Annotated in this window: 43 protein-coding genes and 2 tRNA genes; 20 read left to right on the top strand and 25 right to left on the bottom strand. The window is 44.5% G+C overall.

What is annotated here, in order from left to right:
• Positions 1 to 93 precede the first annotated feature (93 nt).
• Entirely contained in the window at positions 94 to 729 is a 636-nt protein-coding gene (locus tag AB4307_RS02625; protein ID WP_104216162.1) for an OmpA family protein, read from the bottom strand.
• Positions 730 to 987: 258 nt separating this feature from the next.
• On the opposite strand from AB4307_RS02625, the gene AB4307_RS02630 reads away from it, so the two are divergent.
• The 6 genes from AB4307_RS02630 to AB4307_RS02655 all read left to right on the top strand — a co-directional run bounded on the left by AB4307_RS02630 (position 988) and on the right by AB4307_RS02655 (position 6,585).
• Positions 988 to 1,614: a thioredoxin domain-containing protein gene (locus AB4307_RS02630; RefSeq protein ID WP_017062641.1), complete on the top strand. Its 627-nt coding sequence runs from the start codon at positions 988 to 990 to the stop codon at positions 1,612 to 1,614.
• A 76-nt stretch (positions 1,615 to 1,690) separates the two neighbouring features.
• Positions 1,691 to 2,164, top strand: coding sequence for an FKBP-type peptidyl-prolyl cis-trans isomerase (locus tag AB4307_RS02635; RefSeq protein WP_017062642.1), 474 nt, complete (start codon positions 1,691 to 1,693; stop codon positions 2,162 to 2,164).
• A 172-nt stretch (positions 2,165 to 2,336) separates the two neighbouring features.
• Positions 2,337 to 2,927, top strand: a complete 591-nt coding sequence (locus AB4307_RS02640; RefSeq protein WP_017062643.1) for a TetR/AcrR family transcriptional regulator — start codon at positions 2,337 to 2,339, stop codon at positions 2,925 to 2,927.
• A 143-nt stretch (positions 2,928 to 3,070) separates the two neighbouring features.
• Positions 3,071 to 4,102, top strand: coding sequence for an NADPH-dependent curcumin/dihydrocurcumin reductase (curA, locus tag AB4307_RS02645; protein WP_372131003.1), 1,032 nt, complete (start codon positions 3,071 to 3,073; stop codon positions 4,100 to 4,102).
• Between the two features lie 35 nt (positions 4,103 to 4,137).
• Positions 4,138 to 4,758, top strand: coding sequence for a glutathione S-transferase family protein (locus tag AB4307_RS02650; protein ID WP_017064479.1), 621 nt, complete (start codon positions 4,138 to 4,140; stop codon positions 4,756 to 4,758).
• Positions 4,759 to 4,908: 150 nt separating this feature from the next.
• Positions 4,909 to 6,585: an RluA family pseudouridine synthase gene (locus tag AB4307_RS02655; protein WP_372131005.1), complete on the top strand. Its 1,677-nt coding sequence runs from the start codon at positions 4,909 to 4,911 to the stop codon at positions 6,583 to 6,585.
• 166 nt (positions 6,586 to 6,751) lie between these two features.
• Here the strand turns inward: AB4307_RS02655 and AB4307_RS02660 are convergent, their stop codons facing one another.
• The 3 genes from AB4307_RS02660 to AB4307_RS02670 form a co-directional block, all read right to left on the bottom strand.
• Entirely contained in the window at positions 6,752 to 7,045 is a 294-nt protein-coding gene (locus tag AB4307_RS02660) for a YkgJ family cysteine cluster protein (protein ID WP_372131007.1), read from the bottom strand.
• Between the two features lie 174 nt (positions 7,046 to 7,219).
• Complete coding sequence (locus AB4307_RS02665; protein ID WP_372131009.1) at positions 7,220 to 8,404, bottom strand: serine hydrolase; 1,185 nt, start codon at positions 8,402 to 8,404, stop codon at positions 7,220 to 7,222.
• 178 nt (positions 8,405 to 8,582) lie between these two features.
• Positions 8,583 to 9,170, bottom strand: coding sequence for a DUF4136 domain-containing protein (locus tag AB4307_RS02670; protein WP_136981894.1), 588 nt, complete (start codon positions 9,168 to 9,170; stop codon positions 8,583 to 8,585).
• Positions 9,171 to 9,438: 268 nt separating this feature from the next.
• On the opposite strand from AB4307_RS02670, the gene AB4307_RS02675 reads away from it, so the two are divergent.
• Positions 9,439 to 9,693, top strand: a complete 255-nt coding sequence (locus AB4307_RS02675; protein ID WP_017068159.1) for a YgjV family protein — start codon at positions 9,439 to 9,441, stop codon at positions 9,691 to 9,693.
• 135 nt (positions 9,694 to 9,828) lie between these two features.
• Here the strand turns inward: AB4307_RS02675 and AB4307_RS02680 are convergent, their stop codons facing one another.
• Positions 9,829 to 11,292 carry a sensor domain-containing diguanylate cyclase gene (locus tag AB4307_RS02680; protein WP_102320757.1) on the bottom strand — a complete coding sequence of 488 codons (1,464 nt, stop codon included), beginning with the start codon at positions 11,290 to 11,292 and terminating at the stop codon, positions 9,829 to 9,831.
• Positions 11,293 to 11,586: 294 nt separating this feature from the next.
• A complete protein-coding gene (locus AB4307_RS02685; protein ID WP_372131011.1) occupies positions 11,587 to 14,754 on the bottom strand; it encodes a chitinase C-terminal domain-containing protein in 3,168 nt (1,055 codons plus the stop codon).
• Between the two features lie 476 nt (positions 14,755 to 15,230).
• Here AB4307_RS02685 and AB4307_RS02690 point away from each other — a divergent pair, with 476 nt between their 5' ends.
• A complete protein-coding gene (locus tag AB4307_RS02690; RefSeq protein WP_017072212.1) occupies positions 15,231 to 16,817 on the top strand; it encodes a BCCT family transporter in 1,587 nt (528 codons plus the stop codon).
• A 128-nt stretch (positions 16,818 to 16,945) separates the two neighbouring features.
• Here AB4307_RS02690 and AB4307_RS02695 read toward each other — a convergent pair whose 3' ends face one another.
• Positions 16,946 to 17,308, bottom strand: coding sequence for a RidA family protein (locus tag AB4307_RS02695; RefSeq protein WP_372131013.1), 363 nt, complete (start codon positions 17,306 to 17,308; stop codon positions 16,946 to 16,948).
• Between the two features lie 281 nt (positions 17,309 to 17,589).
• Here AB4307_RS02695 and AB4307_RS02700 point away from each other — a divergent pair, with 281 nt between their 5' ends.
• On the top strand, positions 17,590 to 18,036 hold the full coding sequence (locus AB4307_RS02700) for a DUF417 family protein (RefSeq protein WP_372131015.1): 447 nt from the start codon (positions 17,590 to 17,592) through the stop codon (positions 18,034 to 18,036).
• Positions 18,037 to 18,152: 116 nt separating this feature from the next.
• Here AB4307_RS02700 and AB4307_RS02705 read toward each other — a convergent pair whose 3' ends face one another.
• The 6 genes from AB4307_RS02705 to AB4307_RS02730 all read right to left on the bottom strand — a co-directional run bounded on the left by AB4307_RS02705 (position 18,153) and on the right by AB4307_RS02730 (position 22,839).
• Positions 18,153 to 18,671, bottom strand: a complete 519-nt coding sequence (locus AB4307_RS02705; protein ID WP_372131017.1) for a GNAT family N-acetyltransferase — start codon at positions 18,669 to 18,671, stop codon at positions 18,153 to 18,155.
• A 69-nt stretch (positions 18,672 to 18,740) separates the two neighbouring features.
• A complete protein-coding gene (locus AB4307_RS02710; protein ID WP_017062657.1) occupies positions 18,741 to 19,205 on the bottom strand; it encodes an acyltransferase in 465 nt (154 codons plus the stop codon).
• Between the two features lie 118 nt (positions 19,206 to 19,323).
• Positions 19,324 to 19,473, bottom strand: a complete 150-nt coding sequence (locus tag AB4307_RS02715) for a hypothetical protein (RefSeq protein WP_017062658.1) — start codon at positions 19,471 to 19,473, stop codon at positions 19,324 to 19,326.
• Positions 19,474 to 19,567: 94 nt separating this feature from the next.
• Entirely contained in the window at positions 19,568 to 19,924 is a 357-nt protein-coding gene (locus AB4307_RS02720; protein WP_017062659.1) for a hypothetical protein, read from the bottom strand.
• 213 nt (positions 19,925 to 20,137) lie between these two features.
• Entirely contained in the window at positions 20,138 to 21,385 is a 1,248-nt protein-coding gene (locus tag AB4307_RS02725; RefSeq protein WP_372131019.1) for a RidA family protein, read from the bottom strand.
• A gap of 569 nt (positions 21,386 to 21,954) precedes the next feature.
• Positions 21,955 to 22,839: an AraC family transcriptional regulator gene (locus AB4307_RS02730; RefSeq protein ID WP_017062661.1), complete on the bottom strand. Its 885-nt coding sequence runs from the start codon at positions 22,837 to 22,839 to the stop codon at positions 21,955 to 21,957.
• 193 nt (positions 22,840 to 23,032) lie between these two features.
• Between AB4307_RS02730 and AB4307_RS02735 the strand changes: the two genes are divergently transcribed.
• The 6 genes from AB4307_RS02735 (at position 23,033) to AB4307_RS02760 (ending at position 28,963) form a co-directional block, all read left to right on the top strand.
• A complete protein-coding gene (locus AB4307_RS02735) occupies positions 23,033 to 24,181 on the top strand; it encodes an iron-containing alcohol dehydrogenase (protein WP_372131021.1) in 1,149 nt (382 codons plus the stop codon).
• A 225-nt stretch (positions 24,182 to 24,406) separates the two neighbouring features.
• Positions 24,407 to 25,153 (top strand): amino acid ABC transporter ATP-binding protein, encoded by a 747-nt coding sequence (locus AB4307_RS02740; protein WP_372131023.1) that lies wholly within the window; start codon positions 24,407 to 24,409, stop codon positions 25,151 to 25,153.
• Positions 25,153 to 25,950: an amino acid ABC transporter permease gene (locus tag AB4307_RS02745; protein WP_372131025.1), complete on the top strand. Its 798-nt coding sequence runs from the start codon at positions 25,153 to 25,155 to the stop codon at positions 25,948 to 25,950. The genes AB4307_RS02740 and AB4307_RS02745 overlap by 1 nt, the downstream gene beginning before the upstream one ends.
• A 12-nt stretch (positions 25,951 to 25,962) precedes the next feature.
• Positions 25,963 to 26,772, top strand: coding sequence for a transporter substrate-binding domain-containing protein (locus AB4307_RS02750; RefSeq protein WP_017067595.1), 810 nt, complete (start codon positions 25,963 to 25,965; stop codon positions 26,770 to 26,772).
• Positions 26,773 to 26,900: 128 nt separating this feature from the next.
• Positions 26,901 to 27,827 carry an amino acid ABC transporter permease gene (locus AB4307_RS02755; protein ID WP_372131027.1) on the top strand — a complete coding sequence of 309 codons (927 nt, stop codon included), beginning with the start codon at positions 26,901 to 26,903 and terminating at the stop codon, positions 27,825 to 27,827.
• A 191-nt stretch (positions 27,828 to 28,018) separates the two neighbouring features.
• A complete protein-coding gene (locus AB4307_RS02760; protein ID WP_372131029.1) occupies positions 28,019 to 28,963 on the top strand; it encodes an ADP-ribosylglycohydrolase family protein in 945 nt (314 codons plus the stop codon).
• A 63-nt stretch (positions 28,964 to 29,026) separates the two neighbouring features.
• Here AB4307_RS02760 and AB4307_RS02765 read toward each other — a convergent pair whose 3' ends face one another.
• Entirely contained in the window at positions 29,027 to 29,908 is an 882-nt protein-coding gene (locus AB4307_RS02765; protein WP_017064462.1) for a LysR family transcriptional regulator, read from the bottom strand.
• 102 nt (positions 29,909 to 30,010) lie between these two features.
• Here AB4307_RS02765 and AB4307_RS02770 point away from each other — a divergent pair, with 102 nt between their 5' ends.
• Positions 30,011 to 30,622: a LysE family translocator gene (locus AB4307_RS02770; protein WP_102428566.1), complete on the top strand. Its 612-nt coding sequence runs from the start codon at positions 30,011 to 30,013 to the stop codon at positions 30,620 to 30,622.
• 68 nt (positions 30,623 to 30,690) lie between these two features.
• Here the strand turns inward: AB4307_RS02770 and AB4307_RS02775 are convergent, their stop codons facing one another.
• From AB4307_RS02775 to AB4307_RS02800, 6 genes are all read right to left on the bottom strand, one after another.
• Positions 30,691 to 31,878, bottom strand: coding sequence for a DUF1501 domain-containing protein (locus AB4307_RS02775; RefSeq protein WP_102333476.1), 1,188 nt, complete (start codon positions 31,876 to 31,878; stop codon positions 30,691 to 30,693).
• 8 nt (positions 31,879 to 31,886) lie between these two features.
• Positions 31,887 to 33,248, bottom strand: coding sequence for a DUF1800 domain-containing protein (locus AB4307_RS02780; protein ID WP_372131031.1), 1,362 nt, complete (start codon positions 33,246 to 33,248; stop codon positions 31,887 to 31,889).
• A 140-nt stretch (positions 33,249 to 33,388) separates the two neighbouring features.
• Complete coding sequence (locus AB4307_RS02785) at positions 33,389 to 33,841, bottom strand: GNAT family N-acetyltransferase (RefSeq protein WP_229647860.1); 453 nt, start codon at positions 33,839 to 33,841, stop codon at positions 33,389 to 33,391.
• Positions 33,842 to 33,887: 46 nt separating this feature from the next.
• Positions 33,888 to 34,310 carry an N-acetyltransferase gene (locus AB4307_RS02790; protein ID WP_372131033.1) on the bottom strand — a complete coding sequence of 141 codons (423 nt, stop codon included), beginning with the start codon at positions 34,308 to 34,310 and terminating at the stop codon, positions 33,888 to 33,890.
• Between the two features lie 99 nt (positions 34,311 to 34,409).
• The gene (locus AB4307_RS02795; protein ID WP_004731484.1) at positions 34,410 to 34,748 is read right to left on the bottom strand and encodes a zinc ribbon domain-containing protein YjdM; all 339 of its coding nucleotides are present in this window, start codon (positions 34,746 to 34,748) and stop codon (positions 34,410 to 34,412) included.
• Positions 34,749 to 34,926: 178 nt separating this feature from the next.
• Positions 34,927 to 36,090, bottom strand: coding sequence for a threonine/serine exporter family protein (locus AB4307_RS02800; RefSeq protein ID WP_136974749.1), 1,164 nt, complete (start codon positions 36,088 to 36,090; stop codon positions 34,927 to 34,929).
• Between the two features lie 523 nt (positions 36,091 to 36,613).
• Here AB4307_RS02800 and AB4307_RS02805 point away from each other — a divergent pair.
• From AB4307_RS02805 to AB4307_RS02815, 3 genes are all read left to right on the top strand, one after another.
• Positions 36,614 to 36,688: transfer RNA gene (locus tag AB4307_RS02805), tRNA-Gly, on the top strand.
• Positions 36,689 to 36,726: 38 nt separating this feature from the next.
• A tRNA-Gly gene (locus tag AB4307_RS02810) sits at positions 36,727 to 36,801 on the top strand.
• Positions 36,802 to 37,125: 324 nt separating this feature from the next.
• The gene (locus AB4307_RS02815; RefSeq protein WP_017085576.1) at positions 37,126 to 37,383 is read left to right on the top strand and encodes a hypothetical protein; all 258 of its coding nucleotides are present in this window, start codon (positions 37,126 to 37,128) and stop codon (positions 37,381 to 37,383) included.
• A 126-nt stretch (positions 37,384 to 37,509) separates the two neighbouring features.
• Here the strand turns inward: AB4307_RS02815 and copI are convergent, their stop codons facing one another.
• The 5 genes from copI to AB4307_RS02840 all read right to left on the bottom strand — a co-directional run bounded on the left by copI (position 37,510) and on the right by AB4307_RS02840 (position 45,072).
• Positions 37,510 to 38,079 carry a copper-resistant cuproprotein CopI gene (gene copI / locus AB4307_RS02820; RefSeq protein WP_372131035.1) on the bottom strand — a complete coding sequence of 190 codons (570 nt, stop codon included), beginning with the start codon at positions 38,077 to 38,079 and terminating at the stop codon, positions 37,510 to 37,512.
• A 104-nt stretch (positions 38,080 to 38,183) separates the two neighbouring features.
• Entirely contained in the window at positions 38,184 to 41,327 is a 3,144-nt protein-coding gene (locus AB4307_RS02825) for an efflux RND transporter permease subunit (RefSeq protein WP_372131037.1), read from the bottom strand.
• A complete protein-coding gene (locus tag AB4307_RS02830) occupies positions 41,324 to 43,054 on the bottom strand; it encodes an efflux RND transporter periplasmic adaptor subunit (RefSeq protein WP_372131039.1) in 1,731 nt (576 codons plus the stop codon). Before AB4307_RS02830 ends, AB4307_RS02825 begins: the two co-directional genes overlap by 4 nt.
• Before the next feature lie 11 nt (positions 43,055 to 43,065).
• On the bottom strand, positions 43,066 to 44,508 hold the full coding sequence (locus AB4307_RS02835; RefSeq protein ID WP_372131058.1) for a TolC family protein: 1,443 nt from the start codon (positions 44,506 to 44,508) through the stop codon (positions 43,066 to 43,068).
• A 99-nt stretch (positions 44,509 to 44,607) separates the two neighbouring features.
• Complete coding sequence (locus AB4307_RS02840) at positions 44,608 to 45,072, bottom strand: hypothetical protein (RefSeq protein WP_017064449.1); 465 nt, start codon at positions 45,070 to 45,072, stop codon at positions 44,608 to 44,610.
• Between the two features lie 233 nt (positions 45,073 to 45,305).
• Here AB4307_RS02840 and AB4307_RS02845 point away from each other — a divergent pair.
• Positions 45,306 to 46,681 (top strand): VCBS domain-containing protein (locus AB4307_RS02845; RefSeq protein ID WP_372131041.1); only part of this gene is annotated, 1,376 nt, incomplete at its 3' end.

The following is a 46,681-nucleotide window of genomic DNA, read 5'->3' on the forward strand; positions in this document are numbered from 1 at the left end:
TTTAACTGATCGGCATTACCTCGAATGTGAGGGATTTTTTATGTCTGTTATTTGGCGTTAATCGCTTCAAATTGGGAGCGAAAGTTCAAACCACTACTTCGCTACAATCAGCATCAATTCCACACGGCGGTTACACGCCTTGCCTTGCGCAGAAGCGTTCGTACAAGCTGGAACATACTCACCGAAGCCACGAGTATAAATAGAACGACTCGACACATAGTTACTCTCTAATCGAGCCTTCACTTCTTTTGCTCGTTGCTCTGAAAGCGGATCATTGATTCGATCTGTGCCCGTGTTATCGGTGTGCCCTTCAATCACCACATCAATATCTTGGCGCTGAGCAAGGTAGCTGCCTAGCGTATCTAGCCATTGATTATAAGCTGGCTCAGGGAATGCTGAACCTGTTTTAAAGTTCACGTGCTGCTCAAGCTTTACCATCACATGGTTGCCCGGCAACACTTCAAAATCGATACGGTTTTGTCTTAAAAAGACTTCCAGTGGATCGTTAGTCGAAACGCCACGTCCGTAGTTGGTCGTGATGGTTCTGTGTTGATGAGTGCTGCTCTGAATCGAGTAGCCACGATTACTTGCTACATGAGTCGTTTGAACCACACCCCATTCAGGATGCATCAAGTCGTAATCGGTTTGTGGTGCAGTCTCTAGCATGTCACCGCCAAGTAAGTCAGTTGGTGACGTGGCTTCACACCCAGCCAAAGCTATGCTTAACATTATCGCTAAATATCTCATTACTTCACCAACCACTCATGCAGATAAACCATTCACTAATGTCTATATCGGCACCGAGGGAAAAACTTTAGACGAAAAGAAAGCAGAACCCAAAAAAGTGCTGTTGATCACAGTTAACCGTCTACTAGCTTGTCTTCAGCCGCTAGTTCGAACTGTTTGCATTTATTTACCTTATAATTGTTTTCCAATTCGTACTAAATAGTTAGAATCTCACGACTTCTCAACGCTAGAGCAAACATTATGTTTAAACCATTTACTAAATTCATCACAGCACTCGCTGCCGTACTCATTATCGCGGGTTGTAGTGAAACAGACGAGCCACAAAAAGGCGTTCAATACGAAGCGCTTCCTACTGCTCTAACAGAATTTAACTTGTCTCCGATCACTGAAATCTTCTCTCTTAACTGTGGTCACTGCCGTCAAATGGAAAGTGCCATTCCAGAGATTGAATCTCTAACAGACCAAACTATTGGCAAGATGCACGTGACGTTCAACGAAAGCGCTCAAATCAGCGCAATGATCTACTACACAGCAGTGATGCAGCTTGATGCGACGCCTGACCACGCATTCATGGACGACCTATTTGGTGCCGTTCAAATGGGTGCAGATGCAACACCTGAGCAGCGTCAACAAGCACTAGAGACAGCGTTTACTTCTCGTGGTTTGGTTAGCCCATACCAGCTGAATAAAGAACAGCAAGTCGCTCTTTTCGACTACGTTAAGCAAGCAGAAGAGATCTCAGTAAAAGGTCAGATCAACTCAGTACCAACCTTTATCATCAACGGTAAATACCAAGTACTAACAGCAGGTCACCAAGACGTTGCTGGCATTGCAAAAACGATCAACTACCTTTTGACTCAACCATAATCACGGCTTTAGTCAACTGATTAACACATTTTGTATTAACTACGAAATTCAGCACTCAATATAAATAGGTTTTACTATGTCTAAATTTGTCATCCCGGTCATTGTCTTTCTTTTGGCGGGTTTCATGATTTACCGTACTTGGACGAATCATAAGTCTGGCGGAGAAAACTTCGAACAAGGCCAACAATTTCTAATTGAAAACGGCACTAAAGAAGGCGTGATTACGACTGAAAGCGGTCTTCAATACCTTGTTCTTGAAGAAGGTACAGGCACAGAGCACCCAACTAAGAACAGCAAAGTAACGGTTCACTACCACGGTACGCTAATCGACGGCACTGTTTTCGACAGCTCTGTTGAGCGCGGCGAGCCAATCTCATTTGCTCTTAAGCAAGTAATTAAAGGCTGGCAAGAAGGTTTGACTTACATGGTTGAAGGCCAAAAAGTTCGTCTATTTATTCCAAGCACTCTAGCTTACGGTAAAGGCGGTTCAGGCCCTATCCCACCATCATCGACTCTGATTTTTGATGTAGAACTCATCTCTATCAAATAATCGAAGTTACTGATTTAAGCCCCAACATACGCGCTATGTCGGGGCTTTTTTATATCTGAACATTTGAAGCCTCTTTAGATATTGAGCTATTTAGCTACTGTAACAACGACCAAATATACCCTCGAAAACCGACCACTAGACGACTGGTCTAATTTAACTTATAGTACCGCCCATGAACGAAAAAACGAATGACACACGCCTGCATGTTTTAGATGTTGGCTACCAATTAATAGTGAACAACGGCTTTAACGGCGTTGGCTTATCGCAATTGCTTAAAGAAGCGGACGTGCCGAAAGGGTCGTTTTACCACTACTTTAAATCGAAAGAGCAATTTGGCGAGGCTCTGATCCAGCACTATTTTGAGACCTACATCAGCAGAGTTGAAACTATTTTGGTTCATGGTGAAGGCAACCATTACCAGAGAATTGTCAGTTATTTCACTCGATGGTCACAGATTGAAAACGGCACCTGCAATGCTCATAAATGCTTGGTCGTTAAACTCAGCGCGGAAGTTTCTGATCTTTCTGATCCTATGCGCCAAGCGCTATTAAAGGGTGCAGAAAAAGTGACGAATACCATCGAACAGTGCATTGTCGGCGGTATTGAAGATGGCTCCATAAAGGTTGAAGAGAGCCAAGAAGCAGCTCAGAACCTATACTCAATGTGGTTAGGCGCCAGCTTATTGAGCAAGCTGAGCCAAAGCTCACATAGCTTACAGTCAGCTTTGAGCCTTACCGAACGAATTTTAAAAGGTGAAAGCTAATAACGCGCAGCGCGCTTTATTGGCTTTAACTTAAAAAAATCACCCGCCCTCTTATCAATTTGATGACGGCGGGATTTTTAGACAACAAGACTAGACGACTGGTCTAATTCTAAATGTATAAAATACACAATTAAGGACATCCAATGACTCAACAAGACAATCGCCGAATCGTATTGGCTTCTCGCCCAGTTGGCGCACCGACTCAAGACAACTTCCGTTTAGAGACAATAGCTGCGCCAAGCATCAAAGACGGCGAGATGTTACTTCGCTCAGTTTACCTTTCTCTAGACCCATACATGCGTGGTCGTATGAGCGATGCTAAATCCTACGCAGATCCCGTTGCGATTGATGAAGTGATGGTAGGCGCAACCGTATGTCAGGTTGAAGAATCAAACCACGCTGATTACGAAATTGGCGAGTGGGTACTGGCTTACACAGGTTGGCAAGATCTTGGTGTGTCTAACGGTGAAGGCCTTATCAAACTAGGTAAAGAACCAACGCACCCTTCTTACGCGCTTGGCATCATGGGTATGCCTGGTTTTACTGCTTACATGGGCTTGCTTGATATCGGCCAACCTAAAAAAGGCGACACGCTAGTCGTTGCAGCAGCAACAGGTGCTGTAGGCGCAACCGTTGGACAAATCGGCAAACTAAAAGGCTGTCGTGTTATCGGCGTTGCAGGCGGTCAAGAGAAGTGTCAGTACGCGAAAGAGATTCTTGGCTTTGATGAATGCATCGACCACAAAGCTGACGACTTCGCGGAGCAATTGGCTAAAGCCTGTGACAACGGCATCGACGTTTACTTTGAAAACGTTGGCGGCAAGGTATTCGATGCAGTAATGCCTCTGCTTAACACAGGTGCTCGTATTCCTGTGTGTGGCCTTATCTCTCAATACAATGCGACTTCACTGCCTGAAGGACCAGATCGTATGTCTAGCCTGATGGGTATGCTGCTTGTTAAAAGAATTAAGATGCAAGGTTTCATCATCTTTGATGACTACGCACACCGTTACAACGAATTTGCTGTTCAAATGACAGAATGGTTGTCTCAAGGCAAGATGCACTATCGTGAGCACCTGGTTGAAGGTCTAGAAAATGCGCCACAAGCATTCATGGGCCTATTGGAAGGTCAGAACTTCGGTAAGCTTGTTATCAAAACGAACGAAGCTAAATAAATTCAATAAACTGAACCCGTTAACTAGGTAGAATCATGATTACTTTGCATCACCTGAATAAGTCGCGCTCAAAGCGCATCATCTGGCTATTGGAAGAGCTTGGGGTAGATTACCAAATCAAACCCTACCAACGAGACAGTGTCACTTTTCTTGCACCACCAGAACTCAAATCCATTCACCCATTGGGTAAATCTCCTGTCATTGAAGACGATGGCGTCGTGATCACTGAATCTGGTGCTATCACGGAATACCTTATCGACAAATACGGTCAGGGTAAGTTCGCACCTACACGCGGCACCGCAAACTACGTTGAGTATTCGCAATGGCTTCACTTCGCTGAGAGTTCAGGTATTTTGCCAATGCTGCTTAAGATCTTTGTAATGAAGGACGGCTGCGAAACTAACTTCCTAGGCGGTTATGCAGACGATGAAAACCAAAAGATCCTCACTTACGTGAATAATGCACTTGAAGGTAAAACCTACTTGGTTGCAGACACACTAACAGGTGCAGATTTTATGATGTCGTTCATCGTAGAAATCGTTGGTAACTTTGGTGCAACTGCGCTTTACCCTAACATCGCTAAATACGGTGAACTTTTAAAGAGCCACCCTGCTTACCAAAAAGCTGAGCAAGTAGAGCTAGAACACTCGAACTGATCGAGTTTCACTCAAACACGTGCTTGCTAGAGTAAACACAAGAAACTAAATGAAGCCAAAGCCGATTTATCTTCTGCTTTGGCTTCTCATTTGTCTTCATTTCGACAACAATACCGAACTCTAACTGAACAGCCATAGAGTTTGATCTTAATGCCAACAAACGTCGCTCAATACACACCTCTGCACCTAGCAAACACGAATGTCGATTTAGCGCTACCGACTCGTTTTACGTTTCCGTATTACTATACCCCGCACCCTGTGTGTGAATTCGCTATGCTGCAGCTTCAGCAATCACTTGTCGACTGTGGTGTGAATGAAACCTCGCAAGGTAATCTCTACGCTGTGCTTCTTGTTCAGAATCCAACCACACAAGGGTTAGGTTACCTTTCTGCGTTTTCAGGCTTGCAGTTAGATCCGGCTTTGGTCTCTCAGTTAAACAACATTCACTTTGTTCCACCAGCCTTCGATTCAAAACAGTTTCAATCTCAAAACAGTGCGAACCTTGCTCGACAATTGCAGCTCTCGGACGACATTGAAAAGCTGCAACAGTCGCACAATCTAGACACATTATTGGCCGAGCTTGAAGGGTTAAAAATCGAATCAGCAAAAGCTATCGAAGCCTTTCAGTTAGCAATGGCCGCAAACAAAGCTCAGCGTAACGAACTCAGAGAACAAGCCAATCAAGAAAAAGCATTAGGGAATCTAGAGTCAGCGGCGAATTTGCTCAAACAACTGGGCAATCAAAGTAGCCAAGAGAAACGTGACCTAAAAGCACTTCGTATTGAGTGGAAACAGAAGATCGCAGAGCGCCAATCACAAATTGATTTGATTGAAAGCGAACTGAAAAACCGTAAGCAAGATCACCAAGCAGTTTCACAACAGTTGGAAACTCAACGCCTCTCTCACTATCGCTTTATCAATCAAGCCAAGCAATCTAAGAATTTACTCGAGTTGCTCGATGGTAAAGACGCGCTTGAAGGCTCTGGTGACTGCTGCCTACCAAAGCTGCTTAACTTCGCCTTTGAACACGGGTTCAAGCCGTTAGCTTTGTCTGAATTTTGGTGGGGATTACCACCTACAGACATCATTCGACAACACGCAAACCTCTACCCTGTTTGTCAGAGTAAAAGCTTTGAGATCCTCGAACACCAGTTAAGTGGCATAGAGCTAGAAGATAACCCGCTTATCGTGAACCCTGCGGTTGGTAAGTCTTTTAATATTGTTTATGAAGACGATGAAATCGTAGTCGTCAATAAGCCAGAAGAGTTCTTGTCGGTTCCCGGTAAGTTCATCGAAGATTCAGTTTATACCCGCATAAAAGCGCGTTACCCGGATGCGACTGGTCCTTTGACTATCCATAGGTTGGATATGTCGACGTCAGGTTTGTTGATCTTGGCACTCACGGCGGAATCAAACAAGCATATTCAGAAGCAGTTCATTAATAGAACCGTAGAGAAACGCTACACCGCTTTGTTAGATGGCGAGATAACGGGCGAATCTGGCAATATCAGCCTTCCTTTGCGCGGCGACATCACGGACAGACCAAGACAACTGGTTTGTCACCAACACGGCCGAAATGCAGAGACCCATTGGCAAGTGGTTAGCACTCACAATGGCAAAACCAAGGTTCACTTGTACCCTAAAACAGGGCGAACCCACCAGCTGCGAGTGCACTGTGCTCATCCATTAGGGCTTGGTGTACCTATTCGTGGTGACGACTTATACGGATACAAACGCGAGCGCTTACACCTGCACGCTGGCTACTTAAAGTTGATTCACCCGACAACCGGTGAATGGATGGAGTTTGAAGTGCCTTCCGAGTTCTAAACTCTAACTTATCGAGCTAAGACTCTTATCTCACTCAATATTTGATCTCATAAAACGCATCAAGGTTCTACAACTGCTTAAGGTATAGAACCCTGATATTTAATTTTAATGTGGTTATCACAGTTCATTAGCGTACTTTAGTTACTGAGTTCAATACTGCAGACGCCTAGCCCATCACATCTTTGCGCTGGTCAACACATTCGAAAGAGCCCATTTCGAACTCGCGACAGATCCATGGTCGGTTTTCGTAGATAGTACACATCAGTGTTTCTCTATCTACCGCAGAACACCAGCCGTCGTCTAAGCGCTTCATGGTTTCACCGCCCCATTCATCATAAGCGATGTGCTCTTCAGGTACGCCCGTATCTGTGATGATCATAACCTCTAAACGACAACAGCATGCCTGACAATTTGCACAGGTTACTTCGGGTTCGATTACGTTCTTTATATCTATCGTCATAAGTGACTACACTGCTAAATTTTGCGTATAGTAATCGAAACCGCCCGCTACGGCTAATAAAGATAGTGCGGCGCGGCGTTTTCATTGATGTAGAAATAACAAAGGGCGCTGTGATTCACTCACAACACCCATAATATTTCGACTTTTAGCGCGGCTTATCGCCACAGGCTCTATTTAGAACAGGCTCGCGAAGAACAGCTTAACGTAGTCTATTAAACGATTGAACAAACCGCCCTGTTCAACCGCTTCAAGCGCGATCAAAGGCTGAGTTTGAACATCTTCGCCATCAACGGTGTAATGAACCACACCTAGAGTTTGACCTTCTGCAATTGGCGCTTTCAGTTCAGAGTTAAGCTCGATAGATGCAGTCAGCTTTTTACTGTCTGACTTAGGCAACGTAATGAACGTGTCTTCTGCCACACCTAATTTCAATGTGTCTTGCTCACCAAACCATACCTTCTCTTCAGCCACTTGATCGCCGCCTTTATGCGGGTTTAGTGTATCGAAGAAACGGAAACCGTAGCTCAACAGCTGTTTGCTGTCTGATTCACGGCTCTTAACGCTTGATGCGCCCATCACAACCGCGATAAGTCTCATCTCACCTTGTGTCGCTGAACTCGCCAAACTGTAGCCAGCACCAGAGGTGTAGCCCGTTTTCATGCCATCAACGGTTAAGCTTCTATCACGCAACAAGCCATTACGGTTGTGTTGAGTGATGCCGTTGTAACTGAAAGAGCGTTCGCTGTATAAGCCATACACATCCGGTAAATCACGAATAATGGCACGACCGAGTAACGCGATATCGTAAGGAGTCGAATAGAGGTCGTCTGCATCCAAACCATGTGCATTGGCAAAATGGGTGTTTTCTAGCTTCAGAGAGGTAGCCCAAGAGTTCATCAGGTCAACGAATGCATCTTGTGAGCCTGCAACATGCTCTGCAATCGCAACGCTAGCATCATTACCGGATTGAATAATCAAGCCACGATAAAGATCCATCATTGCTACATCGGTGTTTACTTCGATGAACATTTTTGAAGAGTCTGGGAAGTTCTTCGCCCACGCGTTCTCACTGATTCGTACCTGATCATCAGCAGAGATGTTGCCTCGCTTCATCTCTTGACCTGCCACATAACTGGTCATCAGTTTGGTCAAGCTTGCTGGGTTTAACTTCGTATGTGCGTTTTTTTCTACCAGCACATCACCAGAATTAAAATCAATTAACACATACCCTTTTGCGCCTAGGCTAGGTGGGCTTGGTACTATAGAAGGTGCTGCGATAGCTGCATTACTTACCATCGCGGCGTTACTTACAATGAATATACTTAATAGAGGGAGAGAGTATTTGGAAAACAGTTTCATTGAATCAAACCTAAGTTAACGTTTTGAGCAGTATAGACAAATGCTAGCAAAAGAAGCGCGAACTTTACGTTGCTTTACGTATTTGTACCATTCGTTACAAATAAAAAAGTATAATCTGCGATCTGACCATATTTTCCACAACTAATATTTACTCCACGAATGCATTCAACGCCTAATGCTATCGCTCAGGCATGCGTCTAAATAACATTTCAACAAAGCCAGTAATACGCTGTTTGCTCTCGCTTGGCTCTAAATCAGGTTGGATGCCAGACTGTGCTAATGCTTGCCATTGTACGACCTCTGAGTTAGGTACGAAAAACGCAATGTACAACGACCCTTTCTCCGCGACTTTACCTTCACCATCGTAAAATGGCACACCAGTAGATAGCCTAATCGCATCGAAGATAGACTCATCGTTCAGTTCCGATTCTTCCGCTAATCCAAAGCCTACAACAACATCACCGACACCATCCTGCTTTAACTGATAACCTTTACTTGAGAGCTGTTCTTGAATCGAATCACGCACTAAATCGGTTACCACGGTTTCATCGTATTTTTGAGAAAGGTAAACCTTTTCTGACTCAGGGTGCCAGGAGTACGTCATCACGCCGTGTTTCATGAAACCAAAGTCACCGCTAGTGACCACACCATAATTGTGTGTGGGTGGTATTTCTTGCGTAGAGCATGCGGTCAGCCCAATAGCCATCAAAGCCAATAGTGCTGCTTTTTTTATGCTTTTTGTTGCACAAATGGATCGTTTTATCATTCGAGGCTTCCTTACCTATATAAGAATAACTATCAATTCAACCTCCAACATAAATAGTAATTATGTTAATAGAAAGGTCATTAAACGTTTGCGTAATCGCTAACCTTCACCTCTGTCTGTTTTGGGGGTTTAATCACAAAAACAGAGTTGGTATAGTTCTCCCCGTTAAACAAAACCAGACCATTCGAGGCACGGAGCTTCCTCAATCATCTCATGAAGAGAAGAATTGGTACCGACAAAGTATCGGCAAATTTAAGAGGGTCAAACAATGGAATTCAATATGGTTGAAATTTTAGGTTACGCTGCGTCTATTATGGTCGCAATTTCATTAACAATGAAAGATATCGTTCGTCTGCGTGTCCTTAACTTTATTGGCTGTGCACTCTTCACAGCATACGGCATCATGATTGACGCATGGCCAGTTGCAGCCACCAACGGCTTTATCGCTTGTGTAAACATCTACTTCCTTGCAAAAATGCAAAAGGAAAAAAAAACGGAAGCGATGAAAGCAGCGAAAGCTTAAATTAACGATTAGCCTTTCAAATAATTCTGAAAAAGCCCAAATAGAGCGATCTATTTGGGCTTTTTTGTGTTTGTCGTTCTCAAGAGCTCGATTTGTGTGAACAAAACTTTTCAATTCAATGAGGCTTTCAACCGATCATATGTAAGCAACGTGATATTCGTTCTCTCGATACGCTTGAGTGTTGTTACGTCCACTCTCTTTTGCTTGATAAAGCGCTTTGTCGGCTTTATCGATAGCGGTTTCAATGTCAGTCAGTGCTTGAGCATGGCAACAACCAGCGCTGATTGTTACTGGCGACACTAAGCCTTGAAGTTGCTCAACACATAACCGTAACGCCTCTGATAATTCGAATAACTCATGTTCATCACAATCAAACGTCACCAAAATAAACTCTTCACCGCCATAGCGCGCAATCAAGCGACGACGATTAACAAATCTCTTAAGTGACTTTGCGACCGCACAGATAACCCTATCGCCTTGAGCATGACCATATTGATCGTTGACCCGTTTGAAATGGTCAATATCAAGCAAAATGACGCCGACATTCGTTATCGGATAAGGTGACTTCTGAGTAATTTTCAGTTTTAGCTGCTCGATAAAACTCCGTCGACTAGGAAGCCCAGTAAGGTAATCGAGGCTAGCCACATCTAAGAGCTTTAAGTGACGATGTCGCAAATAAAGCACCAGAACAACAATGATACTCAGTAGACTAACAACCAACGTCATCAAACTTGCCAACAACAAGCTGTGGTTTTTGTTGAGCTCTTGTTCTAAGACACCAGCAGAAATAACCCAATTAAGATACGGATAAAACTTGTAGAAGATGTTTTTACTCGTCGTGCCATCTGCCGTAGAGATAGAGTAACTAAAGTGACCTTCAGGTTCATCGGCGACTTTATCGATAAGCAACTCTGAAGAGTCATCAATCAAGGTTTTTAAGTGCTCGTGTTCAAAGTTAGGTTGAAGGACTAACGTGCCTTGTAAATCAACGATATATACATAGCCACTATCGCCATACGAGTACTTTCTCAATTTGTCTTTAAGTGCTTCGAGATCAACCAGGTACATCAGTTCATCTTTATAGGTGGTCGCCACCAATGTATTGCCACTCGGTAGCCTCACTGAATATGCGACCTTCGCACGCTTGCCAACTTCATGTGGATTGGCGTGCGAGTATTGGGTCATTCCAGACTGTAAGCTCAGTTGTTGTTGAATATGGGTTAAATGCGCGCGATTTTTCCCTTGTAAAAACGGGTGATATAGATGAATACCTTGTGGTGACATCAGGTAGATATAACCAGACTCTCCAATCACCAATTCGTTGGCAATTCGAATGACTTCTTCAACTTCTTGTTCTGGAGAGACACGCAGTGCGTGAGAGGCGACGGTATCAGTCACACCTTTTAGATAGGTTTTGATCGCTTCGTTGACTGTGGTGTCTACGATGTCGTAACTCGCGTTCACAATAGTACGAAAGAAGAATTGGTTGGATTCTAATAGTGATTCTTTCGTTCGGTTGAATTGAACTGCAGAGAGGAGCAGAGAAACTACGGCCAGCACAATTGAGAAACTAAGAATGTATTTACGTCTGACTTTCAAGATTACCCCGTAGATTTATAATTTCAGGTAACGCTGTGACTTCTCTTATATACAGACTGTTTTATATCATGTTTTTATTTTTTACTGAACGAGTGTCGATATTTTTAAGGGTTTCTATACGTAATCTGTGACTTATAACAAAAACGCCGAACTGGATTCAGTTCGGCTTTTTGATTTTACGTCTAGATTGATTACTTAATTGATACTAATTCCTGATAAATAGACTTAAAAGCATTTGTGTTTATTAACTATTACTACACTCTATTGTCTATAAATAGTTTGCTTAGCATTAAATTAAGAACAAACTTGAGTCCAGCTACCATCGCTACCCGGTTCAGAACTTGTCCACCAGTTTGCTTGGTAAACACTACCGTTGTGAACCACTTGGTCTCCTGTGTTTGCATGGCTTGGGTTACCTGCCCAATCTTTCTGAGGTAAGTCTGGGTAAACCGCTAAACCTGCCGTATCACATGTACCTGGATTGGTGCCACCATCGCCAGGGTTACCGCCACCTGAACTGATATCACCTAATGGTAGATCTGGCTGCTCGAAGCTAAACGCGTAATCAACGCCACCGACATTCACCGCGTAGTTAGCAGGGCCAGAAATTGGCAAGTAATACACCATGTCTAACTCATACACACCGCCAGCAGGAAGCTCTTCCCATGTCGGCAACGTAAACGCCACTCGGTGCATGGTTCCATCTAGTCCACCGATGTTATCCGCGCGAGTATGACCTGAAGCAATCACGGTCAAACCACCACCCGATTGATCTTTCGCGTTATCAGGTGCAGATACTGGGATATCGAATTGGAACTCAGTTCCACCCGGAAGAGCTTGCCCTGTGTTGTTCGTGAACGTGATCTTAGGGTTGATTGGGTAGTTTTGGTCACCGACTTTGAAGCCACCAACCGATACCGCGATATCTAGCGCTTCTGTTGGAATAGCACCCGTCGCTACTTTGTTTCCATATGGTGTTGCAGACTTAAACTTATCGTAGATAGCTTTCGTCATGGTGTTACCCATGTGGAACTCACCGTTACCGCTGTTACACGCTTGCTCAGTCGTATCGATAGAGCTTCGGTTGCCATTCGCATCGAGAACATAACAGTTATAATCCCCTGCTAGTTCCCAGAACATAATGCCGCCGATCTCTTTGTCGATAACGTAGTCCGCTTTCACGTCGATAGACTGTTTATCTTCTGTTGAAAGGAATACGCCCTTCTCTGCGTTCCACAACCAAGGGGCAACCGCCACACTGTCGTAGTTTCTCGTGTAAGTGCCCGTTAGAACATCTGAAGGATCATTCACAGGATCAAGCTTGTAAGCTTCAGCGTAAGAGCCCCAAATACCCTTCTCTAGGTTCTTCGCGTGCCACATAGGGTTAGAACCCGCGCCCATTTCGTTACCTTTTGGATCGGTATCGTGCCACATGTTGTCGATACCAATAGCGCCATGGCCACAGTTGTTTTTCTCGCCTTCACCCGTACCCGCTGAACATTCAGATTGGTTTGGCAGTGCTGCTCGGCCCCAAAGACCATTCTCACCACCCGTTACGCCTTGCCAACCACGAGTGTAGTAAGGCACACCGATGTTAATACGGCCTGCTGGCATAGAACCACGGAAGTAATGGTAAGCCCAATCCGTGTTCAGATAACCAATACCACCGTAAGCCGCCGTGTCGTATACGTTCCACTGCGCTAGCTCTGAATCTTTACCCGTATCAAACAAGGCTGCGTTATGACCTACGTGATCGTTCCACGCACCGTGAAGGTCGTAAGACATGATGTTTACGTAATCGAGGTACTTGGTTACATCGAATGTTTCCATACCGCGTAATAGGTAACCAGAAGAAGGCGCTGCGATCGTTAACATGTAGTGATTGCCATCTTGCGCAGACGCCGCATCGAGCTTCTCACGTAGCACTTTCATCAACACTTGGTACGACGCCCACAGGTATTGACGACGCGGCTCCATGAAGTCTTTGTCGTATGGGTTACCTGCGCCAGCCATAGAAGTTGGGTATTCGTAATCGATATCTAGACCATCGAACTGGTACTTACGCAGCATTTCGACCGCTGAAGTCGCGAATGTTTCGATACCTTGATGGTTGATAGAACCATCAGCATTGGTCGTCATGGTGTAGAAACCACCATCAGCCACGCGGCTGCCATCAGTCGCGAAGTGACCACCTGTTTCAGCCCAACCACCGATTGAGATTAACGTTTTCACGCCGTGTTTTTTCTTCGCTGTCGCTAATGCACCGAAGTGACCTTTGAAGCCTAATGCCGGATCAACTTCCACACCCGGCCACTCTTTACCAACCGCTGCGTTATTTGGATCGTTTACATCACCGACGTTTACTTTGCCATCTGAACCGATGCTCACGAAAGCGTAGTTAATGTGTGTGAGTTGTTCCCAAGGAATATCATTTACTAGGTAAGCAGCTTGTGGATCATCCCCTGCACGCCAACTTGTGAAGTAACCAATGACACGACGGGGATGGTCTGCGCCCATTTTCTCACGGCCTTCATCATCGTAAATTGTACAGTAAGGAACATCGACACCTTGAGTTTGATATAAGCCATCAGGGCGACATGTGCTCACTGTTGGAGCGCCGTTCACGGTCAAAGATGCCAACGCAGAATCTTCAGTCGCACCTTGGTCGTCTGTTGCTTTCGCGTAAACCGCTAAAGAACCCGCTTGAGTTGTTGTGTAATCTAACGTGTAAGGGCTCGTTGCAGCAGTGCCCACAAGAGCACCCGCTACGTAGAAATCAACCTTATCAACCGTGCCATCGCTATCTGCTGCCGTTGCTGTCAGTGTGACTACACCACCAACATCAACAGATGTCACTGAAAGTGCAACTGAAACTGTCGGTGCTTCATTCCCTGGTTGTGCTGAATCAACAGAAACAGAAACCGCACTTGCAACACTTGCTGCGCCTTCATTATCCGTTGCAACAACAGAAACCTGATGATTACCCGACGTTGCAGCCCAAGTCGCTTCGAAAGGTGCCGCTGTGACTACCGCAACAGATGCGCCATCAACAAAGAACTCAACCGAAGCCACACTGCCATCAGAATCTAGTGCTGTTGCACTCAATACAACATTATCGCCTTCAGTAATCACGTCAGAAGCAGAGGGTGCCGTTAATGAAGCCGTTGGTACTTCATTTGGCGTACCGCCACCTCCGCCACCACTACACACATCAATCTTTTTCCATTGTGCATAGTCACCCTCAAATTGGCTCGGGTTGTTATTTTGATTCCAGTAATTCGCTGAGTACGCGCTGCCGTCATGTGAAACCTGATCACCACCGGTGTACACCGTGGCGGAATCCCACGCTTCTAACGTTGAACAATCCACAGCCGCGTAGCTGTTGAACGCCATTAAGCATGACGCGGTGAGAGTACTGAGTGTAAAAACCTTCTTGGCCACTCTTCCTTGGTTTAGGTGCATGTTAGCTGTCCCTTAAGTTATTGTTTCAAGATGCTTAATTTAAGTGTCATATTTCTCATCACTTAAATCTCTTCGCAAAACAACTGTAGGTAACAGTGCCAATTTAACACCTAAAATATTCGATATTTATAAAATGACTCGCATTAATTTGTTTATAGCATGCAATGAGTCGACACTTATTTTGCACGAACAACTAATATTAAATTTATTTCGGTACGCTAAAAAATATCGCCTAATTCGTATCCTTAATTACAAAACTCTATTCATATCTGCTTTATTTGTTCGTTCTGAAATTTCGTTTTAAAACTAACCAAAAGGGATTGATTTCGCCGTAGAACTGATTTCTTTTCTAAATTTGCCCACTTTTCCTTAACAATTGTGGTAGTATCGCGGATTTTTTTGACGAACCTCACATTTCCAATGCAAGTGTGGGAGAAATACATAGGCTCGAAAGAGCCAAATATAGCGAAGAAATAATGTCCAACTTGACGCAAGTCGCCAACGAAAACATCAACGCAGAATCTACTTCTATCGATTTCAATAAAGCTCAATCTTTGGGTGAAAAACTGGAACTCGGAAACCCAGTCTTTTGGCTTAGTGGCAGTTTTTTAACCCTCTTTGTCATCCTAGCCTTCACCAACACCTCCGTGTTGTCCGAACTTGTAAACATCGGCTTTAGTTATTCAACTAAGTGGTTCGGTGCTTTCTGGCAAGTCCTACTACTTCTCAACTTCATTATCGGTTTAGTGCTTGCACTAGGTCGCACCGGCCACGTTCGCTTAGGAACGCTTGCCCTACCTGAAATGACCACCTTTAAATGGATGTCTATCGTCCTATGTACGCTGCTAGCCGGCGGTGGTGTGTTCTGGGCAGCCGCAGAGCCTATCGCTCACTTTGTTTCAGCTCCGCCACTGTATGGCAACGCAGATCCTCAAGCGATGGCGTTCAATGCTCTATCACAATCTTTCATGCACTGGGGTTTCCTTGCATGGGCAATCTTAGGTGGTTTGTCTTCCATCGTGTTAATGCACTTGCATTACGACAAAGGCCTTCCTCTTAAGCCTCGCACTCTGCTTTACCCAGTACTTGGCGACAAAGCGATTAACAGTTGGGTTGGTAACGTTGTCGACGCATGCAGCATCGTGGCTGTAGCCGCAGGTACTATCGGCCCTATCGGCTTCCTTGGCCTACAAATCAGCTACGCACTGAGCGAACTGTTTGGCATTTCAGACAGCTTTGCAACTCAAAGTGTTGTTATTATCTTTGCTATCGCAATGTACACGCTTTCTGCTTTGAGCGGCGTGAACAAAGGTATCCAACTGGTAAGCCGTTACAACATCATCTTGTCTGTGTGTCTAATCGGCTACATCCTTCTTGTTGGCCCAACGAGCTTCATCGTTGATGGCTACCTGCAAGGTATGGGCGAAATGGTTGATAACTTCATCCCAATGGCGCTATACCGCCAAGATACAGCGTGGCTAGGTGGTTGGACGGTATTCTTCTGGGGTTGGTTCTTAGGTTATGGCCCAATGATGGCTATCTTCATTGCTCGCATCTCACGTGGCCGTACTATTCGCCAAATGATCGTTTCTATCAGCATCGTTGCACCGCTTGTAACGTGTTTCTGGTTCAGCATCGTTGGTGGTAGTGGTCTAGCGTTTGAATTAGAGAACCCAGGTGTGATTTCTAGTGCGTTCGAAGGCTTCAACCTTCCGGCGGTTCTTCTAGCAATTACCGCGCAACTGCCGTTCCCAACTCTGATTGCAATTCTGTTCCTGATCCTGACGACCACGTTCATCGTGACAACAGGTGACTCAATGACTTACACCATCAGTGTGGTAATGACGGGTACGACAGAGCCAAACGCAGCGGTACGTACTTTCTGGGGTATCATCATGGGTGCGGTAGCGATCGCACTTATCTCAATGGGTTCAGGCGGCATCTCCGCTCTACAGTCGTTCATTGTAATCACAGCGGTTCCGGTATCGTTTATCTTGCTCCCGTGTCTATGGCACGCGCCGAAGATCGCGAAGCAGATGGCAAGAGATCAAGGTATCGCTTAATACCTGACCCGATTTAGTTTCGGGTAGCGTAGAACACTAAAAAGCCACTCAAGTGATTCACCTGAGTGGCTTTGTTTTATCTGTTCGTTACTTCTATCTACGAAGCTTATTTCAATCGATAGTTCGGCTTATTGAAACTTTTCACCCGCAGCAACCATAAACGACATCTCAACCAGTAGCTCAGGATTAGCAAGTTCTGCTTTCACGCATGCACGGCTTGGCGCGCAGCCTTCAGGGAACCACGCTTCCCAAACTTCATTGAGTACATCAAAGTTAGCGAAATCCGTGAGATAAATAGTCACTGACAATACGCGAGATTTGTCGCTGTCTACCAAACTCATCATTTCTTCGGCTTGTTCGAAGATTTGCTGAACCTGACTCTTAATTCCTGCTGTTGTATCCGTCTCTGCCACTTCCACAAAGCTTGCAATACCGTTAAAAACAGTTACATCAGACCAACGTTTGGTCGGGTTAATTCTATGAATTTTCACTGGTTATACTCTTCTTATAATTAGGGTGAACATCAGCGTAATCTAATCCAAATCGCGAATATTGAAAACAAAAATTGGAAAACTCGCGGTACCTTTTGAACAGCACTATCGCTTCCCCATTGCTTTGGTTCTCAACATCACTAGCCTTTAAGCCCCTATCGAGACAATAAGTCGCCACGTGTCAAATCTCTAGATAAATATATTAATTATTATTCTCAATGCGAAATTTAATCTGAACTCTTGCGGTCATATTCAAGGATTTTATTAAATGGAGTACTTTTATGCATGTTCAAACCTATGATTTAAAACAGAGTAATGTGGGATATAACCTTGGAGTGGTTGGAGTAGCATTAGTGCTCGCTTGGATTGGAATTTATAAGTTTACGCCAACTGAAGCGATGCTCATTGAACCGCTAATCGCGAATCATCCTGCAATGAACTGGCTTTACAATCTGTTCTCAGTACAAGCTGTGTCTAACATGGTGGGTGGCGCGGAGATCATCGTCGCGATTGGATTGATCGTTGGATTTAAGAAGCCGACAGTAGCTTTCTACTCAGGCATTGCTGCATCGGCTATCTTTGTTGTGACACTTAGCTTCCTGATTACAACGCCAAACGCTTGGAAAGTATCGGATGGCATCTTAGTCACTAACTTCTTCCTAGTGAAAGACATCCTGTTTTTGGCAATCGCAATTAGCGTAATCGAACGCAATAAACCTCAGAAGTAACTGTATAACTAGAAGTGGCCATAACCCTAGAAGTAACCTTAAACCTTGAAAATAAAGGCTCGAAGCTGGCTAGAAGGACGCTGCCAGCTTCTAATGTAAAAGGCACTGATAGTCACCTAGTCAGCTAACACCTTACGATAATAATGAGCATCTTGATGTTCTCCTTTGAACACCGCGTAGTTCTCAACATGCTCGACCAATTCAAAACCTGTATTGGATAAGATTTTGTTGGAACCGACATTGCCCACTAGCGCATAGGCATCAACATATTTAAGGTTGGTCTGTTCCTCCATATAGAGTAGAAACTGCTTTACTGCGTTAGACGCAACGCCTTTTGAAGCAAAGGAACGACCTACTCGATAGCCTAGCTCCCCACTTTCACGGTTACAGTCAATACCACGAATGTTGATTCTTCCACAGACAGTGCCATTGGCATCTTTGATCAACATAGGGATCATCTCTACGTTTTCATATTCAGTCAGAAAGTCAGTGATTTGCTCGGCCACACCCTCATTGGAATAGAAACGGTCTTCCCTAGCTGGAACAAATTGCTCAAACCACTCTCGATTTTCGACCTCAAAATCCAAGAGCGCACTTGCGTCACTCGGTTGAAGTAAGTGTAAAAATACATCCATGACAAATACTCTAATGTTTCCCTAAAAAGCCGCACCTTATGATTCATGAACCACGGCTTATTAATACGGTTACGGTAAACCTCTCAATTTCTTGGCTGGGTTACCTGCGTAGATACCTTTTTCGGTGATGTCTTTCGTTACCACACTGCCCGCGCCGATTACTGCACCTTCGCAAATGCTGACAGACAGAACCGTAGCGTTAGAACCGATCGTGACGTTGTCAGCTATCAAGGTACGCCCCCAACTTTCAGGATTAGGATCTGGCTTGCCCTCTTTGAATAAGTCGTTGGCAAACATGACTCCGTGACCAACAAAGCAGTCACTTCCAATGGTCACATACTCACAGATAAAGGTGTGAGATTGAATCTTGCTTCTCGCACCTATCACGGTGTTCTTTTGAATCTCAACAAAGGGGCCAACGAACACATCATCTTTAAGCTCACAGCCATAAACGTTACTTGGCTCGATGATAGTGACATTCTCGCCACAGGTAATATCAGTAATCTGTGACTTTAATACTCTTGGACTTGCCATACTTCACTTCCTCTCGACATTAGCGTCACAATTCAACCTAAGAGATTGTGCCGTAAGCATTAAAGTGCAGCAAATAGATATGTTGAGAGTTGGCAATGGATCAGAAATTCTGCATAAATTAAAACAGTCCTACCAGCACAACTGACAACAGCACCCCACCGATAAAACTTGGGGCGTGGAATGGCTGAGCTTTAGATCTAACGTACTCTTTTTGAAGGTCTTCTTGATAAGTTTTAACGGCGAGTTCTTTTACGTAGTTATTTTGCATAATAAGCTCCTTCTTAATCAGTAAGAGAAGCTTAAGACTTGAAGTTAGGTTGAGGTAAAGCAAAAAATCAGATTAATTGAACACTTTATTTTTGTTACTCGAGGATTACCCTGAACACATCGTTATTCACGCCGCCAACATCTACTAACTCTCCCGGTTTCATTAGAAGCGAGGTGTTAAGCTGTCGTGTTGAACGTGGCTCTTTTGTTTCTCGAATCACTAACATATCGACAAAATAGCCAGAGTCTTTCTTTGATATTGAGCCCGAAAACGTAACGCTTTCAACCCTATCGGCAAGGACTGAATTGAATGTTTTATCCTCTAAAACACCTGCGGCGATGGATGTATCACCATAAAATAGCGTGATGGTTGTTGGGTCGGGTACCAACTCTTGATTGGACGAACACCCTATTAGGGTAAGGCATAGCAGTAAAATGGCTCGAAATTGCATAAACTGGTTTTCTTTATTACGTTAAGCGTCTGTTTTTCATATTAAAACACTTCAACCTTATAAATACCATGTTTACGGGATAAGCTTAGGTGTGTCGCTTCGATGGACTTGAGTAATGAAGTGAACGGATCAGATCTCGGCCTGTTGAGTTTGCTCCCTATTTGGAAGCTAAACCGAGATCTGATCGATATTATCGAGAAGGGTTCAATTGATTTATGCAACAACGTCTTGTGGAGGTGTCCCTTCACAGTTAGAAACGACAGCATCAATTTGTACTAAAGCATTCATTGGGATTTCTGAAACCCCGACTACCGTTCTTGCAGGCAGCTCAGCATTAAAGAATGTGGTGTAGACTTCGTTTACCACATCAATATCTGAAATATCCTTAAGTTGAATATTAATTTTCACCGTATCGTCCATGCTATGGTCAACGCTTTCAATTATCGCCTTAATATTGTTTAAACATTGTTCAGCTTGTTCTTTTGCACCACCAGCAACAATTTCATTTGTTTTCGGATCTAAAGGTAATTGGGCTGAAATATGATTGTAGTGAGAGAAAGCAACAGTATGCGAATAAGGCATGAATGGTGCAGAAACAGTATTATTGGTTTCAATAACCAGTAAGCGAGTGTCTTCAGGTAATTGCGGCGGTGTACCGTCGCCATGTGAAACGGATGTATCAATTTGAATTAAAGCACCCATTAGTAATTCAGTTGCGTTAACAACGGTGCGAGCAGGAACGTAGCTTGGGAAGAATTTAGCACATACTTCATTTACCACTTCCGCATCTGCGATATTTTTTAGGTAGATAGTCGTTTTAACCACATCATTCATGACGTGTCCGATGCTTTCTAAAATAGCTTTAATGTTTGATAGACATTGCGCTGTTTGCGCTTTGATACCACCATCAACCAACTCACCTGTGGCTACATCTATAGGCAACTGAGCTGAAAGATTGTTGTAGTGAGAAAAGGCTGCAGTCTGCGTAGACACAGCACTTTGAGGTGCGTTATCCGTATTTCTTGAGACCTTAATTAGCGCGCAAGGAGCTTGTGGTTTAGTGCCTTCACCGTTAGAAATGAGAGCATCCATTTGAACCAGCGCATCGCTGCTTGGCAGTGCAGTGACACCCACGACAGTGCGTGTTGGAAGGCTGTTGTGGAAGAAGTTTTTGTAAACTTCATCAATAGCATCGATATCAGAAATATTCTTAACGAAAACATTAATCTTCACGACATCATCCATAACATGGTCGATGCTTTCAACAATCGCTTTAATATTATTCAAACATTGTGCTGCTTGATCTTTAATATCACCGATGACTATTTCACCCGTTTTAGGGTCAATCGGAAGTTGAGCAGAAAAGTTATTATAATGAGAAAAAGCGACCGTTTGTGTAGATACAGAATTAATTGGTGCGTTTTCAGTGTTTCTTGAAATTTTAATGATATCGCTACTCATCGGTATTATCCTTTTAATAAAATAGGTATACGTATTTATATTTAACAATCGTATTTGGAAGAATGATTAAAGTAGCGCCATGTTAAGTGAATTATTTTAGGGTAAACGTGATACCCGTCAGACTCTAAGGTGACTATAAATCAGCAAGTTACAGAATAATTAGTCATCACACGACTAAATATCCGTCACATTTGGCTTTATCAACTGCTAAATTCTCTTTAATTTTTAAACTATTCAATAATCCTGAATACTCTCTCAAGTAGTGTGATAAGTAATTTACGAAATTTAGATGCAGTTTGATAGGTTGTTCACACTAAAACTTCGTTAATAGCTAAGTTAGTGAGTTTCTCCCCTATACCTGTGCATAAACTCTTAGGCTATTTAATTAATTATTTTCGAGAGCTTATTTTATATAAGTACGTTAATAATATATTCGAGAATCAAATACCTACAATCTGACAATGCCTATGATTAGATACATTTACTCATATAATTCAACAAATATGAGCAATCGTCACCATAGCTTTTGGCATTATAGCTCTCAACACATAGTTTCGTTGAAAGAAGAACTAAACCGCTCTTGGAGTAGTATTGAAGTGGCGCTTAAATTCGCGGCTAAATTGAGATGGGCTGGAGTAACCGACTCGACGTGCAGCATCACTAATACGAAGGCCTTCTAGTTGAATCAGCTCTTTCGCTTTGTTGAGCCTAACCTTCTTCAAATATTGCAGTGGTGATTCAAAAGTGACATTACGGAATGCATAGTGGAAGGCAGACACGCTCATGTTGGCTTCGTCAGCCAGCGATTGAACAGTGATGGTTTGGTCGTATTCTTCATGCACTTTAGACAGCGCTTTAGCGACACGTGCGTAATGGCCATCATGATGAGCTAAATCAAACAGCACACGCCCTTCTGAACCGGTTAATGCGCGGTAGACAATCTCTGTCACCATCGCATCGCCCAATATATTGGCTTCAATGTCGCAATGCAGCGTTTTCACCAACCGGGTAAAGCTCTCTAGCATTTGCTCTTCCATCGGCGTCGATTCTAAGCCACTCGAGTTCTGTTTGTGCTTGTTGCAATAACTTTCTAAGAAGCCTTGGTCTTCGAGCTTTTTCACTAAGCTATGTAAACGTTGAGAATCAATGCTTATCGACAAGCCAAGCAATGGTTCACCATTAACAGGCAAGGCTTCGCACTCTAACGGCATTGGCACACCCACCACAAGATAATCACCTGCAGCGTAAGTCACTGGCCTTTCACCAATGTAGATGTTCTTTTTGCCCTGTCCGAGCATGATAATGCCAGACTGGTAAGTAAATGGCTGACGCTGATTCCCGCCACTGCTTCGATACAACCACACACCGCTAATTTCAGTTTCTCTGATCCCTTCAAGGTCATCCCAACCTTTGTGTTCAACATAAGACTGTAATAACTGAGCGAGTGTTTTCATAAGTGGCGACTTTCCATTCCAAGTGCTAAGAGTAAGTAAGCTAAAGCAGAGGAAGAATATCAAGTTTGTAGAAATAGGCAATTTATTTGGAGGAACAGCTCTTCATTGACCTAGATTACTGTACTAATATGCAAATATAGAAATTGAGCAATAAACCAAAATAACAAATTTCGCTTTACACAAGGAATCTCTGATGCAATTTACTTACGTTAACCCTACTGTTATCCATTTCGGCCAAGGCCAAATCAACGCTATCAGCCAAGCGGTTGATACTTCGAAGAAAGTACTGGTCATCTATGGTGGCGGTTCAATCAAGAGCAACGGTGTTTACGACCAAGTTGTAGAATCTTTGAAAGATCACTCTTGGATCGAGTTCTCTGGCGTTGAAGCAAACCCAACCAAAGAGACGCTAGACAAAGCAGTCGCTCTTGTTAAAGAAGAAAACGTAGAATTCATTATCGCTGTTGGCGGTGGTTCAGTAATCGACGGCTCTAAGTACGTTGCTGCAGCGGCTAAATATGACGGCGACGGTTGGGACATCCTAACGGGCAAACACCAAGTAACTGAAGCGACGCCAATCGGTGTGGTACTGACACTTCCTGCGACAGGTTCTGAATCTAACATGGGTGCGGTAATCACGCGTAAAGCGACTCAAGAGAAGCTTGCTTTCCTTAACCCTGCAGTACAGCCTAAGTTTGCGGTTATGGACCCAGATGTAATGAAGTCTCTACCTGAGCGCCAATTGATCAACGGTTTAGTTGATGCGTGGGTACACGTGTGTGAGCAATACATCACGATGCCAACAGACGCGATGGTTCAAGACGGTTACGCGGAAACACTGCTTAAGAACCTACTTGTACTGGGTAAGCAATACGACGAGCGTGACAACGACGCATGGCGTGCAAACCTAATGTGGACAGCAAACCAAGCGCTTAACGGCCTAATTGGTACGGGTGTTCCTCAAGATTGGGCAACTCACATGATTGGCCACGAATTCACAGCACTATGGCACGTAGACCACGCACGTTCGCTTGCGATTGTTCAACCTTCACTACTTCGTAACCAAATCGAAGCAAAACGTGGCAAGCTAGAGCAAATGGGTCGTAACGTATTTGGCCTAGAAGCGGGTGCTGATTTAGCAGAACGCACAATCGCTGCAATCGAAGCGTTCTACCACAGCCTAGACGTAGCAACCATGTTTGACGGCTACGAAACAAACAAAGCAACGGCGATTGACAATGTTGTCGCTCAACTTGAATCACACGGCTACCTACAACTTGGTGAGAATCAAGCAATCACGCCAGAGAAAACACGTGAGATTCTAGAGTCTGCGATTCACTAAGAATCGGGAAAATAGAGAGAAAGTAAAGATAGTGGTCATACAACGATGAATTTTCACATCTGACTGAACCCATTACTTTTTTCTTTCGTACAACAGAAGCAGCGTTCATTTTGAGCGCTGCTTTTTAATTTGCCCTACAAGATGCTATTAAATTCTCATAAGTCCCTAATTTTATGTGCAATCATATTTCTATATTGTTAAGGTAAACCTGTCTCTTTACTAGGTATGAACAACGATTTGAACAATCTCAAGGAAATGGTTAAGTTTAAGTCACTTAACAAGTGGTATGGTGATTTTCATGCCCTAAAGGGTATCGATTTAAATATTGAACAAGGAAAGATAGTGGTGATTTGCGGGCCGTCTGGTTCGGGTAAATCAACATTGATCCGTTGTATCAATCAGCTAGAACCTTTCGAAAGTGGCGAACTTTCCGTGCTAGAACAAGTACTCCCGAGTAAGTTCAACACACCGGGCCAAGTCGGAATGGTGTTTCAGCACTTTCATTTATTCCCCCATCTTACCGTGCTTGAGAACCTTACTCTTTCTCCAATTCGTACGCTTAAAAAAAGCAAACAAGAAGCCGAAAAGATAGCAATGCACTATCTCGAGCGTGTGCACATTGCAGAACAAGCCAACAAATACCCAGTGCAACTTTCTGGCGGCCAGCAACAACGTGTGGCTATCGCCCGTTCTCTGTGTATGAAGCCGGAATTACTCTTGTTCGATGAACCCACTTCAGCGCTTGATCCGGAGATGATCAACGAAGTACTCGATGTGATGGTTGAACTGGCGAGCGAAGGCATCACCATGGTGTGTGTCACCCACGAAATGGGCTTTGCAAAACAAGTGGCCGACCGCGTTATCTTCATGGATGAAGGACAAATTGTGGAATCGAATACCCCACAAGCGCTCTTTGAAAACCCTCAACATGAACGTACTCAAGCGTTCCTAAATCAGATCCTGACTTATTGATGTTGATTCGAATTATTAAACCAGCCCTTTCCGCTCTAATACAAATTGTTGTACTAGTGGCCGCTGTTGTCTGGATTCTCGATTCTGGCGCACAAACCATGGGATACAGCTGGCAATGGGAGCGCGTGCCGGACTATATTGCTTTCTATGAAGATGGCGAATGGTGGCCTGCAGAGTTAGTTGAAGGGCTACTGGTTACCATCAATATCTCTCTGATTTCTTTGGTCGCGACACTGATCATCGGCTTAACGACGGCGCTATTGAGAAACTCAAATTCTGTGGTTGGACGCACCTTGGCCACCAGCTATGTTGAGTTGATTCGTAACACGCCGTTATTAGTACAAATTTATTTGCTCTATTTTGTGTTTGGCCCCGTGTTAGGGCTGGATCGTTTTAGCACTGCCGTTTTGGCCTTGGCACTTTTCCAAGGTGCTTACACCGCCGAAATCTTCCGTGCTGGTTTAAATGGTATTGCGAGAGGACAATTTGAAGCAGCTCAATCTTTGGGTTTATCAAAGACCTATACTTACTGGGATGTGATTCTTCCTCAGGTGGTGCAACGCACCTTGCCACCTTTGACTAATGAAGTGATCTCTCTTATCAAAAACTCTTCGATTGTGAGTGTCATGGCTATCTTTGACCTAACAACCGAAGCCAGAAACATAGTTTCTGAAACCGCGATGCCATTTGAGATTTGGTTCTCTGTGGCGATCATTTACCTTGCACTTACACTTTCACTTTCTGCCTTTGCAGCTTGGCTTGAGCATAAGCTCGGAGCTAACTGGCGAACACAATAAGGATTTATCAGCATGAAGCTATTTAAAACCGCAATTACAGCCCTACTTGCGCTTGCCGTCAGTTTGCCTGCACTTGCTTCTGAAACGCCTAACCTAGACAAAATAAACGAACGTGGCTCTCTACGCGTTGGTATGTCGACATTTGTTCCTTGGGCGATGCGTAACAAACAAGGCGATCTTGTTGGCTTTGAAATCGATGTAGCAAAACGTCTTGCTGAAGATTCTGGCTGGAAAGTTGAATTCGTACCGACGGCATGGGATGGCATTATTCCTTCTCTACTTTCGAACAAGTTTGATGTAATCATTGGCGGTATGTCTATCACTGAAGCTCGCGCTAAAAGCGTATTGTTCACTGAACCTTACTCGCACTCTGGCGTTCAACTGGCAGCGAATAAAGAGCTAGCAGAAGGTTTTACACAAATCTCTGATTTTGATTCTCGCCGTGTAAAAATTGCAGCGCGTCGTGGTGCATTCACAGTGCAAGTAGCTCGTGAAACCTTCCCTAAAGCGAAAGTTCTACAGTTCGATGACGATGCTCAAGCATTCCAAGAAGTATTAAACGGCAACGCACACGCGGTTATCGCGTCTAGCCCGAAACCAGAACACGAAGCGATTAAAAACGCAGACACGCTATTTATTCCATTCGAAGAACGCCTATCAAAAGGTAATGAAGCATTTGCAGTTCGCCTAGGTGAAACTGACAAGACAGAATTCTTCAACGAGTGGATCAAAGCACGTACTGAAGACGGTTGGTTGAAAGAGCGTTACGAGTACTGGTTCTCTACTCTAGATTGGCAAGACCAGATTGCTCAAGGTCAGTAATCAGAACTTTTGCTAGTGAATCGAGGCAGTGCATTGTTTGCGCTGCCTTGTTAAAAACAACGAGATAGCTATGACCTCATAGCCACCTCTCACAACACATCAATTATTATCGTTTAAACAGGAATGACGTGAGTAGTACTAGCGCATTAACAACACCTAAGCCCAACGTTCATATGAAGCCTTGGTATCAACGCCTTAACCTTTTAGATGGCGTGTTACTAGCTGTCATTTGTGTGTTTGCAGGCTGGCTTTATTATCGTTCCGCTGTTGGTATTAACTACCAGTGGCGCTGGGAAGATGCGTTTACCCTGATTTTCATTCCGCCTTCTCAAGGCAATATTCCTTACTTTTTCCAAGGCTTGATCGCGACACTGCGCTTGAGTGTTTGGAGTATGGTGTTAGCACTCTCTTTTGGTACATTACTTGGCGTTGCAAGGCACTCTAAAATCACTTTCTTTCGTACCCCTGCACTGATTTTTATCCAGTTGGTTCGAAATATTCCGCCGCTGGTGTTTGTCTTCATATTCTATTTTTTCGTTTCAAACCAACTGATTCCATTACTTGGTTTAGAAAGTATCTTGCGTGAACACAACGGCGATATTAACGCTGTTCAAGGTTTCCTGTTCGGCCCAGCTAACCTTTGGGAAAACTTAGCGTCTGGTGTGATTTGTATTGGTTTGCTCTCTTCAGCTTATATTGCGGAAGTGATTCGAGCGGGTTTAGAAGGTATTCCTAAAGGCCAATGGGAAGCGGCCGATTCGCTTGGCTTATCTGCATTGTCTAAGTATCGATTTGTGGTTGGCCCACAAGTATTGACTGCCATCACCCCACCATTGGCTGGCCAAGCAATCTCCTTGGTTAAAGACACGTCGATTGTGTCTCTGATTTCTATCCAAGAGATGACGTTTGTTGGTACTGAAATGGCAAACTCTTCAGGTTTGATCTTTGAGATCTGGCTCATTGTTGGCTTCGTATATTTTGCTTTGTGCTTTGCGCTTTCACATCTTTTCAAAGTGATTGAGCAGCGCTCTAGTGCCTATCTCAACCATCAATAACACCACCAATCAAAAATACGAATTCACCAGACTATTCACGCCCTTATCAATTTCACCTGATTGGTTTAAGCTATTGACCAATAAGGACTTATCCCTTCATATTTCTTCTCAGAAACACAGCAAAATGCTCGCCTAATCACTATACTTAAAGTATCGAACTACGTTGATTCTTCTCAAGGACATCACTCAACATGGACAATCATAAAGAAAGAGCTTTTTACGCCGTTGTTGGCGCATTGGTTGGAGACGCCGCTTCAATGGGGCTGCACTGGCTGTATGACCAAGAGAGGATCTTACACGTAGCGGGTTTTGAGCCAGAATTTCGCTCACCGAATCAGTTCGATTATCAAGACAAGGGCTACTTTGCGCACCAAGGAAAAACCGCTGGCGACCAATCGCAATACGGTGCTCAGTTATTGGCGATGGTCGATAGTTTAGTCGACAACCAAAAATACGATGAAGCGAGCTATATTCAACATTTCCGAAAATGGTTTGATTTCGGTGGTAGTTGGCAAGGCTACATTGATAAAGCGACGCGCATGAGCTTGCTGAACATCCATCAATTAGAACTAGAGGACGCCCCGATTACTGCCTGTGGCGCAGACGATACGCAGCTCCCCACAGTCTCAAAGATCATTCCATTAATCGCATGTACTTATACTTCTCACACCTTACCAGCAATGGTAGAGAGTGCGGTACGAGTGACCAACAACAACGACAAAGCCGTGGAATGGGCACAAGCCATCACCTTATTGGTTCAAGCGGCAATTCAAGGCAACTCTCCACTGCAATCGGTAGAAATGGTGCGACAAACTTGTAGCAAGTTCATACACGATCAAATCGACGAAGCACTGGCTGATCCTGAGCTTTCGATTACAGATGCCGCGAAGAAGTTTGGATTGCATTGTGAACTGAGTGCCGCGTTCCCCTTGCTGATTCGCATTATTGCAGGTGCTCAGAGTTATCAACAAGGCATTCGCGACAACATCTTATGTGGTGGTGACAGCTGCGGTCGTGCGATTGTAATTGGCGCGGTATTAGCGGCGTGTTTCTACGAAGGAGATGGCGAAATTCCAACCGAATGGCTAAAACAAGTCGAACTCAATGGTGGCGGGCTGTCTTTGCCTATTGAGTGATTTCCACAACAACGAACTAGAGCCTGACATAAGACAAGCACACTTCTAGGTCGGATGTCGTTCCTATAAAGTTGGAACACACTGCGATAACTCATTCTTCAGCCAAACAACAAACGGGCTTTCTGGCTCTTCATGGTTGCTATCTTGCGTGAGCAATATGTACTGGTGACCAGAAGGTACGAAGCCAAACGGCGCGATCAAGTTACCTCTTTCAAGATCGTCGGCGACAAGTGGATAAGACCCAAGCGCTATGCCTAACCCATCGACAGCCGCCTGAAAGCAAAAGTAGAAGTGTGCAAATGTTTGGTTCGCTCGAGCTTTTGACCACTCTCCACCATTAACTTTATCTATAGTGATAGCACCCCAATGACTCCAAGCATCTGGCCGTGTACTGCTGTGCAGTAATTTCACATCATCTAAGTTATCTTTTACCTGCTGCCAATAACCCGGGGAACACACAGGGCCTACCCACTCTTCAACTAGCGGTATCTGTTCGTAACGCTCGGTTAATTTAAAGTCATCTCGGCGAATCGCCATATCGAGCCCTGTCGCATTCAAGTTCACAGGCCCACCAGCAGTCGACAATCGAACATCAATTCCGGATTCGTTATAGAAATCACCGAGTCGAGGCATTAACCAACGCATGGTCAATGTGGGTTCGCATGAAACTTCCAACGCTTGATGATTCAGCTGATTAAGCTTATGGACTCCAGTCTCCAAGGCTTGGAACGCTTGCTCTGTGTAACCTTTGAGTAATTCCCCTTCTTTGGTGAGACACACATTCCTGCCCTGTTTGTAGAACAAAACTTGGGATAAGTGATTTTCCAATACCTTGATCTGCTTACTCACCGCGCCATGTGTGATATTGAGTTTATCCGCCGCTTCACTGTAACTACTCGAATGCGCTGCTACGTGGAAAATATGAAATGCTTTCAAATGTCTCATGTGTGATTTTTTCTCACAGATAGGTGGAATTCATTTCGATTATAGGCAGCAATAAAAAACCATACAATGCTGGCTCATCAAATATAAAGAGTTGGAGTCATTATGGAGTGGTTAATCCTAGCAGTATTGGGACTATTGATTGTTATCAGCCCAGGCGCTGATTTCGTTTTAGTTTTGAAAAACAGTGTCAACCAAGGAAGACAAGCAGGGATTTGGACTGCAATCGGTGTGAGTTTAGCGATTTGTGCTCACATCAGTTATTCAATGCTTGGGATCAGTTACTTAATCTCACAGAATGAGCAGCTGTTTGACATGATTAGATACGCAGGTGCAACCTACCTTATTTATCTAGGGCTAAAAGGTATCTTGAGTGCGGACAACAAGCTTGCACCGATGGAAGATGCAAAGCAAAGCACCAGTGTTTGGCGCTATTTAGCCCAAGGCTTCTTATGTAACGTGCTCAACCCAAAAACCATGTTGTTCTTTTTGAGCATCTTCAGCCAAGTCATCTCACCTGATGCAGAAAACCAGCATGTCGCGCTCGGCTATGGGCTTTACATGATCGTTCTTCACGGTTTATGGTTTGGCGTTGTCGCTATGCTGTTTACTTCGAATACATTGCAAAAGCATCTATTGAGAGCAAAGAAAAGGCTTAATCAAGCATGTGGATTTGGCTTAGTGACGTTCGGAGCACTGTTGGCGATTAAATCGTAAACAAGCGAGTCACAAATAGAGAGCGATTCAAACGACTGAATCGCATCTAACTGGGTCTTGGTAAAACTCTAAACAAGATTCATCGGTCTAATATCGGCACTATCAGGGAAGATAGCGTTGAGTTGTTTCACTTCTATCGATAAATGTCGGTTGAGCACACCCTTGATAACCGAACGCATATCAGTCGTTGGACTAAGGTCTCGGCCTTCATATAGCTGGCTTTGGCTCAAGCCCGGCCAATTGGTAATAACCTTACCACCCGCTCCTTTCAACGATGGCAGCGCACCACCCGCAACAAACATGACGTTGCCAGTGCCATGGTCGGTGCCTTTGGTGCCGTTTTCTTTTGCTGTTCGACCAAATTCACTGGCCGCGATGATCACTGTCTTCTGCCAACGATCACCTAGTGAAGCTTTGAGAGCCGCTAACCCAACATCCAAAGTTTTAAGCTGATTACTCAACCGTCCATTTACGTTGCCTTGATTGGCGTGAGTGTCCCACCCACCGAGTTCTAACGCTGCGATGTTTGGTCCGTTATCAGCCGACAATATGTCGCCTGTTTTACCCATCAATGATTTAAACTGTTTGCCGACACCTTGGTCGCCTACCAGTTGATCTATCTTCATGACACTTTCAAAGTTTGAAGACAGCATTTGGTCACTTTGAAACAACTCTTCCAGCAGTTCCGTTTGTTTATCACGTGTTTTTAAGCGGTTTGGGTACCAACTTGCAACGGTCGATTCGCCCTGCATGATGAGTGGTAAGCCCGAATCAATCGCTATTCCATCGTATTTTTCTGAGCTCAACGTGAGTAAACGGTTAATCCACCCTACGGTGTTAAACGGGTCGGAAGTGCCATTCTCCAATATCTTCTGTCCATCAAAATGTGAGCGCTCGCGATAAGCGGTTGAACAAGCGTGTACAAAGCTGAGTTCGTTACTCTCATACCATTGATGGCATTGCTTTAGGGATGGGTGAAGCCCAAAGAAATCATCCAACTTCACTAGCTGTTCAGGTTTTAATCCGATGTTGGGTCTCAAATTAGAGTAATCCGGATCGGCATGCGGCACTACAACATTTAAACCATCCATCGCGCCACGCAGTGATACCCAAATGAAGATATTGTCTGAACCTGTTTTGGCAAAGCTTGGAAATGGCAGCATCGCACTGACGCCAACAGCCGCCGCAATACCCATGAACTGGCGGCGGTTAATACTATGTGGCGCTTTATTCTGAGAACAATCTGACTTTTTCATACCCACTCCTAACGATATTGAAACTGCGGACTTAGCCACAACAGGGAAAGTTGCATTGCAGCGCTGTCGGCTTTGTTCAATACAATTTGGGTGTGTTCATCAATAGCATCGCCATATAAACCCGCGATCACTTTATCCACTACCGCTTTCGGCTTAACTCCTGACGCTTTAGCCGATTTTATTGCAGCAGACGCAAGCCTATTCGCAACTTGCATACGTTGAGTCAACGCCGAAGGGCTATTGTAGTCTCTGTCTTGATCCGACCAGCCAGCAGGTGAACCCGGTTTAAAAGGAGGCTGCCCTAAATTGTTGAGTGCATTGAATGCCTGTTTCTCGTTTAAAGAAATATCGGCACTACGAAGAACGGCAAACAGCCACTCCTTCGGCGGTCTAAAACGATTAGGGTTAGGTTTACTCGCCTCAGCGCTGTTCAATAACAAGCGATAGATAGGCAGTAAATCTCCCTCGCCTTTCAGATATTCAGCAACCATTTGCTCTGAGAGTTCTTTAGATATGTCGCCAATGAAATGCTGGCAAAGCTTATCAACCAAGTGCGCAGCAGTGTCTTTGTGGGTCGCTAAGGTTTTTAAACACGACTCTCCTTGCGAGACCCCGGATTGAGAATAGGACTTTCCAAGCAGTGTGATACTTCCTGGCTCATGCAGATTATTAGCGAATCGAAAACCAGCATCAGGAGATTTGAATTTAATGCCCCAGCCTGAAATGCCTTTTGCTAAAGCAATAACATCTTGCTGAGTATAAGAACCGTCAACGCCAAGAGTGTGGAGTTCTAAGATCTCACGAGAGAGGTTCTCATTGAGCCCCTTATTACGGCGCTTTCCGACTTTTGAATTGGGACCAATCGAGAGTTGATTATCGAGATACAGAAGCATCGCAGGATGTTTAGAAGAAGCCATCAGCATCTCGCCAAAGTTACCATTCCAATGCTGGCGAACCACATCGTTTTCAATGCTGGCGGCCAAGGGCATCAGTTTTCGATTATCGACCGAGATGGCGAAGTGATTGCTCCAAAACTGAATGATGCGCTCTTGAAAACCATAAGGAGTTTCAACACTTTGTAGGTGGCGAGCTTGAGCTTGTTGTCGATACTGCGTTCGAAGAAAAGACTGCGCTTCTTTCTTCGTGGCTTGCATCTGTTGTTCGTCACCCTTGGCCTTCATTCGTTGTACACGATTCTCTCCTACTTTAATCATAGTAGATTCAGTACTCGGTAAGTCTTGTATAGCTTGGTGAACGAATGGCTTTTTATCCAACTGTTCTACAGGAGAATAATAGGTTGTTTGACCTAGTTTTGGCCCAAAGCCAAACCTTTGTTCACCCACGATTTTTGAAGTCGGGTAATAATTCATTGCACACTCCCTTACGCTCGATCTTTTCTAAGTGTAATCGCTTAGTCATCAAGCATAGGGAGCTTTACAAGGTTTTACGTTAGATGGGTGTCAGGTGCCTATCAAGTTACAGACATGGTGTGATCATTTTAAATGTATATCTACTTGCGCCACATATACACAAACTGATCGTTTTGCGAGGTGATTTCAAAACCAAATCGGAGATACAACTCCCCAACTCGATTACCTTGCAAATAACACAGCTCTACTGGCTTACTGAGCTTGTCTGCGTGAGCTAAACAATCAGTCAAAACTTGGCTTCCAATACCCTTACCATGATATTCAGGCAGCAAGAAAAATCGGCAAAAGTAGAAGTGGTCACCTTTATCTTGCAGCAACACACTGCCAATCGCTTTGCCCTGATACTCAATGATTTCAGGCCTTTCCTCTGCCCACTCTTCGGCGTGTATGTCTCGTTGAATTTGGTCATCCCAGCCAAAAACAGCCTTGATTGGCTCATATTCAGCCGCCTTTTTTAGCTCGAACAGAAATTCATAATCTGATGACTGAGCAGCTCTTGTTGAATGCGAAAGAGCAGCTTTAACCATGTCCATATGATGTTGATTCCTGTTACTTTTCTACCGGGTTTAGTTATCAAGCTTAAGATAAGTGCATGGTGTATTCTTGATGTCCTGTGTGCTCATCAGTTTGTTCGCTCACAATAGAGAAACCTTGAGACAAGTAGAACTCAATGGTCGCTTGGTTCTCTTTATACACATTCAAAGACAGATTCGGGCATTCAAGCTTCGCGTGTTGGATAAATTGCTTACCAACACCACAGCCTTGATGCTGTGGGCTCACAAATATCGCCGCTAAGATACCTTCATAAAGCGAATAAAAGCCACAAACCTCACCGTCTACTTGATACACGTAAGTTATTGATGCAGGAATGTATATGTCGCGCATATTACCTACTTGAGACTCCCAGAACTCAGGAGCCACAAAGTCATGCGCCTTGATCGAGGCGGTTAACCAAATATCTAAAACGACCTCAATATCAGCTGGGTTGTACTCTCTAATCATCTTAATTCTCTAAAATTATTGCGTTTTAATATGCGAATCAGTATGTCGAGAAGCGACTTAAACTTATTGAAGATTTACGACAATTATTTGAAACAATGGTTACTGCTTCTTAACGTACTTCGCCGTAACCAGCATTTCACCGCCACCATCCAGCTTGCAATCTAGTTGGTGATCTTTGCCTTCATTGATGCGTCGAATCACAGCTTTAGTACCAATTTTCAATACGCTAGAACTGCCTTTAATTTTTAGATCTTTAATGAAGGTAACTTTATCGCCACTTTCCAATACAACGCCATTCACGTCCTTAACACGCGCGGCTTCTCTTTCTAAACGCTCTTCTTCTGGGTTCCATTCGTAGGCGCACTCAGGGCAGATTAGGTTGTTTTGGTCTGGGTAAACATATTCAGATTGGCATTGCGGGCAAGGAGGTAGAGACATACGTTAATACTTAATTTAAATAGAATTTGTTCCATTTTAATGGCTCTTGTCAGGCTTAGCGAGCATAAATCTAACAAGTTTTACGGAGAGCTAATTGTCTTAAAAAAGAGCAGTACCTAAAACGAACAAACACAGCCGCTAAGCTGTGTTTGTTTAAAGGTTTGAAAAGCGGAACGGCTTAACGTTCGACTTTTGGTGAGTAAATCGAGTAAGCGGTGATTTGCCCTGCCACGATTGCAGAGAACATGAATAACGCCGACAAACCAATACTCGGGATAGGCAGAATCGATTGTTCAAACACCGATTGGCTGGCACTCACTAATACTCGGCTACCCGGAACCAAGATGATGATCCCTTGCACGATATAAATAGAGCCCGTGAGCTCCATCTTTTTAGCAATCCAAGTTCCGTACAAAGTAATAAGAACCGTCGTAACCCAAGTACCGACAACCCAACCACTATCAAAACCTAGATAGAATGGGCCCCACATACCGAGAACGGCAACTGGCAAACCAAGTAAGATGTCTTTAGGGCGAGCATTGAACATCACACCGATAGACACAGAGATCAGCACCAAGCCAGATATGTGCATCCACATTGGTACCGCATTGGTATAGTCGATGGAAACCGCTTGTCCCCATATCGCTTCACCGATGTTGAGCCCCATGATAATCCCGACAAACAGCTTAATCAGGGTTAAGGCGCTCTGCCCTAACAAGCTGGTACCAGAGACTAGATCATTAAACGCCAAACATTCTAATGCGTTGGCTATGGATAACCCGGGGACAAACAGGACAATCGAGGCGATACACAACGCCCACACCGGAATCGGCAACCCTGTACTCGCCAGAAATGCCACGAAAATACCCGTTAACAGTGCCGAGATGAACTCAACCGCGATTGCGCGACGTGAATGAAGAACTTGCTGACATACCCAAACAATCAAACCCAATAAGGCAGAAAAGCCCACAGCTTCCAACGTGCTGCCCACCAGCATCAAATACGCAGGCGGAATACCCATATTGGCAAGTGCCGTCACGAATTTAGAGTAACCGACAGGCTCTGGTACAGGCTCACTACTCGGTTGGTTAATACGAATGATCGTATTGGCCAACAAACTCAGATTAATCGACGCAGGCTTTAGACGCTTTAGAATCACAGCGTTGTTATCGTCTGGAAACTGATAATTAATCGCGGTTGGCGTTGCTTGGATCATCACATCCACACCATGCTTTTTAGCATAATATTGTGTATATTTTTCAAGCTTATACGGAGCGCAACCACTGCGGTGAAGAGTATCACCAATTTCAACAATTTTGTTAATTCGGAACTGAGAAGGCATGGGTATTTTAGGGGAGACAAAATGTGCGGCAAATGTACCAAACGACAGACGGAATGACGAGACTTTTGCGTGAATTATCAACTGAACTCGTTACTTTTTTCTGCAAAGGCTTAGAAGTCTCTATAACTCTACTCATTTGGGATTAGTTTACTGAATGTTTTGACCGACTAATAAGTTAAATTTATGCATTCAGATTGTTATTAATGGACGCCAAAACACGATTAAAAATCAGTTTATGTTAACACTCCAAATTCCTTAATTTGTATGGGTTTTATGACAAGCTAACACCAACAAACTGGTTTATAAATCAAACCGAATTTGTCACAGAAATAGCGGGGGATTTTCCATTGTTTCTCGCCCTCCGTTTAACGAGAGTTTAGTCACATTTTATTCACTCTGAAAACGCCGAACATGATTGAAAAACTAGCGGTGTGGTGGTTATGCGAGCACTTAGAATAAAAATGAAAGAAAAAGGTTTCGTTTTCAGTTAGATGTGGCATTATCACTCTCGTTAAGACGATGTGCGTACATCGTATAATGGCTATTACCTCAGCCTTCCAAGCTGATGATGCGGGTTCGATTCCCGCTGTACGCTCCAGTCTTCTTGATGCCTCAGTCTTACTCATAAGACAGTGTGCGTGCATCGTATAATGGCTATTACCTCAGCCTTCCAAGCTGATGATGCGGGTTCGATTCCCGCTGCACGCTCCAACTTCTCCTTAAGCTCCATTACGCACTTTCTTCCAGCGATACCCTATTCAAAAATTTTCGCCGTTTGCTAAATCCATAGTCATTAAATCTATACTGATTAAACTTATTTTGTTTAAGCTTGGATTGACGAATCAACGCTAATTGACTAACCAGAGCTATTAACTCCTTAAATCGCTTCGTATTTCTGACACCTTGCCCACTACACATTACAGATCAACTTTCAATGATTTTCAAAATTGTTCCAATTTAATAATCTTGGTCAATATCCGAAAAATAAGTTGTGTTAATGTGCGCGCATTAGCAACAACCCATAAATAATAAAAAATGTTTAAAAGCAATGAGTTAACAATAAACATCGAAGCAATTAATGTCGCGCTAACAAAAGTTGAAAATGCCAATAAAATTCAGCTAGATACATTGAAAGGTTATGTGAACAGCGAGCCTGAACAGGCTGTACTGGCTTTTCGATCGCTGAATGAAGCAGAATCAATCGATGACAAGTTTAAAAAGATCATGGCAGAGCTACCGCATCTGAGCGGCGAAGCACACCATCTGCTTGAAACTTCTATCTTGCTACAGTGACTATAAATAAAGATAAGCCTCAGCGAATCCCTCACAGCAAAGCGCTTTAGGTATAAGTTAAGACTTATCTTTAATTTTCTAGCCCTCATTGAATTTCTAATTCAACAAAGCGCTATTGATTAACGTCTAAAGCGTTAACGACTTCACCATACCCGCTTCAGCGTGACCAGGGATATTGCACGCTAACTCTACGTTATTATTACCATGGAAATGCCACAGCAATTGCTTCGCTTTACCCGGCTTAACTGTAACTGTGCTGCCCGAGTCATGAGCGTGATTACCCATGTTTTTCATCATTTCACGGTGCTCTAGCTGCTCTGAAGCAGAACCAATCGAAAATTCGTGATCAATCTTGCCCGTATTCATCACAACAAACTGCACCACGTCGTTTGGCTCAATATCAACCTTGTTCTTAAATGTGATTTTCATATCGTCACTTAACAGAACATGAACCACTTTATCCGGCTTTGCGCCTGTCGCAGGCATACCCACTTCAGACATGCCTTCCATATTCATCATCGAATGGTCCATCTTTCCATCCTTCATCATGCTGTGATCCATTTTTGAATGATCCATCTCTCCACTCTTCATCATCGAGTGGTCCATATTCGAATGGCCACCAGCTGAATGATCCATTGCAGCAAATGCTGTTGAAGCGGTGATTGTTAAAGCGATAGTAATTAGTGTCTTTTTCATGGTCGTTCCTTAAATATATTCTGTTTGTTTTGTTGGTTTCACATGTTCATGTAATGCGCCCTTACCTCTCTGTTTTTGGTAAGTAAGGGCTAATAGTCAATACGTTATTTTTTTGTCACGCTTTGGCTTTGCGTAATCTCACGCTGTTTCCAGAGCTTAAAGATTGCAGGCAACACCAGTAAGGTAAGCAGTAGTGCAGAAGCCATACCACCTATCATTGGCGCGGCGATTCGTTGCATCACTTCTGAGCCCGTTCCCTCGCCATACATAATTGGAATGAGGCCAATGATCACCGTAAGTACTGTCATCATCACTGGGCGAACACGCAGTCCTGCACCCTCACGAATCGCATCCGTTAAGTCTTCACTCTGAAGTGCTTGCTGGTTCTGCTCCGCATCCAATTTTTTGTAGTGCCATGCTTGGTTTAGGTAGACCAACATAATGACGCCTATCTCAACAGCTACCCCGGCAAGGGCGATAAAGCCCACACCCACCGCAATCGAGAAGTTGTAATTGAGGACATGCATCAGCCATAGGCCACCAACCATCGCGAGTGGCAATGTCAGCATAATCATCATCACCTCACCGACACGGCGGAAGCTGAGGTAGAGCAATAACATGATGATGGCGATGGTAATTGGCACAACGACACTTAAACGTTCTTTGGCGCGCTCCATGTATTCGTATTGACCAGACCATGCCAGTGAATATCCGGCAGGCAAGACGATTTGATCTGTAACGACTTTTTGCGCCTCTGCCACATAAGAACCAAGGTCGCGACCTTCGATGTCAACGAACACCCAGCCATTAGGACGCGCGTTCTCCGTCTTAATCATTGGTGGCCCATCTTCATAGCGAATATCCGCGACATCAGACAAAGCAATTCGCGCTCCATTTGGTGTCACTAACGGCAGGTTCTGCAGCTTAACGACAGAATCACGATAGCTTTGTGGGTAACGGACATTGATTGGGTAACGCTCTAGCCCCTCAACGGTTTCGCCCACGTTCATGCCACCAACCGCAGTCGAAATAACCTGTTGCACTTCTTTAATGCTCAAGCCATATCGTGCAGCAGAAAGACGTTTGATATCTATCGTGACATAGCGACCACCAGCCACACGTTCGGCATACACAGAAGCCGTACCGCTAACACCATTTAAGATAGGTTCGAGCTGAGAGCCAATGTCCTCTATAACACTCAGATCTGGCCCTGCTATTTTGATTCCGATTGGCGTTTTAATACCGGTCGCTAACATGTCGATCCGAGTCTTGATTGGCATAACCCATGCGTTAGTCAAACCGGGGAATTGAATCAGATCATCAAACTCTTTTCGTAGCGACTCAGTAGTGACGCCGTCACGCCATTCATCTCTTGGTTTAAGCTGAATAACCGTTTCAATCATAGTCAGTGGTGCAGGATCGGTTGCTGTCTCTGCTCGACCAATTTTGCCCCACGTGGTTTCGACTTCTGGAATGGTTTTGATGAGTTTGTTGGTTTGTTGCAACAACTCACGCGCTTTACCAATTGAGATGCCCGGATACGTGGTTGGCATGTACATCAAATCCCCTTCATCCAAAGGAGGAATGAACTCACTACCAAGCTTACTGGTTGGGTAATAAGCAGACGCCATTAAGCCAAGTGCGATAACAATCATCACCTTTGGATACTTGAGGCTGAGGTTCAGAAGCGGTTTATACATCGCCACTAGGCTTCGGTTTACTGGGTTTTTGTGTTCAGGTAACACGTTGCCGCGAATGAAGTAACCCATTAGCACAGGAACAAGCGTGATAGCCAAACCGGCTGCAGCGGCCATTGCATACGTCTTGGTAAATGCAAGTGGCGAGAACATCTTGCCCTCTTGCCCTTCTAGCGCGAACACAGGCACAAAACTCAAGGTAATGATAATCAGAGAGAAGAACAGCGGTGCGCCAACTTCTTCTGCTGCCTTACCAATCACCTGCCAACGGTTTTTGTCAGTGAGCGGAGTCCGTTCAATGTGTTTATGAACGTTCTCGATCATCACGATGGCACCATCCACCATGGCGCCAATCGCAATCGCTATACCGCCAAGAGACATGATATTGGCGTTAATACCCTGCCAATGCATCACAATGAATGCACCCAAGATACCAACAGGCAGGCTTAGTGCGATAACCAGTGATGAGCGGATATGGAACAAGAACAGCGCACACACCACGGCGACCACGATGAACTCTTCAGCCAGCTTCTTCCAAAGGTTTTCAACGGCTGAATCAATCAAAGTCGAACGGTCATAAGTCGCGACAATCTCAACACCATCAGGCAAGCCAGCTTGCAGTTCAGCGAGTTTGGATTTAACCGAGTCGATCACTTCACTGGCATTTTCACCAAAGCGCATCACGATAACTCCGCCAACCGCCTCGCCCTCACCATTGAGTTCCGAGATACCACGACGCATTTGTGGGCCAAGGTTAATGTCAGCAATGTCACCTAATAGCAGCGGAGTACCTTTGTCTGTCACTTTTAACGGCAAAGATTGAATGTCTTCGATGCTTGTAAGGTAACCCGTGGTGCGAACCATGTGTTCGGCTTCGGCAATCTCAACAACAGACGCTCCTGTTTCTTGATTACCATCTTGGATTGCCTTGTTGACTTGCTGAAGCGTCAGGTCATATGCACGTAACTTGGCAGGATCAACCTGTACTTGGTACTGCTTCACCATGCCGCCAACGGTCGCAACTTCAGACACGCCTTCTACAGTTTGCAATTCATACTTCAAGAACCAATCTTGCAAACTACGAAGTTCCGCTAAGTCGTGCTGACCTGTTTTATCTTGCAACACGTAGCTGTAAACCCAGCCCACACCGGTTGCATCGGGTCCTAGTGTTGGCTTGGCACTCGATGGCAAGTTAGGTGCAACTTGGCTTAAGTACTCCAACACTCGTGAACGTGCCCAGTACATATCGGTATCGTCATTGAAGATGATATAGACATAGGAATCACCAAAGAACGAGTAGCCACGAACTGTTTCAGCACCCGGTACAGCTAACATGGCGGTGGTCAATGGATAGGTCACCTGATCTTCGACCACTTGTGGCGCTTGCCCCGGATAACTGGTTTTGATAATTACCTGAACATCTGATAAATCTGGAATGGCATCGACCGGTGTATTTTTAACGCTGTATAAGCCGCCAAATACGATGCCTACAGTAGCAACCAGCACTAAGAAGCGGTTGCTAATAGACCAGCGAATGATTGCATTGATCATAGTTCGCCCTCACCCGCTTCTAAAGATTTGAGCACATAATCAGAACCCTGCTTCGCCACTAGAAACCGAATAGTTTGACCCTCGGCAAACTCCGATAAATCAAGGTCATCACTGGCTTGGAAATTCATTTCACCCGCTTTCCAATTCCACTCAGGGACTAGCTGATGTTTTACGGTGATCATGCCAAAATCTGCCATCAACATGGTAATGTCACCCGTTACCCAAACTTCGCCGGCGATCTTGTGTTTGTTAACCTTGTAATCAACAACCTCGTATTGCCCTGACTCTGTCTTTCGCATCTCAAAGTCAACTGCCTTACCACGTTCCACGTCACTCATGTCCAAGCCTTCCGCAAAGGTGAAGTTCATCACCATGCCCGGCCAATCCCATTCTGGAACAGGCTGATGGTTAATCGTCACCATACGACTGCCTTGCATAACGTCGGAAATTTCACCGTTTGCCCACACGGTTTCAGCTTCTTCCTCAACGCCATTGATGCGTGACAGATCAGCAGATTGGCTCGATTCAGAATCCAACATGAAGTGTGCAGAAGTGACAATGTTTTCACCTTGCTCTAGCCCTTGAAGCACCTCTATTTTTTCGCCAGCTTCACGACCAACTTCAATACGAGCAGAACGATACTTGCCAGAACCTTCTGTCATCACCACTCGAGTCATACCACCGGAGTGAATCACCGAAGATCTTGGGATAGTAAGAACGGCTTCATCACTAATAGGTTTCAGCGCAATATTTGCAAACATATTTGGCTTAAGCTCGCCATGGGGATTGGAGAACTTCAAACGAACGCGCAAGGTTCGAGTTTTCGGGTCCAGAATTGGGTAGACATAATCGACGTTGCCCTGCCACTCCTTACCGGGAATCGCATCCAGTGTCATTTCGGCATTGCTGCCTGATGAGATCCAGTGTGCTTGGCGCTCAAACACCTCAGCATCAACCCATACCTCGCCTAATGGGCCAGCACTGATCACCGCTTGTGCAGGTGAAAGATAACCACCTTCTCGAATATTCAGGCTAGCGATGACACCATCCGCAGGCGCTTTGATTTCGATGGTTTGCGAGGCTTTCCCTTTACGAGCGATGGATCGTATCTGCGCTTTATCTACACCTAGGGTGACCAAGCGTTCAGTCGAGCCCTTGATCAAACCTTTACGACCCGTTTTATAAGCACTGATCAACTCTTCTTGTGCTTTAACAAGCTCTGGAGAATAGAGTGTGAAAAGTACATCACCTTTGTTTACCTTCTCACCCACTGCGTTGATGTAGAGCTTCTCAACCCAACCAGCTGCTCTTACGTTGGTTTGCCACAATGTACTTTCATCGAACGCCACATAACCCACGGTTTCAATCCGAGGAGACAGCGCTTCGAACTTAACTTTCGCTGTTTTGACACCCAGGTTATTTTCTACCGAAGAATCAATAAACACGGTTCCGGGCTTATCTTTAGCTCCGCCGTTCACATCGTCTGCATACACAGGGATAAGATCCATCCCCATTGGCGACTGGCCCGGCTTATCACGCTGATAATTTGGGTCCATCGGAGCCACCCAATACAGAGGTTCATCCTTGGCCTGTTTACTTACATCTGCGCCTGTACTCGTTGCCATTGCTGACATGTCATGTGCTGGATTAATTAGAAAATAGTTCACACCAAAACCCAATGCACCACCGACCAATAAAGCGATTGTTGCTACTTTTACTGTACTCATTGTCTATTCCCTTATTGATTGGCTGTGTGTTTAGTTGCGCTTGAGTTGAGTTGTGGTTGGTTTACTTGGTATTCAAAGCCACTGACTAACGCTGCCAGTTTGCTGTTAACGATGTTGAGATCGGTGATCAAACGTTGTTGCTCTAACTTAAGCGCCAGCTCATCGGTCGTTGCTAAAATGACATCGTTAAACTGAGCGGTATTGTTTTGATAGCCCCTCTCAACCGCGCTGATTCGGGCTGCGGTTTGAGGAAGCAAGGACGTTTGATAGCGATCTAATCGCTGGATCAGATTTGATCTGTCCACCAGCAATGCGTTCACTTGCGCGTTCATTTGGGAAAGTAAGGTGTCTTTTTGAGATTTAGCCGCACCAACTTGATACTGAGCAGCCGATAAGTTTTTATCTTGTCGGTTCCCTGTAAACAACGGGATGTCCACTGTCAGATAAGCACTCACCAGATCAGAAGCAGGTTCACCCGCCATGTTATTGGCTTGACGGTGTGCATACATCACTTCCACCCCAAACTGCGGGGTATAAGCTTGCTCGGCTAACTCAACCTGAGTTTTATTGGAGGAAATACTGACATCGGAGATCTTAACCAAAGGATGGTCAGTCAGTAGCTGGTAGTGCTTAGTTGAATCGATATTGGTCGCTAATTTGCTTTCCAACAACGACCAATCGATTTGGTTAGTTGCATTCAGTGTGCCCTGAGAATCAAGAACCTGAGAGCCTAGCCAATCAGAACCCAACCATTCAGAAAGCTGAGAGATTAGACGACGCTGAACCTGCTGGTTTGCCTGAAGTTTCTCATCAAGCTTGCTCACTTGGAGCTGAGCATTAAGCAGATCTTGCGCTTCACTTTTACCAATCGAGTAATTGGTTTGTACATAGTTTTCAAGCTCAACCAACAAACGACGATTTTGACGAATCACCGACTCAGCCTTTTGCTGATAACCTAACTCAAGCCAAAGCTGCGTCATGCTATTCGCAACCGTCAATTCTCTTGCTTGCACCTGCAAAGCTAAAGCATCAGCCTGCTGGCCTGCCTTTTTCTGTTGGAGGTTAAGCGTATCGCCACGCTCAAGCTGCTGCATCAGCCCTACCGATATATTAGTCATCGGGTCTTCGTCGAATTGAAAGCTATCGACAGGCAAACCGCCAAATCCAACTTTCAATTTCGGGTCCATTAAGGTCGAGCTGGCAATGCCCGTTTCTCGCATCGCTTGAGACAGAGCAAAGTACTGTTTGCGATTTCCATCTTCGCTTAAAGCAATCTCAATCAGTGTATTGAGTTGCTGCGTCGAGCTTGCTTGGTCATGTGCTGAAATGTGTTGAGCATTTGAAGCTGACGCCGTGGTAGCCGCGAGCGTAGCACTTGAAAACAAGGCCATAGGCAAGGTAGCAGCAACCACTAAGCTCGTGTTCATGACAAACACAGAGGTTGTTGGTTTCATATTCACAATGAATGTCCATATCTAACGCTAATTAGCGCATAAAAAAGAATGGCTTATCAGATTTATCTAACTGATAGAGCTGTATTTTTAGATATAGATTTATGCGGAAGGTGGGCGTAGCAAAGATTGAGCGCGTGCGACTTTCTGGCCAATCGTGACCGATTGAAAACGAGCTAATGAAAAGGAAAGTTGATCAACGGCTTGAACAGCCTGAATTGGATAGGGACTTGCAGAACACATTGAGGCACAGCAATCGACACTCGAACAATGGTTACCCATCATCGAGCTACCGTCTTCGCTCATTGAAGACATATCGCATTGAGCCATCAAAGCATGGGCACTCATGTTAGAGTCTTCAGCGTGTACTTCTTCACTCATCACATGACACCCTGCCATTGAATCATTAACCGAAGTATCGCTGTGGTAACAAGCCGACTTGCTCGACCCCATTTCCATCATCATTACTTCAGTCATCAAGGCTGAGGAGCTTGAGGCATAGCTAGACATCAACATCGCAATGATGCTGAAAACAATAATCCAAGTTTTTCGGAATGTGTTTGTCATAGTTTACCTTTGAATTTACAACGCAACTATAAACGTTCCCCTTAGGGTAAGGTCAATGCCATTGTGCCGATATTTACCTGACCGTTGAAAAAGTATTCATCCTCTCTTTCATCAAAATGAGATAATTCTTCGACTTTGCAGTTTTTTCTTTAAAAATTATCCAATTAGCTAGCGAAACCTCTATCTGTGTATTTTACTTAAAATAGTGCAACCACGATTCACGGATGAGAAAAATGGCTAACAAAAAAAACGTCGAAGCAAACAAGAAAAATACAGAAATCAAAAATAAGAAAAGTAACGAGCTAGAACAAAAGAAACCAACACAAAAAAAGAAGCTCAGACTGCATTCACACCTAAAAGTTAATATCCCACTTTTTCAATCACTCATGATGATACTGCCATCATTGGCTAAACACGCGTCTGCCCAGGGTGCAGACAGCTCGGGCGATACCGTAGATCAGCTACCCGTAAATAACGTGACAGAAAAAGATGTCAGCGACGACCATGGAAAAACAGACTCATCAGCGGTTACTCATCAAGAGGCTCAAAAGAGCGACAGCGACGTAAACTCGACCTTAAGTGCAAGCCACGATCCCCATGGCTCGAGCTCTAACTTGGTTCCTTCTCATCATTTGTCGACGCTTTCTCACCCGCAAGTCCATTACATTCCTTCGGTATCGATGCCGACTATCTCCTCAGGAAGTAACGGTCAGCCGACTCATTCAAATGCGCCGACGACACCCGCTTTACCCGTCACCTTTATGCCAGAAGTCATAAAAGGTACCTACGGAGAGCTTCATGTTGATGCAAATGGTCAATACACATTCGTATTGAATCCAAATTCTCCTCAATACATCCTGTTAAACCAGCACCAACCAAGTACTGATCATTTTGCGTTACATCTATCTAACGGCTCGAGCATCATTGTTCAGATACCGGTAACAGGTAAGCAAGACACGCCAAATATTTCTGGAGACTTAACAGGTGTGGTAACAGAAGATCACAATATTGATTCACAAGGCTTGTTACATGCGAACGGCAAAATCGATGTCATAGACCCTGACCAAAATGAAAGTTCGGTTACGCCGGAAGTTATCTCAGGTAAATATGGTTCATTAACTATCGATGCTGATGGACATTGGCAGTATCAAGTTGATAACTCGCTCTCTAATGTTCAAGCTTTAACCGCAGCCACTTCACTGCATGAAAGTTTCACAATTCACACCAAAGATGGCACACCGCAAACGATCGATATGACGATCGGCGGGAACGACGACAACGCCGTTATCACAGGTGTGGATGCTGGCACGTTAACTGAAGATTTAACGACACAAGTTCAAGGGCAGCTTTCGGTAACGGACTCTGATCTTGGAGAGGACCACTTTCAAGCCTCACAAGTGACTAGTAATTTCGGTACGCTAAGCATCACCAAAGACGGTGCGTGGACATACAGTTTAGACAACAATAACCCAGCAGTTCAAAGACTTGGCCAAGGTTCAACTGCGACAGACATCGTCACTGTTCACTCAGCTGATGGCACAGCGCATCAAATCACTATTACCGTTAATGGCACTAATGATACTGCTGTGATTGCAGGCACCAATACCGG

Source organism: Vibrio sp. 10N.261.52.C2 (assembly GCF_041471425.1).
Lineage (GTDB): Bacteria > Pseudomonadota > Gammaproteobacteria > Enterobacterales > Vibrionaceae > Vibrio > Vibrio crassostreae_C.

What these genes read in the sequence shown, in the direction of transcription:
- AB4307_RS02630 (WP_017062641.1), top strand. Translation starts at nt 988, where the DNA reads ATGTTTAAACCATTTACTAAATTCATCACAGCACTCGCTGCCGTACTC.
- AB4307_RS02635 (WP_017062642.1), top strand. Translation starts at nt 1,691, where the DNA reads ATGTCTAAATTTGTCATCCCGGTCATTGTCTTTCTTTTGGCGGGTTTC.
- AB4307_RS02725 (WP_372131019.1), bottom strand. Translation starts at nt 21,385, where the DNA reads ATGAGTAGCGATATCATTAAAATTTCAAGAAACACTGAAAACGCACCA.
- AB4307_RS02670 (WP_136981894.1), bottom strand. Translation starts at nt 9,170, where the DNA reads ATGATAAAACGATCCATTTGTGCAACAAAAAGCATAAAAAAAGCAGCA.
- AB4307_RS02770 (WP_102428566.1), top strand. Translation starts at nt 30,011, where the DNA reads ATGGAGTGGTTAATCCTAGCAGTATTGGGACTATTGATTGTTATCAGC.
- AB4307_RS02800 (WP_136974749.1), bottom strand. Translation starts at nt 36,090, where the DNA reads ATGCCTTCTCAGTTCCGAATTAACAAAATTGTTGAAATTGGTGATACT.
- AB4307_RS02790 (WP_372131033.1), bottom strand. Translation starts at nt 34,310, where the DNA reads ATGATTAGAGAGTACAACCCAGCTGATATTGAGGTCGTTTTAGATATT.
- AB4307_RS02745 (WP_372131025.1), top strand. Translation starts at nt 25,153, where the DNA reads ATGTTGATTCGAATTATTAAACCAGCCCTTTCCGCTCTAATACAAATT.
- AB4307_RS02690 (WP_017072212.1), top strand. Translation starts at nt 15,231, where the DNA reads ATGTCCAACTTGACGCAAGTCGCCAACGAAAACATCAACGCAGAATCT.
- AB4307_RS02795 (WP_004731484.1), bottom strand. Translation starts at nt 34,748, where the DNA reads ATGTCTCTACCTCCTTGCCCGCAATGCCAATCTGAATATGTTTACCCA.
- AB4307_RS02740 (WP_372131023.1), top strand. Translation starts at nt 24,407, where the DNA reads ATGAACAACGATTTGAACAATCTCAAGGAAATGGTTAAGTTTAAGTCA.
- AB4307_RS02705 (WP_372131017.1), bottom strand. Translation starts at nt 18,671, where the DNA reads ATGGATGTATTTTTACACTTACTTCAACCGAGTGACGCAAGTGCGCTC.
- AB4307_RS02785 (WP_229647860.1), bottom strand. Translation starts at nt 33,841, where the DNA reads ATGGACATGGTTAAAGCTGCTCTTTCGCATTCAACAAGAGCTGCTCAG.
- AB4307_RS02730 (WP_017062661.1), bottom strand. Translation starts at nt 22,839, where the DNA reads ATGAAAACACTCGCTCAGTTATTACAGTCTTATGTTGAACACAAAGGT.
- AB4307_RS02625 (WP_104216162.1), bottom strand. Translation starts at nt 729, where the DNA reads ATGTTAAGCATAGCTTTGGCTGGGTGTGAAGCCACGTCACCAACTGAC.
- AB4307_RS02640 (WP_017062643.1), top strand. Translation starts at nt 2,337, where the DNA reads ATGAACGAAAAAACGAATGACACACGCCTGCATGTTTTAGATGTTGGC.
- AB4307_RS02655 (WP_372131005.1), top strand. Translation starts at nt 4,909, where the DNA reads ATGCCAACAAACGTCGCTCAATACACACCTCTGCACCTAGCAAACACG.
- AB4307_RS02840 (WP_017064449.1), bottom strand. Translation starts at nt 45,072, where the DNA reads ATGACAAACACATTCCGAAAAACTTGGATTATTGTTTTCAGCATCATT.
- AB4307_RS02650 (WP_017064479.1), top strand. Translation starts at nt 4,138, where the DNA reads ATGATTACTTTGCATCACCTGAATAAGTCGCGCTCAAAGCGCATCATC.
- AB4307_RS02660 (WP_372131007.1), bottom strand. Translation starts at nt 7,045, where the DNA reads ATGACGATAGATATAAAGAACGTAATCGAACCCGAAGTAACCTGTGCA.
- AB4307_RS02760 (WP_372131029.1), top strand. Translation starts at nt 28,019, where the DNA reads ATGGACAATCATAAAGAAAGAGCTTTTTACGCCGTTGTTGGCGCATTG.
- AB4307_RS02775 (WP_102333476.1), bottom strand. Translation starts at nt 31,878, where the DNA reads ATGAAAAAGTCAGATTGTTCTCAGAATAAAGCGCCACATAGTATTAAC.
- AB4307_RS02685 (WP_372131011.1), bottom strand. Translation starts at nt 14,754, where the DNA reads ATGCACCTAAACCAAGGAAGAGTGGCCAAGAAGGTTTTTACACTCAGT.
- copI (WP_372131035.1), bottom strand. Translation starts at nt 38,079, where the DNA reads ATGAAAAAGACACTAATTACTATCGCTTTAACAATCACCGCTTCAACA.
- AB4307_RS02720 (WP_017062659.1), bottom strand. Translation starts at nt 19,924, where the DNA reads ATGCAATTTCGAGCCATTTTACTGCTATGCCTTACCCTAATAGGGTGT.
- AB4307_RS02825 (WP_372131037.1), bottom strand. Translation starts at nt 41,327, where the DNA reads ATGATCAATGCAATCATTCGCTGGTCTATTAGCAACCGCTTCTTAGTG.
- AB4307_RS02765 (WP_017064462.1), bottom strand. Translation starts at nt 29,908, where the DNA reads ATGAGACATTTGAAAGCATTTCATATTTTCCACGTAGCAGCGCATTCG.
- AB4307_RS02735 (WP_372131021.1), top strand. Translation starts at nt 23,033, where the DNA reads ATGCAATTTACTTACGTTAACCCTACTGTTATCCATTTCGGCCAAGGC.
- AB4307_RS02715 (WP_017062658.1), bottom strand. Translation starts at nt 19,473, where the DNA reads ATGCAAAATAACTACGTAAAAGAACTCGCCGTTAAAACTTATCAAGAA.
- AB4307_RS02665 (WP_372131009.1), bottom strand. Translation starts at nt 8,404, where the DNA reads ATGAAACTGTTTTCCAAATACTCTCTCCCTCTATTAAGTATATTCATT.
- AB4307_RS02835 (WP_372131058.1), bottom strand. Translation starts at nt 44,508, where the DNA reads ATGAAACCAACAACCTCTGTGTTTGTCATGAACACGAGCTTAGTGGTT.
- AB4307_RS02675 (WP_017068159.1), top strand. Translation starts at nt 9,439, where the DNA reads ATGGAATTCAATATGGTTGAAATTTTAGGTTACGCTGCGTCTATTATG.
- AB4307_RS02750 (WP_017067595.1), top strand. Translation starts at nt 25,963, where the DNA reads ATGAAGCTATTTAAAACCGCAATTACAGCCCTACTTGCGCTTGCCGTC.
- AB4307_RS02780 (WP_372131031.1), bottom strand. Translation starts at nt 33,248, where the DNA reads ATGAATTATTACCCGACTTCAAAAATCGTGGGTGAACAAAGGTTTGGC.
- AB4307_RS02830 (WP_372131039.1), bottom strand. Translation starts at nt 43,054, where the DNA reads ATGAGTACAGTAAAAGTAGCAACAATCGCTTTATTGGTCGGTGGTGCA.
- curA (WP_372131003.1), top strand. Translation starts at nt 3,071, where the DNA reads ATGACTCAACAAGACAATCGCCGAATCGTATTGGCTTCTCGCCCAGTT.
- AB4307_RS02710 (WP_017062657.1), bottom strand. Translation starts at nt 19,205, where the DNA reads ATGGCAAGTCCAAGAGTATTAAAGTCACAGATTACTGATATTACCTGT.
- AB4307_RS02815 (WP_017085576.1), top strand. Translation starts at nt 37,126, where the DNA reads ATGTTTAAAAGCAATGAGTTAACAATAAACATCGAAGCAATTAATGTC.
- AB4307_RS02700 (WP_372131015.1), top strand. Translation starts at nt 17,590, where the DNA reads ATGCATGTTCAAACCTATGATTTAAAACAGAGTAATGTGGGATATAAC.